This window comes from Streptomyces sp. NPDC045026 (assembly GCF_056432625.1).
In genome coordinates this window covers 113,311-169,420 of record NZ_JBWKIS010000015.1, presented here as the reverse complement: position 1 = coordinate 169,420, position 56,110 = coordinate 113,311, and the positions used below count along the sequence as shown (strand labels likewise).

Sequence of the window (56,110 nt, the reverse complement as noted above, 5' to 3'; positions counted from 1 at the left end):
CCACGTCGCTCTTCCCGTCACGCCCTGGGAGGCGGCGCTCGGCGCGAGAGTACCGGTACCCACGCCCGGCGGCACCGCCAAAGTCACCGTTCCCAAAGGCTCGTCCAGCGGCCGTCGGCTGCGGCTGCGCGGCGAGGGCATGCCCAACCCCCGTGGCGCCAACGGAGATCTCTACGCGGAGGTCCGGATCATGGTGCCGCCCGAACTCGGCGACCGGGAGCGTGAGCTCTTCGAGGAGCTGGCTGCCGTGTCCACCTTCGACCCGAGGAAGCCAGGATGAACCATGATCCGCGGCGCGCTGCCGCCGGGCCGGAGGCCGGGCATCGCCGGTCGACGGCGCCGGACAAGCAGCGGCCGCTGAACGTCGTTGTCCGCAACTACGCCATCGTGCCCGTCGACAGACTCAGCCTGGACGTCGTGGCCCGGCGCTCCGGACTCCACCCCGACCTCGTCCGGCGGTTCGTCACCCTCGGCCTGGTCGACGCCACCCGCGACGACAGCGGCCGACTGTGGTTCGACCCGGGCGCGCCCGCAACTCTCGCCCGCATCCAACGGCTACGGGCCGGGCTCCCCCTCAACTACGCCTCCCTCGGTCTGGTGCTCGACCTGCTCGACCGGGTCAGCGAGCTGGAGGCCGCGTTGAGGCGCAGCAACGCCGGCTCGAGGAGTGATGAATCGTGGATATGAACCGGCTCACCCAGAAGTCCCAGGAAGCCCTTCAGGAAGCGCAGACGATCGCCGGCCGGATGGACCAGACCGAGGTCGACGGTGAGCATCTGCTGCTCGCTCTCCTCGACCAGCCGGACGGGCTGGTGCCGCGGCTCTTCGACCAAGCGGGGGCCGACACCGAGGCGTTGCGCGCCTCGCTCATGAGCGAGCTGTCGCGCAGACCGAAGGTGACCGGACCCGGCGCCACACCCGGCCAGGTGTATGTCACCCAGCGGCTGGCCAAGCTGCTGGACACCGCCGAGCAGGAGGCCAAGCGCCTCAAGGACGAATATGTGTCCGTGGAGCACCTCGTCCTGGCACTGGCCGACGAGGGATCCAGGACAGCGGCGGGACGCCTGCTCAAGGAACACGGCATCACCAAGGACGCCTTCCTCGCCGCGCTGACCCGCATCCGCGGAAACCAGCGTGTCACCTCGGCGACGCCCGAGGCCGCGTACGAGGCGCTGGAGAAGTACGGCCAAGACCTGGTCGCCGAGGCGCGAAGCGGCAAGAAGGACCCGGTGATCGGCCGGGACGCAGAGATCCGCAGGGTCATGCAGATCCTCAGCCGCAAGACCAAGAACAACCCCGTGTTGATCGGCGATCCGGGCGTCGGCAAGACCGCCATTGTGGAAGGCCTGGCACAGCGGATCGTCCGCGGTGACGTGCCCGAGGGGCTGCGCGAGAAGACCATCTTCTCCCTCGACATGAGCTCGCTGGTGGCGGGCGCCAAGTACCGCGGTGAGTTCGAGGAACGACTGCAGGCCGTGCTGAGCGAGGTCAAGGCCGCCGAGGGGCGCATCCTGCTCTTCGTCGACGAACTCCACACGGTCGTCGGAGCCGGTGGCGGCGCCGAGGGCGCGATGGACGCCGGGAACATGCTCAAGCCGATGCTCGCCCGCGGCGAACTGCACATGATCGGCGCCACCACGCTGGATGAGTACCGCAAGCACATCGAATCCGACGCCGCCCTCGAACGGCGCTTCCAGCAGGTCGTGGTGGACGAGCCGAGCGTGGAGGACACCGTCTCCATTCTCCGCGGTCTGCGCGAACGTCTCGAGGTCTTCCACGGCGTGAAGATCCAGGACACCGCGCTGGTCGCCGCGGCCACCCTCAGCCACCGCTATATCTCCGACCGGTTCCTGCCGGACAAGGCCATCGACCTCGTCGACGAGGCCTGCGCCCGGCTGCGCACCGAGATCGACTCCATGCCGGCCGAACTCGACGAGATCACCCGCCGGGTGACCCGCCTGGAGATCGAGGATGCGGCCCTGGAGAAGGAGACCGACCCCGCCAGCCGAAAGCGGCTGGAAGAGCTCCGGCGCGAACTGTCCGACCTGCGCGCCGAGGCCGACGCCATGAACGCCCAGTGGGAGGCCGAACGCCAGGCCATTCGGCGGGTGCAGGAGCTGCGTCAGGAACTGGAACAGGTCCGTCAGGAAGCCGAGGAGGCCGAGCGGAACTACGACCTCAGCCGCGCCGCCGAACTGCGCTACGGCAAGCTCACCGAACTGGAGCGCAGGCTGGCCGCCGAAGAGGAGGCGCTCGCCGCCAAGCAGGGGGAGACCCGGCTCCTGCGCGAGGTCGTCACGGAGGACGAGATCTCCGAGATCGTCGCCGCGTGGACCGGTATCCCGGTGACCCGGCTGCAGGAAGGCGAGCGGGAGAAGCTGCTGCGGCTCGACGAGATCCTCACCGAGCGGGTGATAGGCCAGGACGAGGCCGTCAAGCTGGTGACCGACGCCATCATCCGGGCCCGCTCCGGCATCCGCGACCCGCGCCGGCCCATCGGCTCGTTCATCTTCCTCGGCCCCACCGGCGTCGGAAAGACCGAGCTGGCCAAGGCGCTCGCCGCGGCACTGTTCGACACCGAGGAGAGCATCGTCCGTCTCGACATGAGCGAGTACCAGGAACGGCACACCGTCAGTAGGCTGGTCGGAGCGCCGCCCGGATACGTCGGCTACGAGGAGGGCGGTCAGCTCACCGAGGCGGTACGCCGCAAGCCCTACTCCGTGGTCCTGTTCGACGAGGTCGAGAAGGCACACGCCGATGTCTTCAACACCTTGCTGCAGGTACTCGACGACGGCCGAATCACCGACGCCCAGGGCCGCACCGTCGACTTCCGCAACACCGTCGTCATCATGACCTCCAACATCGGATCCGCCCATCTGCTCGACGGGGTGACCCCCGAGGGCGAGATCAAACCCGATGCGCGGGCCCTGGTCATGGGCGAACTGCAAAGCCACTTCCGCCCCGAGTTCCTCAACCGCGTCGACGACGTCGTGCTGTTCAAGCCGCTGGGCATGGACCAGATCAAGCGCATCGTCGAGCTGCAGTTCAACGACCTGCGCCGGCGCCTGGCCGAACGCCAGATCAGCGTCGAGCTCACCGATCAGGCCCGCGAGCTCATCGCCCAGCAGGGCTTCGACCCCGTCTACGGGGCACGGCCGCTGCGCCGCTTCATCTCGCACGAGGTCGAAACGCTCGTCGGGCGGGCCCTGATCCGCGGCGATGTCGACGACGGCTCGACGATCCGGGTGGACGCCCAGAACGGTGAACTGGTCGTGACGTACGACAGGCCGGCCCAGGCCGACCACGGAATGGCTGCGTGAGCACGATGGCAACGAGCCGGACCAAGACGGTCGTCTGTGAGTCGTGCGGCCGCAAGAACCGGGTGCCGGCAGTGGGGGCCGGGCGCCCCAAATGCGGAAACTGCGGTACCCCGTTGCCATGGATCGTCGATGCTGGCGATGACGACTTCGCGGAGATCGCCGAAAAGGCGGCGCCCATCGTCCTCGTCGACCTCTGGGCCACCTGGTGCGGTCCCTGCCGCATGGTCAGCCCCGCACTGGAACAGGTCGCCCGCGAGCTCGCCGGAAAGATCAAGCTCGTCAAGGTCGATGTCGACCAGGCCCCCAGGCTGTCCCAGCGATTCCAGGTGCAGGCCGTGCCGACCCTGCTCCTTCTCGACCAGGGAGAGGCGATCGCGCGACAGGCCGGCGCCGCCCCCGCCAACGTGCTGCGCCAATGGGTCGAGGAGACCATCGCGGGTCGCCGCTGAGCCCGTCCGCCAAGGAAGGACGACCATCATGACTACCGAAAGCGACTGGCACCTGTCGCTCGTGCGCCCGGTGACGCCGCGCACCCCCGAGGGCTGCGAGGAATGCCTGCGCCTCGGCTCTCCCTGGGTGCACCTCAGGCTGTGCCTGACCTGCGGACACGTCGGATGCTGTGACTCCTCGCCACTCAAGCACGCCCGTCTGCACGCCGCCAACGTCGGCCACCCCATCGTGCAGCCCCTCGAGCCGGGAGAGAACTGGCGCTGGTGTTACGTCCACGAGGCCGTGGTCTGATGACTGCCGCGGGCCCGGACGGGATACCCACCGAAACCCCTGATCTGCACGGCGCCTACCCCCGGCTGACGCTGGAACAGCTCGATGCGCTGGCCCAGTACGGCGAGTACCGCCCCACTCAGCGGGGCGAGGTGCTGTTCCGCGAGGGCGAACCGTGCGAGGAGTTCCTTGCCATCGTCAGCGGGATGGTCGAGGTCATCCACGACTACGGCGGTCCCGACCAACGTACCGTGGCGGTACACGGCCCCGGCCGCTTTCTGGGGGAACTCGGTCTGCTCGAAGGCCAGACGGCGTTCGACACCGCGGTCGTACGCGAGCCCGGCCAGGTCCTCGCGGTCCCGCTGGAGCGCCAGCGGGCCCTGGTGGCACGCGATCCGGTCCTCGGGGACCTGGTTCTGCGCGCCTACCTCGGCCGCCGGTCCCTGCTCATCGGCCTAGGCGCCGGCTTCCGGATCCTGGGCTCGTGCTACTCCCCCAACACCCTGCGGCTGCGTGAATTCGCCGCCCGCAACCGGCTACCACACCGATGGATCGACCTGGAGAAGGACAAGGAAGCCGAGGCGCTGCTGCGCCGGTTCGGCATCCGTCCGGACGAGACCCCGGTCGTCTTGTGGAAGGGAGAGCAGGTACTGCGCAATCCCAGCATCGCGGACCTCGCCCGCCTCATCGGACTCCCCACCTCTGCGCACGGCGACGGTGAATACGACCTGGTGGTGATCGGCGCGGGCCCGGCCGGGCTCGCCGCCGCCGTCTACGGCTCATCCGACGGCCTCGTCACCGTAGCCGTCGACGCCATAGCCACCGGAGGCCAGGCCGCCACCTCCTCGCGCATCGAGAACTATCTGGGCTTCCCGTCCGGGATCTCGGGTGGCGAACTCATGGAACGCTCGGTGCTCCAGGCCCGCAAATTCGGCGCACAGCTCGCCGTCCCCGCCGAGGTCACCTCGCTCGAACCGCGCGACGGCCGGTACGCCCTCACCTTCGCGGACGGCTCCCAAATCCAGGCCGCCACCATCGTCCTGGCCTCGGGAGTGCGCTACCGCAGGCTCGACGTCCCCGGCATCGACCGGCTGGGAGGCTCCAGCGTCTACTACGCCGCCACACTCCACGAAGCCAACCTGTGCCGGACGGACCCCGTGGCGGTGGTCGGCGGGGGCAACTCCGCAGGCCAGGCGGTGCTCTTCCTCGCCGAATACGCGCCCAAGGTGTATCTGATCGTCCGCAGCGGCGACCTCGGCAAGGACATGTCACGCTATCTGGTGGACCAGGTGACACGCCATCCGAAGGTCGAGGTGCTGACCCACACCGAAGTGCGCCAGGTCAGCGGAGAGGGCACCCTGCAGTCGTTGACCGTGGAGGACAACGCCTCCGGCGACCGTCGCGAACTGCAGGCCCGCGCCCTGTTCGTGTTCATCGGCGCCCGGCCGCACACCGAGTGGCTGAAGAACGTGATCGCGCTGGACCGACGGGGGTTCGTGCTCACCGGCGCCGACGCCCGGGCAGCGGCCGACGAGAACATCTGGGAATCGCTCGGGCGCGGGCCACTGATGCTGGAGACCACGATGCCGGGTGTCTTCGCTGCGGGTGACGTCAGGAGCGGGTCCGTCAAGCGGGTCGCCTCCGCCGCTGGGGAGGGCGCCATAGCCGTTCGGCTCGTCCATGAACACCGGGCTCAGGAAGGAAATCTCGTCCGCGGGTCCGGCGTGAGCGAGCCTCGGTCCGTGCCGGGCCAGTCGGTGTCCTGACGCTCGCCGGAGGCGGCCTGGCGGACCGCCCGGTCAGTCCTCCAGACCGACGCCGAGGGCGCCACCCAGCGTTCCCACGGACGTGATGAAGCAAGCGAGGGAGAGGTAGCTGCCCGCGTTCGGCTCGTGCCCGGCAGCGGAAGGGGGATGCGGCATGCCCGAGTTGGCTCTCGCGATACTCGTTCCGGTCGGTCTGCTGGCTGGAGGCCTGGGGACGTTCTTGGTCTGAGTCCGCCTGGGAACGAAGGAACCGTTGAATCACGACCACCGGATGCCGGAGACCCATTTTCGACAGGGTGACGGTCCCGGCGGCTGACCGGCGGCGGCCACCGCACAGGTCTATGACGAGCCGATCGGCGCCGAGCCGCCCCTCGTCGACGAACACCGGGTCAGCGCCGAGTGGCACCGCGAGTACATCGCCAGCAATCGCGAACACGCCGAACTCGCCCTGACGCAGGCCGGGGAGCTGCAGACTTGCTCGCCGCGGCGAGACGCACCGAAGGGGCCGGACAAACCGTCCGGCCCCTTCGCCGTGCATGGGAAGAAACGGCGGACACGCTGGTCGTCGCCGGATTGCGGCTTACCCCCGGGTCCTGTAGGGCGTGCGAGCAGGGACTTGCGCGGCTCACCCCCGCGCGGGTGTCGGCGGCGAGCGACGCGACTTCCCCTTGCCCCCCTCAGGCGAGCTTTCGAAACATTCGGCGCTGCCCCCATAGCCGCAGCTCCGAGCACCGGAGCCCTCGTCCCTCCCCCACCCGACTACCACCAGCAGCCAGCCGCATCGACAACGACGCGATCAAACTGATGAGCCATCAGGAAGTCGGCATCAGGTCAGCAAGAACCCTGCCGGAGCAGCTTGCACTCGACCACACCTGCACACGACAGGAGGCCACGCAAAAGCTCCCCTGACCCACATGTTGCGCTTCAGCTCGGGAACCTGGTGGAAGGTCAGCCGCGGGGTGGGCCCCATCCGGGTCGAGTGTGACGCATTCATTCTTGGGGAAGCGGCCCAGGATGTGTACCTCGTAGCGGGCGAGTTGCTCTTCGACGGCCAGGGCGAACTCGTCGGGCGTCGGGTCCTGCGTGTAGTCGGGGTCGAGGAGGAGCATCCCGGCAATGGGGGGCGTCGGGAGCCATCGGCCCAGTTCCTGCCGGTGCCATGCCGCGGCCGACTCGGCTGGGGGCAGCATGAGGGTCTCGGCACGAGGTGGCCCGTTCTGGGGTGCTCTCAGCATGCGACGGTCGACTGACGTTGAGGCGCTCACCGATTGCCGTCAGGGGGCGGGGGGCGGGGGGCGGGCAAGCCATCCGCGAACGGCAAGGACTCCCCGCACGGGAAAGGCTCCGGGAACGGCAAGAACTCCGGGCAAGGCAGGGGCTCAGGGCGCGGCACGGTGCCCGGCCCGCGCGACGGGGCGGCGGACTCCGCGCCGTCCGTCGGGCTGCCACCGCATCTGGCCGGGGCGGACGAACTGGGCGACGACGCTGACGTGCCCGACTGGTGGCGGGTGGAGCCGGCACCGTTCGGGCCGGGGGAGACCGTTCCGGGGATCGTCGTCGGTGGGCTGGTGGTGTGGCTGTGGGGCTGGCTCGACGGGCGGTGGGGTGAGCCCAGCGCCCAGGAACGGCTGGGGCAGGAGATGGCCGACGGGCTGCCTGGAATCGTGCGGGTCGCGGCGGTCGCCTCGGCGTTGTTCCTGGTGTGGCGGATGCGGCGGGTGCCCCGCTGAGGGGGCCGGGGTCGTGCCTCCCTGACCGGGGATGCCGCCGCAGGCACAATGGCAGGCATGGCTGCACACTCTCTGACGGTTGGCTTCGACCTCGACATGACGCTGATCGACTCGCGCCCGGGCATCAAGGCCCTCTATCAGGAGCTGTCGGCCAGGACCGGCACCTTCATCGACGCCGACCTCGCGGCGAGCCGGCTGGGGCCCCCGCTGGAGCAGGAGATCCGCCACTGGTTCCCCGAGGAGCGGGTGGCAGAAACCGCCGCTCTCTTCCGCGAGCTGTATCCGCAATACGCAGTCGCGGCGACGCCCGCCCTGCCCGGCGCCCGGGAGGCCATCGACGCGATCCACGCAGCGGGAGGCCGGGCGATCGTGGTGACGGCAAAGTACGAGCCCAACGCCAAGCTGCACCTGGAACACCTCGGCCTCGACGTGGACGCCCTCTTCGGTTCCCTGTGGGCAGAGGGCAAGGCCGAGGCGCTGCGCAAGCACCATGCGCAGGTCTACGTCGGCGACCACATCGGTGACGTCGTCGGAGCGCACACCGCGGGCGCGCTGTCCGTCGCGGTCGCCACCGGCCCGTGCGATGCCACGGAGCTGCGCAACGCCGGTGCCGAGGTGGTGCTCGCGGACCTGACGGAGTTTCCGTCCTGGCTGGAGCGCTATGTGGCGGAAGTGGTGGACGGGGGCGACGGCGCCGCCACCTGACGGCGCTGAGCCGTGGCGGAACGGATCACTCCAGCCGCGGCGATCAGAAAACCGAGGCCCATCAGCATGCACACCCAGTAGAAGACGGACCGCAGCGGTTCGGGTCCCGAGGAACAGCGGCGCCACCGTGGCGAGAGTGGCCACTGCGTCAGCTAGGAACATGATCGCGCCGATTCGGACCAGCAGATCCCCGGTCCTGCGCTTGCCGAATATCTCATCCGGCCCTGGTGAGAGCGGGTGTGCCCGGTTTCGCCGATGTCGACCTCGGTTGCTCGAGTCTGCGCTCTCGCGCAGTTGGAGGTCGCCGCGGCATGATGATCAACCGTGCTGCTTCGACTGGCTTACCTGGGTGTGACGAACGCGTTCGCGGCATTTCGCCGTGCAGACCGCGATGATCGGCTTCGCGGCGGTCCTCTCCTGCGGCGCCGTTGTGTCGGTCGCCGTCGCGTTGCGCGACCGCGCACCCGGTCCCGGCGCGCTCTCGGCGCAGTCCGCTCGCCCCTCCTGACCTCCCTGCGGCGCATGCGCCACCGGTTGCCTGAGAGGCGCGGACCCGGGCACTCGGTGCGGGCGCGCGTGACACGGATCCACGGCAGACGGGAGGCCCGAGATGTCTGCGGAATCGGCCAGAACGATCGCGCTCCCCTCCGGTGAGCAGATCGCGGCGCTCGGGCAGGGCACCCGGTAAACCGCCTGCAATGGGTGATGGAGACATCCATGCTCAAGACACTGGCGTCGAAGCACAGATCGACCGTCACGAAGATGGCCCGAAAGCACAAGCGACCACCGACACCCCGGACGGCCCTCGAAAATGCTTTGAAGTCATCGTCGAGCGCGGAGGTGTGAAGAAGGCGCTGGTTGCCCGCTTCGGCGGCATCCCGCTCAAACGGCAGCGCACAGCGGTAATGACCGACCGAGAGCCGTTGAAACCCAACCACATCAGCACCACCGAGTTGGTGAAGCGGCTCCTCGCGGACTGCTGCGAGATATGCGGATCGACGAGCCGGATTGAGGTCCATCACATCCGGAAACTCGCCGAACTCAAGCAACAGGGCCGAGCCGAGCGCCCCGTGTGGGTGAAGTTGATGGCAATGAGACGACGTAAGACCCTGGTCGTCTGCCGGCCTTGCCACGAGGACATCCACGCGGGACGAGCGACCTCATCCACCCGGAAAAGATCACTGGAGAGCGGTGTGCTGGGAAACTAGCCCGCACCGTTCGGGAAGGGGCCGTCGGAAAAGGACCCGGGCCACGGGCACCTCGTCGGCGGCCTACTTCACTCCGCCGATGGCAGCGGAACGGCACCTGACACCAGATCCACCCGGCTCCAGTCCCTGGCCGACGCGAAGGGTGCGATCACGTGGGACCTGAGCGTCGACTCCACGGTCTGCCGCGCACACCAGCATGCGGCCGGGGCCCGCAATCAAGGCGCTCTGCAGGGCGATCGGCATCGTCGTCACGCTGGCCCGCCTGCGCGCAGAGGACAGCCGGGACGTCCTACGGGAGATCTCCCAGCACACCGACATCAAGATGCGCCACGTCGCCGAACTCATCGTGCAGTGGGCCCAGGCGGGACACCTCGCGAGCGATATCCGCCACAAGCTGGAACGCAGCATGGCGACGCGCGCGACCCTGCGCCCCGAACCCGGCTGACCGGTCCTCAGCCCCTCGCTCCGTCGTCAGGAGCGCGCCAGCCGGGCCGCGAGATAGGGCGCGGTGGCGCTGCGGCGGGCCCTCGCCACCTTGGCCGGCGGGCCCGCCGCGACCACCCGCCCGCCCGCGTCGCCGCCGCCCGGCCCGAGGTCGATGACCCAGTCGGCGGTGGCGATCGTGTCCAGGTCGTGCTCGACGAGGACGACCGTGTTGCCGGCGTCGACGAGCCGGTGCAGCTGTCGCAGCAGCAGCGCGATGTCCGAGGGGTGCAGCCCCGCCGTCGGCTCGTCGAGCAGGTAGAGCGCGTGCCCACGGCGGGCTCGCTGCAGTTCGGTGGCCAGTTTGATGCGTTGCGCCTCACCACCGCTGAGTTCCGTCGCAGGCTGGCCCAGCCGCAGGTACCCCAGTCCCACCTCGCGCAACGTCTCCAGACTGCGGGAGGCGGCCGGGACGGCGGACAGGAACTTGGCGGCGGCGTCGACGGACAGCGCCAGTACTTCCGCGATGTTCTTGCCGCGGTAGGTGACTTCCAGCGTTTCGGCGTTGTACCGGGCGCCCTGGCAGGTCGGGCACGGCGCGTAGGTGCCGGGCAGGAACAGCAGTTCCACCGCGACGAATCCTTCGCCCTGGCAGGTCTCGCACCGCCCTTCGGGCACGTTGAAGGAGAACCGCCCGGCCGAGTAGCCGCGCGCCCTGGCCTCGCGCGTCGCCGCGTACAGCTTGCGCACCGCGTCGAACATCCCCGTGTACGTGGCCAGGTTGGACCGGGGAGTCCGGCCGATGGGCCGTTGGTCGACCCGCACCAGCCGGTCGAACGACTCGACCCCCGACGCGTCCTGGAGGTCGACCTCCAGCTGCGCCTCGTCGGGCTCCTCGGGTACGAGTCCGAGGTGGCCGCGGACGACCTCGGCGAGGACCTGCGTCACCAGCGTCGACTTTCCGGAACCGGACACGCCCGTCACCGCCGTCAGTACGCAGAGCGGTACGTCGACGGACACGTCGTGCAGATTGTGGCGGGAGACGCCGCTCAGGTGCAGCCAGCCGTGCGGTGTGCGCGGGCGGTGATCGAGCGGCTGGGCGCGCCCGAACAGGTACTGGCTCGTGGCCGACTCCCCGACCCGCTCAAGACCGGCGACCGGGCCGCTGTAGAGCACGCGTCCGCCGCCCTCACCCGCGCCGGGACCGATGTCGACCACCCAGTCTGCCCGCCGTACGACGTCCATGTCGTGCTCCACGACGAACAGCGAGTTGCCCGCCGCCTTGAGGCGGTCCAGCACGTCCAGTAGCGGTTCCGCGTCAGCCGGGTGCAGGCCCGCGGAGGGTTCGTCGAGAACGTAGACGACGCCGAACAGCCCCGAGCGCAGCTGGGTGGCGATCCGCAGGCGCTGCGCCTCCCCGGGCGACAGGGTCGTCGAGCGGCGCCCGAGGCTGAGATATCCGAGGCCCAGGTCGAGCAGTACGTCGACCCGCGCGACCAGATCGCCGCAGATCCGGACCGCGACCTCGGTCGTCTCCCCGGATCGGGCCGTCGACGTGGTGGCGTCGGCCTCGGACCGCCCCGCGACGGGCCGCAGCAGCGCCACGACCTCGGTGAGCGGCATCGCGTTGATCTCGGCGATGGAACGTCCGGCGAAGGTCACGGCGAGCGCCTCGGGCCGCAGTCCGCTGCCGTGACACTCGGGGCAGGGCACACTCCTGACGAACCGGAGCGCCCGTTCGCGCATCTTCTCGCTCTTGGAGTCGGCGAGGACGTGCATGACGTGCTTGCGGGCGCTCCAGAACTTGCCCTGGTAGCCGTAGTCGACGCGATCCTCCTCCGGCTCGATGTACACGGAGGGCTGCTCGTCCGTGTACAGCAGCCAGTCCCGGTCCTTCTTCCTGAGCCTGCGCCACGGTCGGTCGATGTCGATCCCCAGGCCGCTCACGACACTGCGCAGGTTGGCGCCCTGCCAGGCGCCCGGCCAGGCGGCGATCGCCCCCTCGCGGATGCTCAGCGAGGGGTCCGGGACGAGCAGGTCCTCGGCGACGTCGTGCACGACGCCCAGTCCGTGGCACTCCGGGCAGGCGCCGGCCGCGGTGTTGGGTGAGAACGACTCGGCCTCCAGCCGCGCTGCCCGGGGCGGATAGGTACCGGCGCGGGAGTACAGCATGCGCAGCAAATTGGACAGCGTGGTGATGGTGCCGACGGTCGATCGCGAGCTGGGCGACCCGCGTCGCTGCTGCAGGGCCACGGCGGGTGGCAGTCCGGTGATTTCCTGCACGTGCGGTGCGCCGACCTGTTGCAACAGCCTTCGGGCGTACGGTGCTACGGACTCGAAGTAGCGCCGCTGGGCCTCCGCGTAGAGCGTGCCGAACGCGAGCGAGGACTTGCCCGAACCGGAGACGCCGGTGAAGGCGACCATCGCGTCCCGCGGAACGTCGACATCGATGTTCCGCAGATTGTTCTCACTGGCGCCCCGGACATGCACGAAGGGGTCGGTCGCGTCCGTGTTCACCGTTCCTGATTACCTGATCGCACCGGGAACCGCGCGACAGGCGCCGTCACCGGGCCCCGCTCACACGAGCGTCCGGAGTATCCCGGATCCATTTTCGATACACGGCCTGAAAGCGTGTTGCATAAGGGTGTGGGTAGGCAGGTTGAGCTGCGGTTCGGGGCCTTGCTGGTCATGCCGTGAGGGCGAGGTTGTGCATGCGGGCGATGGCCTGGACAGTGGTGGAGACTGTCGCCGCGCTGCCGGCAGTCGCGGAGGATCTTGTAGTTCTTCATGCGGGCGAAGGCGTGCTCGACGCGGGCGCGGACCTTGCGGTGCTCGGCGTTGTCCGCTTCCTCGCCCGCGAGGAGGGGACGTCCTGGGCGTTTGCGGTGCGGGACGACGAGCCCGGTGTTGATGTAGGCGCCGTCAGTGTTCGGCCAGGCCGGATTCTCTCCACACGCGGGCGTCTGCCCGGTCGCCGGGCGCGGGACGAGCTGTGGCGATGACCAGTTTCGTGGCGGCGTCGATAATGTCCTGCACATTCGCCGAGAACCGTCGGTTGCGGCTGGAGGCGCCGACCTGCCGGTCACGGACCAGGATCAGCGTGCCGTCCACGATCCGCAACCGGTCCGTGGCATCGGCCGGGCGTCGGACCGGCTCGATGGCCAGCACAGGACCGAGTCGCTGAATCACCCGGCACCGGTCGCCGGCGAGACGCCGAACAGCGGCGCGAGCTGCCGCATGGTGAGGTTCGTGCGGTAATAGACAGCCACCACCAGCACCCGGTCCGCCAAAGGCAGGCACCACGGACGACCAGTCCGCGGACCATCACCACCTCGTTCCCGGACAGCTCTCAGCAGCCCTGCGAACTGCCGCATCCGCAACCCGGTGAACGTCTCCACCCACAACGGATCAGCCCTCAACACAGCACCCATGCAAGGGAAATGCCCGGCCCAAAGCCTTCTGCAACACGCTTTCAAACGGGTGGCGTCGGCGGCCGGTGAGGGTGCCATGGCTATCCGCCTCGTGCACGAGCACCGGGAAAAGACGGGCAACCTGGTCCGCACCGCGGGCCTCGAGGGCCCCGGCCGGTGGCGGGCCATAGAGAGGCACTCGGCATCGTGCTGGTGTCGGACGAGGGGACGCAACGACTGCGGTGTGAGCAGGAACGCCGCAGTGACATGGACGAGCAGGAACAGCGCGGCGTAGAGGCAGTGATGCCCATGAACAAGGTGATCACGGTGACGAGGTTGAACAGGAGGCGGGCCTGCTGCCGATCGATCTCGTCGCGGTGCCCGGTGTGGCGCGGAGCGGGTGTTCGCGGTAGCGCACGCAACCGTGGCCCGGTGGTGGGGCGGGCCCTGCACGGGGAGGACGAGGAGATCTGACCGTACCGCCTGCACCTGCTGGCAGGGGCCAGCGTGTCACGCGGCGTCGGCGATACCTCGGGGGCATCCTGTGGGCACGGGCGGTCGGGGGGCAGCCGACGAGGGTCCAGTCATGCGGGTGTCGTCTCGGGGCGTTACGGTCGTGGCTCTCCTGGCGGATCCGGATGCGCCGACGGAGATCGCGCAGCGCATGGCCCAGACACTTACTGCTCGGCTCGCCGACAAGTCGGGCCAGGGACGACGGTTCGACGTCGAGGTCGTCAGTGAGCCCTTCACCGCAGGGACCGAGGACTTGCCCACCTTGATGCGCCGGATCATGGATCGCGGAAGTTCGGAGGATTGGGACATCGTCGTGGCCCTCACCGACCTTCCGCTGCACACGCACGGGCGCAAGCTCGTTGTGAATCTGAGTCACGAACACGGCTTGGCGTTGTTGTCTCTTCCCTCTTTGGGGGGCTTTCGGCTGTATACGAGGGCTCAGCGGGCCGTGGAAGAAGCCGTGCTGGGCTTGGCAGGTGGGGCTGAAGGACCTTCGCAGAGTCAGCCGCTGCTGGGGCCCTTTGCCGGTCGACTCGCGCCCATCCACCCGGTCCCGGTCGGTGGGGAGGAGACCGCCGATCTTCGGTACGTCGTCAGCGGGCCGCGCGGTTACCTGCGGGTGCTCGTCGGTATGGTCCGCGCCAACCGACCGTGGCGGTTGGTGCCGGGGCTGTCGAAAGCCCTGGCAGCCGCACTTGCCACGGGAGCAGTCGCCACCGTGAACTCCACCGTCTGGAGCCTGGCCGAGGCCCTGAGCGCGCCGCGCCTCGTGATCGCCATGGTCGGGTCCGTCGGGGTCATGATCGGCTGGCTGATCGTAGACGCGCAGCTATGGCATCGCTCCGCAGAGGGCTCGCTGGAGGCGAGGCAGAGAGCGAGACTCTACAACGCCTCGACGGTCGTGACCGTGGGTATCGGGGTGCTCGTCTGCTACGTGGGCTTGATGGTCATCAACTTGGTGTGGGCGCTGTTTATCCTCAACGACCAAGTGTTCGCTTCCATGACACGAACCCCGCTGCACGCAACGGGCTACTGGACGTTGTCATGGTTCGTCGCTTCGGTCGCCACGGTGGGCGGCGCACTGGGATCGGGCTTGGAGAGCGACGAGGCGATCAGGGCAGCCGCCTACGCCAAGCGCGAACAGGAACGTCGCCTCATGCTCCAGGACGACCACGGTGACTATTTAGCCTAGCCTCGCGCTTTCACGAGGTGGGCTGTCCGATGGCAGATCAAATAAGCGAGGAGTGCCTCTGACCTGGGACGATGGGACTTTTCTAGGGTCCTGTTCGTCATCAGGAAAGCTGCGCTCCTCAGGTGACGAAGAGTATCGGGTCTTACCCGCGTGTACGTGTCCGGGCGACGGTCGCCACGTCGTCTCGCAGGCCGGTTCGGTCCTGCTCGTCGAAACAGTCCGCAAGAGTGGGCTTGACCAGGCGATATCCGCCGCGCTCGCGCCCTGGCGGAAACCGCGGGCCGTCCACGATCCCGGCAAGATCCTCCTGGACCTCGCGCTGGCGGTAGCCCTCGGTGGGGACTGCCTCGCCGACATCGCCACGCTGCGGTCCGAGCCGGACGTCTTCGGCCCGGTCGCCTCCGACTCGACCGTCTCGCGCCTGATCGACACCCTCGCCGCCTCCGGCGAGAAGGCACTGCAGGTCATCCACCGGGCCCGGGCCGAAGTCCGCTCCCGCATCTGGCCGTTGGCCGGCAACAACGCCCCCGACCAGGGCGGTGGGGTGACGGTCGATCTGGACGGCGTCCTGGTCCTCGCCCACTCCGACAAACAGGACGCGACGGCGACCTGGAAAACGACCTACGGCCACCATCCGCTGATGGGCTTCGTGGACCATGGCCCGGGCGGCACGGGCGAACCGGTGGCAGTCCTGCTGCGGCCCGGAAACGCGGGATCCAACACGGCCGCCGACCACAGCACCGCCACCCGCCTCGCCCTGGCCCAACTGCCCCGAAAATACCGGCGCGGACGGCAAACCCTGATCCGCACGGACTCAGCCGGGGCACCCAAGCGTTCGTATCATGGCTCACCCGGCGGGGCCGGTGGCTGTCCTATTCCGTCGGAATGACGATCACCGAGACCATCCACCAACACGTTCTGAAGATCCCCGAACCGGCCTGGACACCGGCCATCGAGACCAGTGGCGAGGTGAGGGACGGGGCCTGGGTCGCCGAACTGGCCGCCGGCGTCCTGGACGGCTGGCCGCTGGCCATGCGGCTGATCGTCCGCAGGGAACGGCCGCATCCCGGGGCCCAGTTGAGGTTCACGGATGCCGACGGCATGCGGCTCAACTGCTTCGCGACCAACACCGCCAGCCGGCCGATCGCCGAACTCGAGCTTCGTCACCAGCTGCGGGCCCGCGCGGAAAACCGCATCCGGGCCGCCCGGGCCACCGGCCTGCGCAACCTTCCCCTCCACGACACGGCCCAGAACAAGGTCTGGCTGGAGATCGTCCAGATCGCTCTCGACCTGCTGGCCTGGATGCCCATGCTCGCCCTGACCGGCAAGGCCCGGCTCTGGGAGCCCCGCCGCCTGCGGTTCCGCCTGTCCACCGCGGCCGCCCAACTCCTCGCCACGGGCCGTCGGCGGATCCTCCGCCTGGCCCGCCGCTGGCCCTGGACCGACGAGATCACCGCAGCGCTGGCCCGGCTCGCCCTCCTCCCCAACCCAGGCTGACCAGGACCTTCCCCGTTCCTGCGAGCATCAGCATCACAGCCCGGGCAGTGGAACCCGGCGCCCACCCGACGCGACGCTCGGGCCCTTGGCCTGCCTGCGACCCCGCCCAGAAGGCAAAACGGTCCACCGACTCCGTCGGCGGACCGTCGAGAAAGATCGAGGCTAACCATCTGCTGTCCACGATCACGGGGGAACTTCACCGCACAGTTCTCCCCTTTCCGCACGCTCCACGCCGCGCAGCCTCCTGGCCGCCATCGTGTACGACGACTGCCCGGAGCATCTGCGCAACGGGTACGGGGTCCCGGACATCGACCGGCTGGTCCCCGAGGACGCGGACGCCTGTCCTGATGACGGCCGAGGGGCAGCGCAGCCTGTTCGGAGGCCGGCTCGATGAGGAACTGCGCAACGTCGAGGACCAGGCGGCCGCCACCGGCCGCGCCCGGGCCACCATCCAGCTGGTGCTGGGGCAGGTGCCACACGGTCGCGAGGGCCGGGCGCGGATGCTCGACATCGTCTACGAGCTCCGTGACGACCCGCGTGCGATCGCCGGCGTTCTCGCCTCACCGCTGCGGCGCTGCGCGAGGTGGCCCTGCAGCGGCCGGCGGACGCGTGGGTCGGGCAGTGACAGTGGGCATAGGGTCCGGACGCCACGCCGCGGGAGGTCATGCCCGACGAGGAGCGACCGACCGCGTCACACTGACAGCAGGTATGCCGACGAGGCGAGGTGGTCGCGGATGAAGTTCGGAGTATCGACATTTGTCACCGATGAGGGCATTGTCCCCAAGGCGTTGGGACCCGCCCTGGAGGAGCGTGGGTTCGACTCCCTGCTGCTGGCCGAGCACTCGCATATTCCGGTCAAGCGGGAGTCCCCGTACCCGGGGGGCGGTGAGCTGCCGCGGATCTACTACCGGACGCTCGACCCGTTCGTGGCGCTCGCCGCGGCCGCCTCGGTGACCCGTGACCTGCTCCTGGGCACCGGCATCGCTCTGGTGATCCAGCGCGATCCGATCCACACCGCGAAGGAGGTCGCCTCCCTCGATCTGATCTCCGGCGGCCGGGCCGTGTTCGGTGTCGGCGCGGGCTGGAACCGCGAGGAGATGCGCAACCACGGGACGGATCCAGCCGTCCGTGGGCGGCTCATGGACGAACGCATCCGCGCGATGATCGAGTTGTGGACCAAGGAGGAGGCCGAGTTCCATGGCAACTTCGTCGACTTCGATCCCGTCTACGCCTGGCCCAAGCCGGTCCAGAAGCCCCATCCGCCCATCTGGGTCGGGGGCGACAGCGAGCGCGCTTTCGAACGCGTCGCCGCGTACGGTGCGGCGTGGATGCCGAGCGATCTGCCGCTCGAGAAGCTGGGTGAACGCATCGCGCGTATGCGGCGGACGGCCGGTGACCGCCCGTCCGTCGTGGTGTACGCGGGCCGGCACGACCGCAAGGCGCTCGACACCTACGCCGAACTCGGCGTCGAACGCGTCCTGCTGTATCTGCCGACCCTGCCGGAGAACGAGACGCTGCGCACCCTGGACGAACTGGCCGAGGCCACGTCCGGCCACCGGTGACAGCTCGCGGCTGCCGCTGAATAGGAGCTGACCGTGCCGGATATGGCCGGGGACGAGGCGCGCCGCCGCTTCATGACCGCTCGGGTGGCGCGCCTGGCCACGGTGGACGCGGACCTGCGCCCGCATCTGGTGCCGGTCGTCTTCGCGGCCCACGGCGAGGAGATCGTCACCGCCGTCGACTGGAAGCCGAAGAGGTCACAGCAGCTGAAACGCTTGGACAACATCGCGGCCCACCCGGCTGTCTGCCTGCTCGTCGACGCGTACGACGAGGACTGGGAGCGGCTGTGGTGGGTCCGCGCGGACGGTGACGCCCGCGTGCTGCCGCCCGGCACCCAGGGCGAGTACCCGGCGGCCGTCGCCCTGTTGCGGGAGAAGTACGCGCCGTACCGGCAGCGACCGCCGACCGGTCCGGCGCTCGTGATCGCCGTCCGCCGGTGGCACGGCTGGCGTGCCGCGTCGGAGGGGTGACCGTAGGGCAGGCGACACGCCGCCCCCGGCATCACCAGTACCGGCACCATCACGGCTCGTCGTCGCCGTTATTCGGCTACCCGACACCGCCGTTGCCCCGGAGGAGCTGGGTGTCCATCCGCCCGCCGTCCCGACACGCTCCGTGGCATCGCACGGGCCGGTGGCGACCGCGACGGACAGCGCGCCCGCGGTGTGCGCCCCGACGACGTCACCGATGTGGTCGCCGACGTAGACCTGCGCATGGTGCTTGCGCAGCGCCTCGGCCTTGCCCTCTGCCCACAGGGAGCCGAAGAGGGCGTCCGCGTCGAGGCCGAGGTGTTCCAGGTGCAGCTTGGCGTCCGACTTCGCCGACGACGACTGGCGCAAGACCAACCCGCGCTTCACCGGGGAGAACTTCCAGCGCAACCTGCGCATCGTCGACGAAGTCCAGGCCATCGGTGCCGAGATCGACGCGACCCCGGCCCAGACCGCACTGGCCTGGCTACTGACCCGCGCCGACGACATCGCCCCGATCCCGGGAACCCGGCGCGTCGAACGCGTCGAGGAGAACACCGCCGCCGACGCCGTCGAACTCAGCGCCGCCCAGCTCGAGCGCCTCAACAACCTCACCCCCGCCTCGGGAGAACGCCACGACGAGGCGAACATGGCCAGCATCGACCGCTGATCACGGGGTGGGCGGGATCGGATCAGGCTGGCTGTATCGATGTGTGGCGACCAGGTGCAACAGCACTGGGCCGATGAGGACGCGGCCGGCGTCGGAGTCGACGAGGCCCCACAGGCCGCCGAACCTGTCGGGCCAGTCGCCGTTGTCCATCGGGAGGCCACGGACCGGTCCGGACTGGTACCGATCGGTGGGGCGGAGCGTGCGGAGCAGCCGCTCAGTTGAGTCGGTCGATGAGCTCTGCCGCCCGGGTGCGGGTCGCCGCCAGGCTGGCGAGGAGCTTGAGGCGGTCTTCGGAAGTGCTGCCCGGCTCGGCGGTGTAGAGCGTCAGGTCGTGGACTGCGCGCTGGGACACGGGCAGGTCCAGAGACTGATAGGTCAGCTCCAGGTCGCCGACCTCGGGGTGCCGCAGCCGTTTGATGCCGTCGTGGCGGATACGGACGTCGTGGGCGGCCCACAAGGTGCGGAAGTCGGGGCTGAGGGTGGACAGCTCGCCGATGAGGTCGCGCAGGGCCCGATCATGCGGCTCCCGCCCGGCTTCCGCGCGCAACAAGGCGGCAGTGGCGGTGGCGGCGCCGTCGAAGTCGACGAAGAAGTCCTGCGCGCCGGGGTCGAGGAAGATGTAGTGGGCGATGTTGGGGTAGCGGTGCTTATCGGTGGTGGGGCTGTCGAACACCGGGGAGTGCAGGGGCTGGCCGAGCGGGTTGCTGGCGACGATGTCCTGTCGGCCGTTGCGCACGAAGGCCGAGGACAGCGTCACGGGGTCGAGCAGCCACTGGACCGGGGGCGGGACCGGGATGTCCTTGCGTCGTGACGGCGTGCGGCGGGCGGGACGGGCGGCGCGGGCCAGGTCGTACGGGTAGGTGCGCTCGTCGTCGTCCAGTTGCAGGGCGCGGGCGACCGCGTCGACGACGTCGTCGGACACCCCGGCGATGTGGCCCTTCCCCAGCCGGGGCCCTGGCCGATCAGATGGACCTCATGAACCAGGACCTGCCCCAACTCGAATGGGTGCCACTGGAGTTCCGCTACCGATTCAGCTGCGACGAATCCCGCTGCACCAAGCGCGACCTGGCGCTCAGGGACTGGGAAGCCGGCGAGTCGTACCGCAAGTTCCTGCGCCAGTACGGCCAGCAGGGCGTGGAGCAGAAGCCGCGGGAGCACTGGTTCACCCGAATGTTCACTTCGGGCCGTGCCGTCCACCACTTCGTCGGGAACTTCGCCAACCGGCCTGTCCTTTGACAGTGAACCCAGTCGCTCCGTCATCCAACCCATCCACGCCGCTGGCGTCGTCCCGGCACACCGGCTTCAGCGGGGTTGCCGATGCTACTTCTCGGCATTTGATGGGCCGATGCGGACTTCCACGGAGGCAAGCAGCGCCACCGCCCCGGTTCCCGCAAGGACCTGTGCAAGAGGCCACTTGGACAGGGAAATTGCAACTCAATGCGCTCCTGAACGGCCGCTTCCCCAGCGATGGCGTGCGGCGGGACATGTACTCGGCGGTCGCCGAGCTGACGTACGTGTCGGGGTGGATGGCGTTCGACAACAGCGAGCATGACGTCGCTGAGGAACAATTCGTGACCGCCGTGAAACTTGTGGCCCGCGCTGCCAATGCTCCCCTCTCCGGGCACATCCTGCGAGCAATGGCTCACCAGGCGATCGATCTCGGCTTCACCCATGAAGCCTTGACCCTCGCGCAGCGGTCCGTGGAAGGCGAACGGTATGCGGCCGCGACGCCACGAGAACGTGCGCTGCTGCGCGTCGTCCACGCCCGGTCGCTCGCAGCGAACGGCATGAACAAGGCAGGCACAAAAGCTCTACTGCGTGCCGAGGACGACCCTGGCGAAGGCCCACGAGGGGATCGAAGAACCCAACCGCACCTTCTCCTTCGGCGAGGCATCCCTCGCCCACGAGACCGCATGCACACTGCGGGACCTGGGCGACCGGCAAGGCGCTCTGCGGCAGTTCCGGCGCTCTGTACGCACACGTGGTGAAGCATTCCGGCGCACGCACGCAGTCACACTCGGGTACATGGGAGCAACACAGATCGCCGACGGCAGCGTAGAGGAGGCCTGCTCAACATGGTCCGGCGTCCTCGACGCCATGGAGGAGGGCATGTACTCCGGCCGCGCGCAACAGACAGTCGCCGATATGCGGCGGCTCCTGTCTCCCTACCGACGCCGCGGGATTCCCGTGGTGGGTGTGCTGGACGCGCGGGCGACCGCATATTTGGCCCAAGTAGATTGATCGGCAACGCCAATCGATGTTTCACGCGCTCGTTGACGGTCTGCGGGCGAAGATAACCACCGCGGTTGCTCGCCTTCTTCGCTCGGGTCTCTGTCGAGGCGACCTTGCAGCTACGCAGGACCTCACGGAATGCGGGCCCGGTCGTGATGCCCTGCGCAGCAAGGAAGTTGCCCCAGCGGCGCGGCCGGAAGACGAGGTTGAGGTCCGGCCGGTCCTGAAGGACGATCGTCTGCTTCAGGGCCCGCCCCCGTCCGGTCGTGGACGGGGGCGGGCCCTTCGCACACAGAGCCGCGAGGCCGGGGGCTACACGGACTCGGGCACCCTCTCCTCCGACTCCGCCGAGGTGGCCTGCTTCCGGTCCCCCGCCCGGTCGCGGACCGGCAGCATGAACAGGATGGCCAGGGCCGGACCGGCGGCGAGGGTGAGGAAGGCGGCGTTGAAGGACGACGTCGCGGAGAACACCGCGCCCACTGCCAGCGGCACGAGCACGCTGCCGAGCTGCCAGATCGCGTTGGAGATACCCGCCACGCTGCCCGTCACCGAACTGGGCACGAGACGCGGGATGAGGGCGACGAGGAGCGCGGTCCAGCCGTAGGCGGCGGCGCCGAGCAGGGGTGCGAGCCAGATGAAGGCCGTCGCCGAGGACACGTTGCCGAACCACACCAGGGTGGTCGCGAACACCGCGAAGAGCACCAGGCTCGGTGTCTTGCGGGCGCCGCCGAAGAAGCGGTCGGTGATCAGGCCCACCAGCGGTTTCACCGCGACGGCGGTGATGGCGAAGATCGCCACGACCAGTCCCGCGGTGCCGGCGTCGATGTCATGGCCCCTAATCATGAGCGCGTTGGCCCAGGTCACGAAGCCGTACAGGCCCCAGAAGCCGCAGAACCCGGTCAGGCAGGTGAGGACCACGTCACGGTTGCGGAGGAAGGCGCGCAGATCGGGGCCGAGTATCCCGCCGGGTTTCCGCTCGACGACGGGGGCTCGCTTCTGGCCCTTCGCCTCCTGCGGACCGTTCCGGAGCACGAACAGCAGCAGCCCCGCCACGACGACGGAGATGATGCCGAAGAGGTGGTAGGAGGTCCCCCAGCCGTGCCAGGCGATCAGGGCCGGCACGACGGCGTTGGCTATGGCGGTGCCGAGCGAGGTCGCCGTGGTGAAGACGCCCATCGGCATGCCTAGTTTGTTGTTCGGGAACCAGGTGGAGATCAGGCGGATACCGGCCGCGTAGTCGGCCCCGGCGAAGAGACCGACCACCGCCTGCACCGCGATGCCGACGGTCGCCGACTTCGTGGATCCGAAGGCGGTCATGAACACACCGGCACCGGCCAGTGACACGGTGAGCACGATACGGGCGCCGAAGCGGTCCACACCTATGCCGCCGATGGCGTTCGAGATGACGTAACCCACGTAATACGCGGTGGCGAAGACACCGAGGCTCGCCACGGGCACGGCCAGCCCCTCGCCGACGAAGACCGAGGCCGGTCCCCAGGTCGAGCGGTCGATCGACGTCAGGGTGAAGGACAGCCAACACGTGACGAGCACGACCCAGCGGTATGGGGAGGGTGCGACTGCCCGGCTGGGGGTGAGGTGAAGCGGGTTCACTGTTGAACCTCCGCTGCGGAAGAGGGAGCAGAAGGGGGAGGAAAGGGGGACGGGTCATGGACGTGGAACCGGGCAGGCTCACAGATCCAGGATCAGTCGCTGGGAGGCGCAGCCGCCGACGCAGATCATCATCGACGCGTTCTGGGCACGTTCCTGCTCCGAGAGGATGGTATCGGCGTGGACCGGGGTCCCACCGAGCACCTTGGTCTCGCAGGTGCCGCAGAAGCCCTCCTCGCAGGAGGAGAGGACGTCCGGCCGCAGGGTGCGGACAGCCTCGAGGATCGAGGTGCCGGGGGTGACGACCACGGTCGCTCCCGTGCCGGCCAGTTCGACCTCGAAGGCCTCGAAGGGCTCGCCGTCGGCGCCCTCGGGCTCGGACGCGGCGGCGCCGGTGCCCGCCGAGGTGAACTGCTCGGTGTACAGCGGCAGCCCCCTCCGGGCGCCGTCGATCTCCTGACGCAGGGCGGCGAGCAGACCCGGCGGTCCGCAGGCGTGGATCGCGCCGCCTTCGGGCACGTCCCGCACCAGGGCGGGGAGGTCCAGCGGCTGCCCCGCACTGAGGCGGAACGGCGCACCCACTGACTCGGCCAGCGCACGGGCCTGATCGACGAAGGCCATGGTGGTGACGGCGCGCCCGCCGTAGTGGAGCTCCCAGGAGTCGCCGCGCGCCGTGGCCTCGCGTGCCATGGCGAGCACTGGGGTGATCCCGATGCCACCCGCGACGAGGACCTGGTGGACGGCGGACTCCAGCGGGAAGTGGTTGCGCGGGCCGCGGATGGAAAGGGTGCGGCCGATGAGCGCGGTGTCGTGGATCTCGGCGGATCCTCCACGCCCGTCGGCCTCCCGCAGTACGGCGATGGTGTACGCGGGGTCGCCCGGCTCGCCGCACAGCGAGTACTGCCGCACGGTGCCGGACGGCAGCCGCACGTCGATGTGGGCTCCGGCCTCCCACTCCGGCAGGGGGGCGCCGTCGGTCGGAGCGAGGACGAGCGAGACCACGCCGTCGGCCTCCAAGCCGAGCAGGGTGACGGTCACCTCCCGCCAGTCGGGCATGGTCATGACTCCTCCTCCGAGTCGCGGGTACCGCCCCGCAGCACCTGCAGGAAGTGCAGGACGGGCGGCAGGTCGCGCAGCACGGCGACGGTGTCGACGTACTCGCGCAGCACCGCGGCGGACGCGTACTCGTCGTCACTGCTCCAGGACAGGCCGGGGGCGACGACGACGGCGCCGAGCAGAATGCCGGCGGCGCGGGCGGCCTCTCCCAGGGCGGCAACCGCGGCGTGGTCGATGAGAGAGAGGTCGCAGGTGACCAGAGTGATGGCGTCGGCCTGCTCGACGGCCTTGCGGAGGCCGTCGTCGAGCTGGTCGCCGTCGGCGACGGTGACGCCGCCGAGGGCGTCCCGCCGCTCGGCGAGGTTCTCGCGGGCGGTCGGGTCCAGCGGCACGACGAGTACGTCGGCCACGTACGACCGCCTGGTCCACGAATGGCTGGGCATGATGTCTTCTTCCGGTGGGTGCCTACTTCCGGGCGGGAGCGGTCAGATGGAGTAGAAGTCCTCGCCTTCCTTCACCTTGAGGACCTCGGCGGCGCCGTCCTGGAACGGGACGGACTTCGGAAGCAGCACGGAGGTCGAGCGCACGGCGTGGTGCTTGCTGTTGACGCCGGGGACGTCCTCGCCCCTGGCGGCGGGCTCGGTGGCGGCCAGCAGCCTGCGGCGGGCGAGGATGATGGCCGCGTCGGAGGTGCCGAGCCGCTCCTTGGTGCGGTCGACGATGGCGCCCATGCTCTCCTGCAGGGAGAAGTCCTGGGCAGCGATGCCCTCGACGCCGGAGAAGGACTTCTTGTCCTTCTGGGCCTGGCGGTCGATGAGGTAGTCGTTGGAGGCGTTGGCCAGGGTGTCGTAGGTGCCCGGGATGTACTTGGCGTGGATGCCGTCGCCGTTGCGCAGGGAGGCGAGCTCGTCCTCGGTGAGTGGGCGGGTCGGGTGGTAGTTGACCGACCAGGCCCAGCAGGTCTCGTCGTCGATCGGGACCCAGGCGTGGCCGCCCATCGGGTTGTGGGTGCCGAACGGCGGGATGATCGTGTACCAGGGCATGATCCACTGGGTGATGCGCCAGTAGTAATTCTCTTCGTCGGCGTTACGGCGCGCGCCGATGAGCAGGCCGCCGTCGGACTCCACGACCTCGAACTTGGGCCGGGTGTCCTGCTTCAGGTACTCGTTGCCCGCGGTGCCCGAGTGCATCGGGTCGTCGTCCAGGTTGAAGCGGTGGGCGAAGGAGACGTGGCTGGAGTCGATGCCGCCCTCCATCGCCTGCATGAAGTTGGTCATCTGCCGGCGCTTGGAGAGGAAGACGTGGCTCTCCGGCAGGCCGGCCCACTCAAGGTCGGGCAGCTCGGGCTTGAGCTCCGGCGGGCCCATGTACGTCCAGATGACGCCGCCGCGCTCCACGCAGGGGTAGGCGGGCTGCTTGATCTTCTGGCACATGCGCGTCTCCGGCGGCTCGGAGGGCATGTCCACGCAGTTCCCGTCCACGTCGTACTTCCAGCCGTGGTAGGCGCAGCGCAGCCCGGACTCCTCGTTGCGTCCGAAGAACAGCGAGGCGGTGCGGTGGCTGCACATCTCGTCGAGCAGGCCGATCCGGCCCTGGGTGTCGCGGAAGGCGATCAGCTTCTCGCCCAGCAGCTGGACGCGCACCGGCGCGCAGTCGGGCTCCGGCAGCTCCTCGGCGAGCAGGGCGGGAATCCAGTAGCGGCGCAGCAGGGTGCCCATCTCGGTTCCCTGGCCGGTGCGGACGAGGCGCTCGTTCTGTTCACGGGTCAGCATCAAAACTCCTTGGTTGTGCAAGGTTGTGCGGTGTGCCGGCCGGAACCGGCGGGGCGGACCGGCCCGGAGTCGTCCGGCCGGTCGGTGGATTCAGGGGCGGACCACGACGTGCGGGGACTCGGGTCCGGTGCCGGCGGCGAGCCGGGCGAGCATGTCGCCGGTCTCTTCGAGGGAGACCGCGACGGAGGGCAGTTCCTGCAGGCCCGAGGTGCCGCCGGCGAGCGAGTCGATCGCCTGGGAGACGTACTCGGGGCGGCGGCCGCGCACGGCGGAGATCCGGAGGTTGCCGCGGGTCATGGCCCGGGTGTCGATCGGTACCGCGGCGGGCTGCTTGGGCGTGGTGAGCACCAGGCGCCCGCCCTGGCCGAGCAGGCCGACGGCGACGCCGATGACGTGCGGGGCGTACCCGACGGAGTCGACGACACAGTCCGCGGCCCGCGAACCGAGCACGCGGCGCACGCCCTCGGCGAGTTCGGCGCCGGTGTCGGCCGCGACGGTCACGGCACCGAGGCGCTCGGCGATCTCGAGGCGGGTGCGATCGCGGCGCAGCCCGGCCACCACCGTCTCGGCTCCGGCGTAGCGCGCCGCGGCCGCCACGGCGAGCCCGTGGTAGCCGGGGCCGAGGATGACGACGGTCTCGCCCTTGCGAACGGCGCCCGCGCGCAGGGTCCAGTCAAGGGCGTTGGCGTAGGGCAGCACCCAGGCGGCCAGTTCCTCGGACAGCTCGGGCGGCAGCGGGTGTACCACGGTGTTGGGCTGCAGGAGCAGGTATTCGGCGTTCCCGCCGTGCAGGCCCGGCGCTTCGGAGGCCGGCAGGGTGCCGACGCGGCGGCCGCCGCCCCACAGGTCGGTCTGCGGGCACAGGCGGTAGGCACCCGACGTGCAGGACGGGCAGGTCCCGCACGGCAGGTACTCCTCGATGACGACCCGGTCGCCGACCCGGCCCTGCCAGGTCCGCTTCCCCTGGTCGGGGGCCGCGGCGGCGATGCGGCCAACGACGTGGTGGCCCAGCACGGTCGGCTCCGGGACGCCCTTCGCGAAAAGGGAGACGTCCGTGCCGCAGATGCCGGAGGCGGTGACCCGCAGCCACCCCTCCCCCGGGCCCGCCTCGCGCAGGGGGAGGGTCCTCAGCTCGCTCCGTGCGCCTGGCAGGGCCACGCTCGCGCGGGCCTCGGCAGGTGTCCCTGTCATCTCGGTGTCGCTCACTCTGAACTCGCTTTCTATCGCTCTGCGATAATGCGTTATCGCCCTGCGGTTCGGCTACAGTAGGTGGCGACTTAGCGCACGTCAATGGGCGAGGAGCGACAAAATGGCCGGTGGTCGGGCGGGGGCGGACAGTGGACGCAGGGCCCTGGAAGTGCTGTTCGCGTTTACCGAACAGCGACCGATGGCGTCGGTGCGCGAACTGGCCGATACGGTCGGCATCCCGGTTCCCACCGCCCACCGCTATGTGGCGCTGCTGCGCGACATGGCCCTGGTGGAGGAGGACACCCGGGGGCGCTACCGGCTGACGATGCGGGTGGCGGCGCTGGGCCGCGCGGCCCGGCAGGGCACCTCACTGGCCGAGGTCGCGGACCCCTTCCTGCGCGCCCTGGCCGACGAGGTCTCCGAGACGGTGCTGCTCATCCGTCTGATACAGGGGCTTCCCGTGTGCGTGCACGGCGCCGAGAGCAGCCGTCCGTACCGGCTGTCGTTCGAGGTGGGACAGAACCTGCCGCCGCTGCGCGGTGCCAGTGCGCGCGTGCTGCTCGGCGGCCTGTCGCCCGCCGAGCGGGAGCGCTACGTCGACCGGGCGCTCGCCTCCGGCGCCGTGCCGCCGCTGCACGGGCATGAGGAGTTCCTGCAGGGCGTCGACATCGCCGACGAGCGCGGCTGGGACATCAGCCACGAGGAGATCGACGAAGGCATATGGGCCGTCTCGGCCGCCATCCGGGACGACGACCGCACGGTCGCCACCCTCTCCCTGTCCTGCCCGGAGTTCCGCCTCGACGACGCCCGCCGCAAGGCCTACACCGACCGGGCGGTGGCGACCGCACAGCAAATCTCCGAGGCACTGCGCGGGGGCGCGGCCACGGGCTCCGCGCCGGGCAACGACGCCTGACCACCCGCGTTCCCGGCCCCCGAAGATCGCGGGGCCGGGCGCGGATGATCCCGGCGTCGCCGACGCCGAGCCGTTCCTCGTGCAGTCGCCAGACCGGGCCCACGCTCTCCTGGCTTGACGCGAATGCCCTCGCGGGCGCGCATCGCCGCCCGCACTTCTCGTTGCGGTGGCTGCAGAACTCTGTGCCTGCCGAAAACTCCATCCGCGCAGTTCAGGCGGCATGTTGGTATTCGTGGACGGCTCCGCCGAGGCGGTCTTTCCGGCGTACCTTCAGCGGGGTGAGATGTGCGGGAGTGCGCGGTTCCGGGACGGCGCGCAAGGGTGCTGCCTGATCATTCGCTTGGTGGGGCCGGTGGGTGTTGTAGTGCAGCTCGAACTGGCGGAGGGCATGGCGCAGGTGGCGCTCGTTCCAGATGAGGGTGTGGTCCAGGAGGTGTCCCGCTCGGAAATACGATTCCGGCTCTGGCCTGCAGCTTCTCCACGCGGGGCAACAGCCTCAATGGCGCCTGGGATGATCCTTCGATGTCGCTGTCGATCGTCACCACGCTGGTCCGGAATCTGATCAAGGTGCCCTCTGCCGTACTCCGCACCCACGTGGCCAAGGACGCAGAGGTCCTCGCGTTACGGCATGAGAACGCGGTGCTGCGTGTGGGTGCCGAATATTACGTCGGTGCAGTTCAGCCCCGCTACCGCGCCGACGACAACGGTCGGCAATGATCACCGCTCATGCTCGTACGCCTGGCCTGCACTGCCGTCACTCACGCCTTCACCGCCCTGCGACTGATCCCTATGAGCGACCACGACAAGGACATCGAAATCCTCGCGTTGCATCACCAGCTCGCCGTCCTGCAACGTCGGCCCGGCAACCAGCACCCCGGCTTTCAGGCGGCCGACCGCACCTTCCTAGCCGCCCTCCTCGCCCCGCTGCCACAAGCCGCCCTGCGCCGGCTGCGGCTCATCGTCTCCCCGGACACTGTCCTGCGCTGGCACCGCGACTTCATGAATAACCGTCACGTCCGTCTCAGCCGCAACCGGCGTCCCGGCACCAACGACCAGCTCTTCCCAACGGAACTGCCTAGCCTCGCCCGCCTTCTCGCGACGGCGGTCGTCCCGTGCTCTCCCGCACGACCAGCCGTGTCGGCACCAGCGTGGTACCGGGTTCCGCCTCGCCCTGCCGGACCTGACGCAGCGCGCTCTCCACGCAGCGGCGGCCGACCTCCGCGAAATCCTGGTGGACCGTGGTGAGCGGCGGCTGGAACGAGCCAGAGTCAGGAATGTCGTCGAAGCCGATGACCGAAACGTCCTCGGGGACCCTGCGGCCCCGCTCCTCCAGGGCCCGCAGTAGGCCGAGCGCCATCTGGTCGTTCGCCGCGAACACCGCGGTGCAGTCGCCCTGTTCGGCCAGGCGCAGGCCCGCGCGGTAGCCCGAATCGGCCGACCAGTCGCCGCGCACCAGCGGTGGGACCGCGCGGCCCGCGGCCTCAAGTGCCCTGCGCCACGCATCCGTTCGGCGCTGCGCGGCGAACGACTCGGAGGGGCCCGCCAGATGCCAGACCGTGCGGTGGCCGAGGTCGAGGAGGTGGCGTACCGCGTCGCGGGTGCCGCCCGCCTGGTCCGTGTCCACCACCGCGTAACGGTCATCGGCGTCCGAGTCCGCGACCACGACCTTCACGTGGGGCGGCAGCGTGAGGCTCGCCGAGTCGAGCAGATGGACCTCCATGATGACGATGACCGCGTCCACCGCCAGTTCGCCGAGGCGCGAGAACGCGCCGCGCACCTCGTCCTGGGTGGGCACCGCGACGGGGAGGAGCGTGACCGCGTAGCCCTCCTGCGCGGCCGAGGTCGCGATGGCCTCCAGCGTGCGCATGTTGCCTGTCGTGGAGAGCGTGAACGTGATCACGCCGATGGTGCGGAAGTCGCCCCGTTTCAGCGCCCGCGCCGCACTGTTGGGGCGGTAGCCGAGGTCCTTCATGGCGGCGAGGACCCGCTCGCGTGTCTCCTCGTTGACGCCGGGAAAGCCGTTCGAGACGCGGGAGACCGTCTGGGACGAGACACCGGCGACCCGGGCGACGTCGGCCATGGACGCGTTGTGTGTGCGGCGCCGGGCGTGGGTCCTGCCGCGCTCCGGGGCTCTGTCCGTTGCTCCCACCGTTGGCCTCACCAGTCGAGTTGATCGTTCACGGGCGACTCTTGACCGTCCTCTGCGAGGCAGTGTAGACATGCCGCCACCGAATGTTTACGCAAACATAATACCTGTCGGTCGCTTGCGCGCCGGAATGTTTACGCAAACATCCGAGCACCATCCGCGAGACACGTACGAGCGAGGGACGCGAGATGACGACGCTTCAGCCGCCGGCCGCCGCAAGGCCGCGACCGGCCGGGCCACCGGTACGCAGGGCGCGCCGCTCGTGGACGGGGTGGGGGTTCATCGGCCCCTTCGTGCTCGTCTTCGCCCTGGTCTTCCTGGCGCCGCTCGCGTACTCGGTCTATCTGAGCCTGTTTCGCACACAACTCATCGGCGGCACCACCTTCGTGGGTCTGGACAACTACCAACAGGCCTTGCAAGACGGCCAGTTCTGGGACGGAGTCGTCCGCGTCGGACTGTTTCTGCTGATCCAGGTGCCGATCATGCTCGGCATCGCCTTGCTCGTCGCCCTCGCGATCGACAGCGGCCGCCTCTACGGCAAGGACTTCTTCCGGATCACCGTCTTCCTGCCCTACGCGGTACCCGCCGTCGTCGCGACCCTCATGTGGGGCTTCATGTACGGCACCCGCTACGGCTTGGTCGGCGACGTCAACGACGCGTTCGGCGTGAAGCTGCCCGACCCACTGTCCGCCGACCTGGTCCTCGCGTCCATCGGCAACATCGTGACCTGGGAGTTCGTCGGCTACAACATGCTGATCTTCTTCGCCGCGCTGCGCGTCGTACCGCACTCGCTGTACGAGGCGGCCGAGATCGACGGCGCCGGACAGTGGCGCATCATCACGGCCATCAAGCTTCCCGCGATCCGCGGCGCCCTCGTCATCGCCACGATCTTCTCGATCATCGGCAGCTTCCAGCTCTTCAACGAGCCCGCCATCCTCCAGAAGCTAGCGCCGAACGCGATCACCACCGACTACACCCCGAACTTCTACACGTACTCGCTGTCCTTCTCGGGTCAGCAGCAGAACTACTCCGCGACGGTCGCCATCGTCATGGGCGTGATCACGATGATCGTCGCCTACGTGGTCCAGCTGCGCGGCATGCGCAAGGGAGCGTGAGCGCGATGACCACCACCACCGGCTCCGTGCGGCCGACGGCACCGCTCAAGTCCGACGCCCCGCGGCTGCGTTCACCGCGCCGCCGGATACCCGGCCCTCCCCGGCGCAGCGTCCTGCTGACCGTGCTCACCGGTGTCGTCCTCGTCTACAGTCTGCTGCCGCTCGTGTGGCTCCTGATCAGTGCCACCAAGTCCCAGCAGGGACTGGCCCGTTCGTTCGGCCTGTGGTTCGACGGGAACTTCGACCTCTGGCACAACATCGGCGAGACCTTCACGTACCAGGACGGCGTCTTCGGCCGCTGGCTCCTCAACACGCTCCTGTACGTGGTGGTGGGCGCGGGCGGCGCCACCTTCCTCGCGGTCCTCGGCGGATACGCGCTCGCCAAGTTCGCCTTCCCCGGCAAGCGCGCCGTGTTCGCCGTCGTCATCGGGGCGGTCGCGGTGCCGGGCACGGCCCTTGCCGTCCCCACGTTCCTGATGTTCAGCAAGATGGGGCTCACCGACACCCCGTGGGCCGTCATCATCCCGTCGCTGATCTCGCCGTTCGGCCTGTATCTGATGTGGGTGTTCGCCGCCGAGGCGATCCCCACCGAGCTGATGGAGGCCGCCCGCATCGACGGCGCGAGCGAGCTGCGCACCTTCTTCCAGGTCGCCCTGCCGCTGCTCGCGCCCGGCACGGTCACCGTCCTGCTCTTCACCACGGTCGCGACCTGGAACAACTACTTCCTGCCGTTGATCATGCTGAAGGACCCCGACTGGTATCCGCTCACGCTCGGTCTGGACTCCTGGAACAAGCAGGCGCAGACGGCCGGCGGCGAGGCCATACCCCACCTGGTGCTCACCGGCTCACTGCTCACCATCGTGCCGCTGATCGCCGCCTTTCTGCTGCTCCAGAAGTACTGGCAGTCCGGGCTCTCCGCCGGAAGCGTCAAGGAGTAGGCGCAGCACCGCAGTTCACGCCCCGTACACCCTCTGTAGGACCACGAAGAAGTGGAAGCCATGCCCATGCCCAAGAACTCCCGCCGCCTGCTGCGCGGCATAGGTCTCCTCTGCGCCGTCGCCCTCGGGGCCACCGCCTGCGGCGGCTCCGACAACGACGCCTCGAGTGACAAGCAGGTCAGTTCGGCCGACATCCAGTCGGCGCTGAAGAAGGGCGGCACCGTCACGGTGTGGGCGTGGGAGCCCACGCTGAAGCAGGTCGCCGCCGACTTCGAGAAGAAGTACCCGAAGGTCGACATCAAGCTGGTCAACGCGGGCACCAACAACGACCAGTACAAGGCTCTGTCGAACGCGATCTCGGCGAAGAAGGGCGTCCCGGACGTCGCGCAGATCGAGTACTACGCGCTCGGCCAGTACGCCCTGACGAAGCAGATCACCGACCTCAAGGCGTACGGTGCCGAGAAGCTGGCGGAATCGTACTCGCCCGGGCCGTGGAACTCGGTGAAGTCCGGCGCCGGCGTCTACGGCCTGCCCATGGACTCCGGCCCGATGGCGCTCTTCTACAACAAGAAGGTCTTCGACAAGTACAAGATCGCCGTCCCGACGACCTGGGACGAGTACGTCGAGGCCGCCCGCAAGCTGCACAAGGCCGACCCGAAGGCGTACATCACCAGCGACGCCGGCGACGCGGGCCTGACCACCAGCCTGCTGTGGCAGGCCGGTTCGCACCCGTACAAGGTCGACGGCACCAAGGTCGGCATCGACTTCACCGACGCGGGTGCGAAGAAGTACACCGACACCTGGCAGAAACTGATCGACGAGAAGCTCGTCGCGCCCGTCACCGGCTGGACCGATGACTGGTACAAGGGCCTCGGCGACGGAACCATCGCCACGCTGCCCACCGGCGCCTGGATGCCCGCCAACTTCGCCTCCGGCGTGAAGAGCGCCTCCGGCGACTGGCGCGTCGCCCCCATGCCGCAGTGGGAGAAGGGCGCGCACACCAGCTCCGAGAACGGCGGCAGCTCGCTCGCGCTGCCCGAGCTCGGCAAGAACAAGGAACTCGCCTACGCGTTCGTCGAGTACGCCAACTCCGGTGCGGGCGTGCAGACCCGCATCAAGAACGGCGCGTTCCCCGCGACGACGAAGGACCTGAACTCCTCGTCGTTCCAGAACACCGAGTTCCCGTACTTCGGGGGCCAGAAGGCCAACAAGGTCTTCGCCGAGTCCGCGAAGAGTGTGCCCACCGACTGGAAGTACCTGCCGTACCAGGTGTACTCCAACTCGATCTTCAACGACACCGTCGGCAAGGCGTACGTCTCCTCGACCAAGCTCACCGCCGGGCTGAAGTCCTGGCAGGACGCGTCCGTCAAGTACGGCACCGAGCAGGGCTTCACCGTCGAGAAGTAGCCCGCCGCCTCCCGCGACCGCACCTGTGGAAGACCGCTCCCCGAAAGGACGCGCATGACCGCCCCCCTCACCTCTCGTTTCCCGTACGCGAAGGGCTCGGACGGCACCCGGCGCCTCGGCTACGGAGCCGACTACAACCCCGAGCAGTGGTCACGGGAGGTGTGGGCGGACGACATCCGGCTGATGCGTGAGGCCGGGGTGAACGTCGTCTCCCTCGCCATCTTCTCCTGGGCACGGCTCCAACCCACCGCCGACACCTGGGACTTCGGCTGGCTCGACGAGATCATGGACCTGCTGCACGCGGGCGGCATCGGCGTCGACCTGGCCACCGCCACCGCGTCGCCGCCGCCGTGGCTCACCACCGCGCACCCGGAGATCCTGCCGGTGACCGCGAGGGGCGAGACACTGTGGCCGGGCGCCCGGCAGCACTGGCGGCCCACCTCGCCCGCCTTCCGCGAGCACGCCCTGAACCTCGTCCGCCGCCTCGCGTCCCGCTACGCCGATCACCCCGCCCTGGTCGCCTGGCACGTCAACAACGAGCTGGGCTGCCACAACGTCTACGACTACTCCGACGACGCCGCCCGCACCTTCCGGTCCTGGCTGCGCCGCCGCTACACCACGCTCGACGCCCTCAACAACGCCTGGGGGACGGCCTTCTGGTCCCAGCGCTACAGCGACTGGGAGCAGATACTGCCGCCGCGGCTCGCCGCCTCGCACCCGAACCCGACCCAGCAGCTCGACTTCAAGCGCTTCTCGTCGGATGCGCTCAAGGACCACCTGCTCGCCGAGCGAGAGATCCTGCGCGAGCTCACCCCGGACACGCCGGTCACCACCAACTTCATGGTGATGCCGGGCACCAAGGGCATGGACTACGCGGACTGGGCGGACGAGGTCGACTTCGTAGCCAACGACCACTACGTCACCCCCGGACCGCAGGACCGCGACGAACTCTCCTTCTCCGCCAACCTCAGCAGCGGCATCGCGGGACACCGCCCCTGGTTCCTGATGGAGCACTCCACCAGCGCCGTGAACTGGCAGCCCGTCAACCCACCCAAAACGCCCGGAGAGTTGGCCTGCGACTCGCTGCTGCACGTCGCGCACGGCGCCGACGCCGTCTGCTTCTTCCAGTGGCGCCAGTCGGCGGCCGGAGCCGAGAAATACCACTCGGCGATGGTCCCGCACGCCGGAGCCGACAGTGAACTCTTCCGCTCCGTCGTCGAGCTGGGCCGCACCCTCGACGCGCTCGCCCCCATCGCCGGCAGCGAGCGCGAACCTGCCCGTGTGGCGATCCTCTTCGACTGGGACTCCTGGTGGGCCGGCGAGCAGGACTCCCACCCGACCTCCCGCCTCGACTACCACCGCGAGGCCCTCGACTGGTACTCGGCGCTGCTTCGTCTCGGCCACCGCGCCGACGTGGTGCCCGCCCACCGCACCGACCTGTCCGCGTACGACGTCGTCATCGCGCCCGTCCTGCACGTGGTGCCACAGCCGCTCGCCAAGGAACTCACCCGGTACGTCGAGGGCGGCGGCCACCTCGTCACCACATACTTCTCCGCGATCGTCGACGAGAACGACCACGTCTGGCTCGGCGGCTACCCGGGCGCACTGCGCGACGTCCTCGGCATCCGCATCGAGGAGTTCGGGCCACTGCTCGACGGCGACACCGTCGACCTGGACAACGGCACCACCGGCAGCCTGTGGACCGACCGGATCTCCGTCACCGGCACGGACGTCGAGGTCCTGGCAGGCTACCGCACCGGCACGTACGCGTCGCGCCCTGCCGTCACCCGGCGCGGCACGGGCCGTGGCTCGGCCACATACGTGTCCACCCGGCTCGGCGCCGACGGGCTGACCGTGCTGCTGCCCGAGCTGCTCGCGCCCGCCGGGGTGACCAGCGAACTCCCACAACACGCACGGGGGTTGGTGGAACACGCCGTTCGGCGCGACACCGAGTACCGCTATCTGTTCCTGGTCAACCGGAGCGACGAGCAGGTGGCGCTGCCGGGCCTGACCGGTGACGTGCTCGTCGCGCCGCGGTCCGAGGGCGACGGCCTCGTCCTGGCGCCCCGCCAGGTCGCCGTCCTGCGGCAGTCCGCCTCCTGAATCCACCCGCTCTCGCACCACCGACACTCCACCCACACCACGACATTAGGAGCACACGTTGGCGCGCTTGACCCGCAGACGGTTCATCGGCATCGCCGCGGCCACGGCCGCAGCCGCAGGAACCCAGCTCTCAGCCGCACCGCTCGCCGCCGCGGCGGCCGCCGCGACGGTCACGGTCACCCCCGACCCCTCGTACCGGCAGGAGCGGTTCGAGGGGTGGGGCACCAGCCTGGTCTGGTTCGCGAACGCGACCGGACACTACCCGGACGAGATCCGCGAGCGGATAGCCGACCTCGTCTTCGGCCGTGACGGCCTCGCCCTCAACATCGCCCGCTACAACATAGGCGGCGGCAACGCACCCGACGTACCGGCCTACTTGAGGCCGGGCGGCGCCGTCGAGGGCTGGTGGAAGGCGCCCGAGGGCACCACCCGCACCGACACCGACTGGTGGGACCCCGACAACGGGGACCACTGGAACGGGGACGCCGACGCGACCCAGCGCTGGTGGGTGGACCGGATCAAGAAGGACATCACCCACTGGGAGACGTTCTCCAACTCGCCGCCGTACTTCATGACGGTCAGCGGCTACGTCTCCGGCGGCTTCGACGCGTCGAAAGACCAGTTGAAGGAGGCGTCCGTCGACGACTTCGCCACCTATCTGGCCGGGGCGACGCGGCGCCTGGAGAAGGCGCACGGCATCAAGGTGAAGACCGTCGACCCGTGCAACGAGCCCAACACCAGCTACTGGGGTACGAAGTTGGGTGCCGACGGGAATCCGACCGGTGGCCGTCAGGAGGGCTGTCACATCGGCCCCGCCCTCCAGCAGAAGATCGTGCCCGCGCTGCACACCGCGCTCAAGAAGGCGCGGACGACGGCAGTCGTCTCAGCAATGGACGAGACCAACCCGACAACCTTCGCCACGAACTGGACCAGCTACCCGGCCGACGTGAAGAGCCACGTCGCCCAGATGAACGTCCACACGTACGGCACCGGCGGCCGGACCTCCGTCCGCGACCTCGCCAAGGCCGACGGCAAGCCGCTGTGGATGAGCGAGGTCGAGGGCGACTGGGGCGACGGCCAATCCTTCACCGACATGCGCCCCGGACTCGGGCTCGCCCAGCACATCGTCGACGACCTGCGCGAACTGGAGCCCACCGCCTGGGTGTTCTGGCAGCCCGTCGAGGACTGGGACAACATGAAGCCCGGCGGGGAATCCGCCGAGGGAGGCAACTGGGGCGAGATCCAAGTCTCCTTCAGCGCCGGCCCCGACGACACCCTGGAGACCTGCCCGGTCCACACGAACACGAAGTTCGACACCGCCCGGAACTTCACCCACTACATCCGTCCCGGCGACCATCTCATCAAGACCGACGACACGAGCAGCACCGCGGCCGTCACCCGTGGCGGCAACGGCGCCACCGTCGTCCACGTCAACAGCACCACGTCCTCCCGCACGGTGACGCTCGACCTGTCGAAGTTCGCGACCGTACGCCAGGGCGCGACCGTCACCCCGGTCGTGACCAGCACGGACGGCAAGCTGGCCGAGCAGACGCCGGTCGCGGTGACGGGCCGTACGGCCACCTTCACGGTGCCCGCGCAGTCGGTGACCACGTTCGTGATCAAGGGCGTGTCCGGGGTCACGAAGGACGCCGCGACGCTGCGCAAGGGACGAACGTACGAGCTGACCGGCGTACAGAGCGGCAAGGACCTCACCGTCGCCGACGACGGCAGCACACTCGTCATCGAGTCGGGGACGGGCGCGGCCGGTCAGCGGTGGCGGCTCGCGCAGATCAGCGGTGAAGGACCGGCGAACCGCAGGCGGCACGTCTTCACCAGCGCCGCCGACGGCAGGCGGCTGGCCGTCCGCGACGGTGCACCGGTCGTCGAACCCGACACCGACGAGCGGGACGCGGCCACGCAGTGGATCCTGTCGACGACGGGTGACGGCACGTACACGCTCGTCAACGCCGGTACGGGCCGACTCCTCGAGGTCGGCGGACAGGCCACGCACGAGGGCGCGCCCGTCGGGACCTGGCAGCCCAACTCCGGTTCCAATCAACGGTGGAAGGTCACCGACGTGACGTCCTGAGGACCGCGTCGGCGCGCTCCACGGCCTCGTACCGTGGAGCGCGTCCCTCGCGGGGTCCGCTGTTGCCGCCTGCTCCCGAGCGGCGCCGACGCCATCCGGGACGGTTACGCGTTCCCGACCGGGCAGCGCCGGCCGACGTGATGTAAGTGCTGCGAACCGGTTGTCCTGGCGGGACGTTCCCGCGGAGAGAGTGGGCTGCTCCGGAGTGACGGCCTGGCGCCGGCTGCGGGGCTTGACCGACGCAGGCGTCCGGCTCCACCTCCGACGGTATCCACCTGCGGATCCGTCTCGAAGAGGCGAAGGCCGCGGTCCTGGTCGTCATGGGCGTGCGCGCGGACGGCACCGAGGAGCCGATCGCGATGACGGACGGCAACCGCGAGTCCGCGGAGTCCTGGGCGAGCCTTTTGCGGGACTGCCAGCGCCGCGGCATGTGTGCTCCCGTCCTCGCCGTGGCTGCCGGCGCCCTCGGCTTCTGGAACGCGCTCAATGAGGTCTCCCCTGAAACCCGCCACCAAAGATGCTGGGTTCACAAAACAGTCAAGTGCCTAGACACCCTGCCGAAGTCGGCCCAGCCCGCGGCGAAGAGGGCCATCCAGGACATCTGCAACGCCGAGGACAAGGAGCAACGCCGCTCAGGCGGTCGCCGCGTTCGCCAATCAGTGCGGCGCGAAGTTCCCCAAGGCCGTCAAGAAGATCGCCGATGACGAGGACGAGCTCCTGGCGTTCTACGACTTCCCCGCCGAACACTGGATCCACCTGCGCACCACGAACCCGATCGAGTCAACCTTCGCGACCGTCCGCCTACGGACCAAGGTCACCAAAGGCGCTGGCTCCCGAGCCGCCGCCTTGGCGATGGTCTTCAAGCTCGTCGAGTCCGCGCAGGCCCGCTGGCGAGCCGTGAACGCACCCCACCTCGTCGCCCTCGTCCGAGCAGGCGCCCGCTTCGAACTCGGCCACCTCGTCGAGCGGCCACCGACGATCGCAGCTTCGAGTTCTCCACCCTCGGCGGCTGGCTGGCCACCCGTGCCGACGGCCACTACGCCACCATCCACACCCACATCGACGACTTCGTGCAGTCCCTGCGCGTGATCACGCCCGCCGGAGCCGGCACGTTCTGGCGCCTGCCCGCATCCGGCGCCGGACCGTCGCCCGACATGGTTCACGGTGACGAGTTGAGTTTCGGACGAGGGTCGGTTCATGAGTCAGTCGAAGTGACCGACACCGTGGTCCGGGTCGGGGCTCGGACCACCGCAGTGCGGGCCGCCTGCCCGGGGTGCGGATGTTGGTCAGGGCGAATACATGGCTCCTACGTGCGGTTTCCTCGTGATTTGCCAGCGGTGGGCAAGGTCGTCGTGGTGTCGCTACGGGTGCGGCGATTCGTCTGCGCGGATGACTGCTGCCACCGCAAGACGTTCGCCGAGCAAGTGCCTGGGCTCACCCGCCGGTTCGGGCGACGCACTGAGCGGCTGCGATCGACGCTAGTGTCGGTTGGCCTCGCGCTCGCAGGCCGGGCCGGCGCCCGCATGACGGATGCTTTCAAGGCCACAGTCAGCAGGAACACCCTGCTGAGGCTGATCGGCTCACTTCCGGACCCTGCAACCGTCGCCCAACGTGTGGTAGGCGTGGACGAATACGCCCAGCGCAAGGGGCGGATCTACGGAACTGTCCTTGTCGACGTCGCAACACGTCGTCCGATCGACCTCCTCCCCGACCGCAAGGCGGACACGCTCGCCGCCTGGCTCGCCGAGCGGCCCGACATCGAGGTGGTCTGCCGCGACCGCGCCCCCCTTCTTCACCGAAGGCGCCACCCGAGACGCCCTCCAGGCACTCCAGGTCGCCGACCGATGGCATCTTTGGCACAACCTCGGCGAAGCCGCGGAGAAGCACGAACAAGGACACGCCCTCGCGGCGTAAGTATCGAGTGTCCGACATCACGGGGGAACTTCAGGCTGGCATTGTCCACGAGACGGGGTTCTGGCTCGGAAAAGTGAGCTAGAACCGAAACTCGTGGAGAGCCAGATGGCGGTGGCGCGTGACGCGCGGCCGCCTGTAGTGGAGTCTGGGAGAGCGAGGGTCAACTACACCTCGCCCGTGGCGAACAGCTCAAGGTGCCCGCACTTGGGGCAGCGGAACGCCTCTATCTGCCGCCGGAGTCGGCCCATCCGCTTGGCACCCCCGAGAATTCCCCGCTCCAACGCGCCCTCGATCCAGCGTGCGTACCCGCGTGAGTGCTCGCCGGCATCCTCGACGAAACCCTCCACCAGACCGACGGTGCTGCACTGGGTGCATGTGTAACTGTTCATCCCGTGAGTGTAGAGAGCGCGACCAGGCCAGGCCCGTAGCCATCGGCTCCTGCCGGGCTGGAGCGGCGGAAGTCGAAGCCCACGGCTGGCATGCCTGCGCAGCCCTCAAGCAACAACTCGCTGCAGACAAGTCAACGAACCCTATCCAACGAAACCACAAGCGAACCGGAGGAGATCGGGCGGCCGCTCGGTACGCGCTCTGGGGGCGCCGCAAAGGACGTTCGGGCCTCTGGCAGCGGGCGAAGGGTGGGACGGGCGGTGGACTGCAACGCGGAGACAGCAGGAAGGGCTTCGCGTCGCGGGCACGGATGCCGGGGCCAAGGCCAAGCGGGCAGGCGGGCAGGCCCTGCCCGCGGAAGGCCGGGTCGATGCAGATTACCGACTGCGGCGAGGGAAGTGAGCCGTCCTCCTTCCCTCGCCTTGCTCTGGAGCACGGCGACCCACCGGAACCAGAGGGTCAGACTGTGCTGTGAGCTGGCGGACGGTGGCTCACCAATCGTGGATGGTTCCGTCCTGCAGGCGGTTGACGGGCAGATAGGCCGCCTCGTAGGGGTGAGCTGCGGCCATGTCCTCGTCCAGTTCCACGCCGATGCCGGGAGTCTCGCCCGGGTGCAGGTGTCCGTCGGTGAAGGTGTAGGCGTGGCGGAACACCTCCTCGGTGAGTGCGGTGTGGCCCGAGTACTCCTGGATACCGAAGTTGTGGACTGCCAGGTCGAGGTGGACGGCCGCCGCCATGCCGACGGGTGAGATGTCCTCCGGCCCGTGGATGGCGCTCTTGATCTGGTACTGGGCCGCGAAGTCGAACAGCTTGCGCAGCGGCGTGACGCCTCCGAAGTGGGTGACCGCGGACCGTACGTAGTCGATGAGCTGCTCGGTGATCAAGGTCTGGTAGTCGTACACGGTGTTGAACACCTCGCCGATCGCCAGCGGCGTGGTGGTGTTGGCCCGTACCAGGCGCAGTGCCTCCTGGTTCTCGGCGGGGGTGCAGTCCTCCAGCCAGAAGGGCCGGTAGGGCTCCAGGTCCTTGCCGAGGCGGCCCGCCTGGACGGGGGTGAGCCGGTGGTGCGCGTCGTGCAGCAGGGGCAGTTCGGCGCCGAACTCACTGCGTACCGCGTCGAACACGGCCGGGATGTGGCGCAGGTAGGCGTCGGTGTCCCAGTCCTCGACCAGGGGACGGGCCTGCTGATGCAGGACGGCCGAGCCGTCGTCGTCGGTGCTGTGCACGCCGTACACGGCTTTGAGGCCGGGGATGCCCGACTGGATACGGACGGCCTGATAGCCCTCGGCGAGCCGGGCCCGCACCGAGTCGATGAGTTCGGGGATGTCGCGTCCGTTCGCGTGCCCGTAGGTGCGTACGCGGTCCCGGCCGGCACCGCCCAGGAGTTGGTAGAGCGGGAGGCCGGCGGCCTTGGCCTTGATGTCCCACAGGGCGACGTCGACCGCGGCGATCGCGGCCATAGTGACGGGACCCCGGCGCCAGTACGCCCCGCGGTACAGGTACTGCCAGGTGTCCTCGATCCGGTGTGGATCGAGGCCGAGGAGGAGGGGCGCGACGTGGTCGGTGAGGTAGCTGACGACGGCGAGTTCGCGGCCGTTGAGGGTGGCGTCGCCGAGGCCGGTGAGGCCGTCGTCGGTCGTCAGCTTCAGGGTGACAAAGTTGCGTCCGGGGTTCGTGACGACGACCTTCGCGTCGACGATCTTCATACGTGTGCTCTTTCCGGTGTCGTGGGAGGTAGGGCCTAGCCCTTGGTGGCGCCCGAGGTCAGGCCGGCCACCAGATACTTCTGGCCGAGGACGGCGGCGATGACCACGGGGACGGTGATCAGGGTGGAGGCGGCCATGAGGCCGCCCCAGTCGGTGCTCGCGTACGAGATGAAGTTGAAGAGGGTCACCGGCACGGTCTGTGTGCGGTCGTCGGCGAAGACCAGCGCGAACATGAAGTTGTTCCAGCTGAAGACGAAGGCCAGGAGTGAGGCGGTCGCCGTGCCAGGTGCGGCGAGCGGGAGGGAGATCCGCCAGAAGGCGCCGAAGGCGCTCAACCCGTCGGTGCGGGCGGCTTCTTCGAGTTCGACCGGGAGTCCTGCGAAGAAGCTGATCATGATCCACATGATGAGCGGGACGGATACGAACATGTGGCTGAGGATCAGCACGGTGTAGGAGCCGACCAGCCCCATCTGCGCGAACAGGTAGTACCACGGCACCAGCAGGGAGATCGCCGGGACGATGCGCGCGATGAGGATGACAGACCCGGTGCGACGCATGCCGAATCGGCCCACGGCCCAGGCGGCGGGCACCGCGATGACGGCGGACAGGGCAGTGGAGACCGCGCCCACCAGAAGGGAGTTGCCCATGGAGCGGACGATCTGCCCGGCCTCGACGACGTTGCGGAAGTTGTCGAAGGTGGGCGTGAACCACAGGCCCACGGAGGGGTCGGTCACCTGGAGGTTGGTTTTGAACGCGGCGGCGAACATCCACGCGAGCGGCAGCGCGAAGACCAGGGTGACGAGCCCGATCGCGGTACCGCGCAGCCAGGCCAGCCGGCGGCGTCGGCGGAACGGCGGGGCGACCGAGGGCCGGGCGGCGTGGGTGAGGGTGGCACTCATGCGTTCTTCCTTCCGCCGCGGCGGCGCAGCAGGACCACGACACCGATGATGAACAGCGTGAACAGCACCAGGACGGCGGCGGCCAGGCCGTATTCCTGGTAGTCGAAGGTCAGCCCGTAGGCGTAGACGTTGAGCGTCTCCACCTCGAAGTCCGAGCCGCCGCCTGCGCCCTTGGTGGCGTAGAGGATGTCGAAGGTCTTGAGGGCGTCGACGGCACGGAGTACGAGTGCGGTCGCGAGGGTGGGGCCGAGCATGGGCAGTACGACGTGGCGGAAGCGCTGCCAGGCGTTGGCTCCGTCGACGAGGGCGGCCTCCTCGGGCTCCTCGGGCAGTGTGGTCAGTCCGGCCAGGAGGAGCAGGGTCATCATCGGTGTCCACTGCCACACGTCGATGAGCATCAGCGTCGGCAGGGACTGGCTCACTGAGCCGAGGAACTCCTGGCGAGGCAGTCCGAGACCGGCGAGGATGTGGTTGGCGATGCCGTTGGTGGGGTCGAGGATCAGCAGCCAGAGGATGCCGATCGCGACCGGTGTAGCCAGCAGAGGGATGATCAGTACGGTGCGCACCCAGCGCATGCCGCGGAACGGCTTGCGCATGAGCATCGCGAGGGCGAGGCCGAACACCGTCTCCAGGACCACGGCGCCGAGGGTGAAGACGATCGTGCGGCGGACCGCGGGCCAGAACCTGCGGGCGTCGCCCAGCGCGTCGGCGAAGTTCCGCAGACCGATGTGGCTCTTGTCGGCGTTCACCGCTCCGAACGCGTCGGTGAGACTGAGGTCGAGCGTGAAGGCCAGCGGGAAGACGATCATCAGGCCGACGAAGAGCAGGGCCGGGGCCAGCATCGCCCACTTCAGGCGACGGTTGGCCTGTTCGAAGGTGCGCGGCGGGCGGGTGCGTCGCGTTCGGCTATGGGTCGGTCGGGCGTCGGCCCGGGATGCGGAGACCTCGGTGGCGGTCATCAGGACTCCTTGTGTCGGTTGTCGCGGACGAGGAAATCGGCGAACTCCGCGTCCGCGTCCCGTACGACGGGCCGAACGGACTCGCCGAGAATCCCCGCGACCAGCGGGCGGCCGACGATGTCCCGGGCGCGGCCGACCTGGAGAACACGGGGGCGGTCGTAGCCCAGGCCTCGCTTTGCGTTGAGGCTCATGGCCTCGGCGAGGTCGGGCGGGAAGGACCTGAGGGTCTTGGAGTCGGCCCACACGGAGGTGCGAGCGCCAGGGATGCCGTCTGCCTGGAGAGCCGCCGACATATCGGGTCCCGCGGCCCACTTGATGAACTGCCAGGCGTCGTCACGCAGCAGGGAGAACTTGTTGATGCCGAGGCTCCAGGACGCGATGTTGTGCGGCCTGGCACCGGCCGGTCCCGCGGGGAAGGGGGCGAATCCGACGGTGTCCCGTACCGTCCGGCTCGCGATCTTCGGGTCGAGGAAGTTGCTGTAGATCGCGTCGGCGTCGATGTAGAACGCCGCCTTGCCCTGCGCGAAGATTGGCATGGCCTGTTCGAGGCTCATGTTGGTGGCTCCCGGCGGCCCCGCCTTCCCCAGAAGGCGTCCGTAGTACTCGTAAGCGGCCAGTGCCTGCGGGCTCCCGATGCCGGACCGGCCGTCGATGACGAAGTCGCCGCCGTGTGAGTAGAGGAAGCTGGACCACTGGGACACAGCGCCATTGCGCTGTCCGCGGCCCACGTATCCGTAGAACCCCCGCTTGCGTCGGCTGAGTTCCAGGGCGGAGGACATCAGCGCGTCGAGGGTGCGCGGGGGTCCGCCGGCGTCCTGGACCAGGTCTTTGCGGTAGTACAGCGTGGGTCGCTCGGTCACCACGGGAACGCTCAGTACTTTGCCTGCCGTCACGGAAACCTCGCGCGGCGCCTTCTGGAAGTCCGTCCAGGCGAACTCGTTGTCGCCCTCCACCCGGTCGGTGAGATCGGCGAGCCAGTCGTTGTGTGCGAAGAGGAGTTGGTCCTGGAGCGCGCGCACCATCATGACGTCGACGTCGGTGCCCGACGCGTTGAGTTTGACGTTGTAACTGCTGGTCAGCTGGTCGGCGGTGAGCAGGGTCAGGGAGACCCGGCGCCCGATGCGTTCCTCGAACTCCTTCGTCCGACGCTTGATCGCCTGCGACCACACGTGGTTGATCGCCATGATCCGCAACGGAGCACTGGCCGACGGCTTTCCGGTCCTTGGCGAACAGGCGCCGAGCGCCGCTGTCCCCGCAGCACCAGCGATCCCTGCGGCCAGCCTGCCGAAGGAGCGGCGGCTCAGGAGCCGACTGCTCGTGGACATCGTTGTCCTCGTCTTTCTGCTGTGGAACGCTCTCAAAGTCCTACGGTCCTGTCCGGTCCAACTGGTAGTACCAGTTGGACCGGACAGGACCGTAGCAGGCTCCGCAGATCCGGAACACCCCCGAGAGGAAAGATCGACAAATCTCAACTGCGTGCGCGCCGACCGCCTTTGTCAGGTCGGATCCGCCAGGGCCCGGCCGGACCGGGTGCCGGCGGCACCCCATCCCCGCCGACGGCTCAGCGTCCCCGCGCCGCCCGTTCCAGCAGAGTCTCGATGTGGTTACGCGCCATGGTGTCCACCTGCACGTCGAGATCCGGCCCGTAGGTACGCAGCCCGAGCATCAGATGCTCCCTCATGCGTGCGCCGGCGAGTTCCACGTCGCGTGCCTCGATCGCCTCGAAGATCTCCGGATGGTGCGGCACTCCTTCCTCGCCGATCGACGGGTCCGAGTTCGAACGCAGCATCATTTCGAACATCATTCCGCTGATCGACGACAGCATGATCCGCAGCACGGGGTTCTTGCTCGCCACCGCGACGGCGTCGTGGAAGTCCATGTCGGCCTGCGCCTTGACCACGACATCGGTCGCCGACTCCAGGGCGTCGCACGCGTGACGCATCGTCGCCAGGTCTTCGTCAGTGGCGTGCCGGGTCGCGAGTCGCACCATCTCGACCTCCAACGGGAGGCGGGCCTCGATGAGCTGACGGACCGTGGGCCGACCCGCTCTGTACAGCGCGTCGTACCCCCTCGCCTGCCCGGAGGTCTGCTCACGCACGAAGGAACCCCGTCCGGGCGCAACCTCGATCAGATGTTGAGCCTCGAGCCGCCGCAGCACCTCCCGTACGACGTTCCTGCTGGAGCCGAACTGGGCGGCCAGCTCACGCTCCGAAGGCAGCTTCGCTCCCACCGCGATCTCACCGGACCGGATGTCGTGCTCCAACTGGCGAGCGATGCGCTCAGTCAAAAGCCCGCGCTGCGCGGGGTCGGCGGCAGGACCCGTGGGCGCGGATCGGTGAGGCGAGGAAGGGGCGGACGACTGCATGGACGCAGCGTACAGCGACGTCCGGGCCTCGGGCGGGGTAGCGATCTTGCTCGTCTCCTCTGCGGCATGGTCGGCTACGGCCGAGGTCCTCGGCTGCTGCGGCGGAACTCGCCGGCAGTACTCGTCACCCCAGCGGCGGCCCGAACAAGTGGCGCAGCTCCTCGCGGAAGGCGGGGAACGTCTTCGTAACGCAGGTCGGGTCGTCGAGGGCGATGCCGCCGGACTGCAGTGCCAGGACGCTGAAAGCCATCGCGATGCGGTGGTCGCGGTGGCAAGCGATGCAGGTCCGGCCGGGTGGACCGTGATGCGGTCGGGGCCTTCGTCCGCCCGGACCCCCAGCGCCCGCAGGTTCTGGGCGACCGCGGCGATACGGTGAGGCGTTCGACGGTGCAGCAGGCCACCGCGACATCCTGGCGGTTCAGGTGCCGCCAGATCTTCCGGGCACCGTAGACACGGTAGTTGGCCTCGTACACCTGGGTGATCAGGTCCTTCAGCTCGGCGTCGCGGAGGGTGCGGGCCGCAGGCTTAGCCTGGCGTTTGTGGTGGGCGCAGTAGGTGGACGGGGCGATCTTGCAGTCGTGATCGGTGAGGACCCGGCAGATCGGCTCGACGCCGAAGCGGCCCTTGTACTCGTCCATGAACGCTACGAGCGTGTGTGTGGCCGGCCGAGCTCGGCCGCGAAGAAAGACGCCGCAGTCTTCAAGATCTCGTTCGCCCGCTTGAGTTCGGCGATCTCCTTCTTCATCGCTTTGGCCTGCGCGGACTCCTCCGTCGTAGTGCCCGGACGGGCACCTGCATCGATCTGATCCTGCCGCACCCACTTGCGCAGCGTCCCGGTCGTGCCGATGCCCAGTTTCTGGGCGACCGCTTTCATCGCGGCCCACTCGGTGTCGTACTCCGGCCGCACCTCGCCGACCATCCGCACCGCACGACGGCGCAGCTCAAGCGGGTACCGGGAAGAACGTGCCATGACTCGATCCTCTCAAATGATCGAGTCCCCATCGAACCCGGAACGGTTCACCGTGCCGCATCACAGGCCGGAGGTGCTAGGCGTTTCCACGCCCGTCCTGGGACGCGTCATCCGCCCGCGGCGTCCTCGGCCTCCCAGCGCAGCAGGTCGCCCGGCTGGCACTTGAGCACCTCGCAGAGCGCGGCGAGCGTCGCGAAGCGCACCGCTTTCGCGCGGCCGTTCTTGAGTACCGCCAGATTGGCCGGAGTGATCCCCACGCGGTCCGCCAGCTCGCCCACGGACATCTTCCGCCTGGCCAGCATCACGTCGATATCGACGGCGATCGCCATCAGATCACCTCATCCAACTCAGCCTGCATCTGCGACGCTTCGACATCGCGCGCAACAGCCTGGGCGAGCAACATCCGCAGCACGAGGACGAAAAGCGCAACCCCCAGAATGGCCACACCAACCCCGCCCATGATCACGGTCACACCCGGATCCTCCCGCTGGCCCGGCGCATTGAAGGCCGTGACCGCGAACCACACCAGGGCAGCCGCCACGATCGCGCCGATCACGACGTCCACGTACCGGAACGCGGCATAGGAGAACACGGTTCCACGACGCACCATCGCCACCAGCCGCCATACGCAGACGAGCGCCACCTGGACCGACACCATGCCCAGAATCGTGAGCACGCGCAGCGCAGTCAGCGGGAGCGACCCGTCCTCCGGGTCGTTCCCGCTGACCAACGCCCACACCATCCCCGCCTGCACGAACACGGTGCCGCCGAGCACCACCACGAGCACGGCGCGCAGCGCACCCACTGTCAGCTTTCCCATGACCCATCCTTCCATCGATTCACGATGGGAACCTATCGAATTTCGATAGATGAAGCAAGCGCCGGGACGGAAGACGGGGAGCGGCTTCACGCCATGGCGGGACGTCGCCACCCCTCCCACCGCATGGCGTTCGCGCGAACCGTCTTGATCCTCTCGAAGCCGGCCTCACTTGAGCGCAAATCGGACGCCACCCCACTACGCCGACACCCAGACCGGTGCTCGCGTGCAGCGATCCCCGGCCCAGTGCCTTCGAGCCGGACTTTGACGCTCCGCCACACAAGACAGAATTCAGGAGTTGGCGATAGCACTGAACAGCGCCGCGGCGCGGGCGATCACTGCGCGGTCTTCGGCGCCGAGGGCCTCGAGCTGCGCATCGAGCCAGGCGCTTCGCTGCGCCCGAGCGGCACCTCCCAGTCGGTCACCCTCCTCGGTGACACTGAAAAGCACCTTGCGACGGTCGCCCGGATCACGGGAGCGCACGGCATATCCGGCCGAGGTCAGGCGGTTCACCGTCTGGCTCATCGAAGCGGGAGAGACCCTGCCGCGCTCACTGAGGCCGGTGAGTGTCTGCGGTCCGTGTTTGTGCAGGTGGACGAGTACATCCAGCGCCACATCTCCGAGTCCCCCTTCGGGGCGCTCGCTACGGAAGCGGCGATAGAGGCTCCCGACGGCGGAGCGCACCTGCCCCCCGAGGTCAGCCTCCCCAGCCTCGGCGGCCGGCTGCTCGGCTGCGGGTTCATCGCCAGTTGCGGGCATCTCCATAGCTGCTTAGTATACCTAAACATATCTTTCGTATACCTAAGCAGTGACCGTCGGAAAGAGCCGAAGCCATGCCCGCAAACCTCCTCGGCGTCGCCTTGCGCAACCGGCGCGCCGGCCGGCACACCCTCGCCTGGGCCCAACCAGCCCTCCAGGCCCCGGAGAGCTTCACCCTCACAAGCCCCGCCTTCGACCACGACACACCCATACCGGCCAGGCACCGCGGCCACATGTTCGGCGCGAACATCTCTCCCGCCCTCACCTGGACACAGCCCCCGCAGGACACCGTCGAACTCGCGCTCGTCGTGCAGGACCCCGACGTCCCCTTCGGCAAATCAGCCACGCACGCGCTCGCACTCAACATCGACCCCGCACTGGGCGGCATCCCGGAGAACGCCCTGGCCAACCCCAGCCCCATTCCCGGACTCCGGCTCGGCAAGGGCCCACTGGGGCGCCGCGGCTACTGCGGACCCATGCCGATCCGATCGCACGGACCCCACGCCTACGTCTTTCAGCTCTTCGCCCTGTCCCGGGCCCCCGAACTGCCAGACGGCTTCACCCTCGACCAGATGATCACCGCCATCACCGGCCGCATCATCGGGCGAGCCTGCCTCGACGGAACCTACGAGATCTCCTGACTCCCCGCGACTGCCGCCTCAAGGGCGACGGCGCCCACCACGCCAAGCTCGGTATCGCCCGCCTGCACAACCTCACCCCACACCGGCAACCGATAGCCGGCAACCGGCTCGTCCAGATTCCCCACGGTGCGTCGGCTGAGCGGACAGAGCCGCGGCGGCAGTAGACCGGGCCGTCGGAGGCCCGCCGTGCGGAGCGGCTCACGCCGCTGAGCGGTTCGTCGAGGCGGGGCCGTGCTCGAAGGTCATCAACAGGACGGACCCTCAGGCTTTACGGGCGAGCAGTTGAATCTCCCGGAACTGCCGTCGGTCGGTGGGCTGAGGCTCGCGAACCGTCCGGGCCACCTCGGCCAACCCTGACGTACGCAGCATCGCGGCGAGGTGATCAGGGGACCACCGATAGGCCGGGGCGACTGCGTGATCGAAGACCTGCGTCAGGTGGGACGGATCATCAGTTGCCGAAAAGCCGATCAGAAGGTGGCCGCCAGGAACCAGCACACGGTGGAACTCCGCCAGGATGACGGGGAGTTCTTGCGGCGGAGTGTGGATGATGGACCACCGCGAAAGGACGCCGCCCAGCACGCCGTCAGCAATGTCCAGCGCCGCCATCGAACCCACCTCGAACTGCAGCCCCGGACAGGCCTGTCGAGCCAACTTGATCATCACAGGAGAGGTGTCAACACCAAACGCCGCCAGCCCCAACTCGCCCAGATAAGCGGTGATATGGCCAGGCCCACATCCCAGGTCCGCGACCTGACCGTCCCCACTCGCCCTGACGACCTCGGCGAAGACACCCAAGATCGCACGATCCAGGGGACTGTCACGCAGCGTGTCGCGGAAGAGTTGCGCATACGTGGTGGCAGCAGCGTCGTACGCCTCGCGGGTGGCACTGAGGGCATCGTGTTCAACCATGCTCACGACACTAGTTCCTCGCGCTGAGGCGAGCCGAGAGAAGCACGATCCTCCCGCCCGCGCGGGCTATCGAAAGTTCAGAGAAACCTGCGTCCGCCGCTCCACCTGCGACCCGGTCCGGCACAGCGCGGCGCGGAGGTCACTCAAAGAGCCTTGAAGTAACGGGCCACAGGCATGAGCGTGTAGTCGGCGTTCTCGTAGACGTGGCGAGCCCGGGCATGGCCTGCGTCGCCCCCCGTGTCAATCATCGCGACCCGCATCCCAGCGCCACGCAGCCAGGCCGTGGCGTGTTCGGTGAGTCGGGCCCCGATGCCACCGCCTTGAGCGTCTGGATCCACGGCCAGCATCGAGACTTCTCCGAGGAGACGGGCGGGCTCGGACACCGTCGCTGCAACGAAACCGACCACCCGGCCCTCCGTCTCGGCCACCCAGACCTCCATCGCGCTTTCAGAGAGCACCTGCCGCACTGCTCTCTCCTGGTACTCGCGCCAGTCACCGTGCAGACGGAGGAATAGCTCCTCCCCTAGAACACGCTGCATCGAGGCGAAAACCGGTGCCCATGCGCGAAGTGACAACTCGACGACATACTCCTCGTCGAGGCGGCTGTACTCACGAATGTGAACATCCATGCGCCCCACACTGACACGGCACCGGAACCCAACTATGAGTCTCTGCAAAGGATCTCAAACACTCACTGATCGACGTGCACGCATCGAACTGCACGGCACAACACTGGGCGCGGACGGTGAGGCGATCGAGGCGGCTTGCCTGGACATGTCGTCCATGGCCTCCACACGGCCCCATCGCATGTTTCATCCCGGCCGAGCGGTGAAGCGGTCACGAGGCGACGGGTCACTCCTCCCCCATCGGCTCGGGCGCCCGGGCAGCAGCTCCTCGGCGAGGAGGACAGCCGGGTACGAGGTCGTCACTCAAAGGGCCGGCCTCCAGGAACCTTCGAACCCGCACCCAGACAGGGACGCCCCCTCACGCGCCGGCATGAAGCATGAAGCATGAAGTGGAGACAACTCATCGCTTACCGGTGATGCTTCAGGACGCCGAGCGCACACACGGCCTTCGCCTGATCCCGTGCTCCGACCAAGGAGTACACGTGACCGGGACGAAGGCCGCGACGGCGAGGGTGGTCCAACAAGAGGCCCGTCAGGAGGCGTTGGCCGCATCCGGAGCAGCGGTGTGTGGGTTCGCCGCGCCGACATCGATGTTCGGCCGTCATGGGGCTGACCGTTGGTGTCGTCGGGTTGAGGGCGGGCCCACGGAGACCGGAGAGCCGGCTCGGTGTCAGTCGTCGATTGCCTGATAGAGCGTGGTCCAGAAGTCGTGCATGAGCCGCACCGGATCCGGGACGGACGCCCCTACCTGAGTGAGCAGGATGCCGGTGAGCTGGTTGTCCGGGTCGGCGTACGTCGAGGCGCCGCTTCCGCCGTCCCAGCCGAACTGGCCGATCGGCGCGTAGTCACCGCGGTAGGTGCGCACCGCCATGCCGAAGCCCCAGCCGCCGTGCTGGCCCTGGCCGAAGGAGATATGGACGTTGTTGGTGGCCAACTCGTGCCGGGCGGCCTGCTGTTCGGGAGTGAGCCGGTTGGTGGTCATCAGCTCGACGGCGGCCCGGGAGAGGATCCGTTCGCTCCCGTGCATCCCGCCATTGAGCAGCATCCGGAAGTAGGCGTGGTAGTCGTCGGCGGTGGAGTTCAGTCCACCGCCGCCACCCTGGAACGCGGGAGGCGTGCTGTGACGTCCCCCTTCGGCCTCGTCCCACACCTGGAACTCTCCGGTCTGCGGGTCGGGAGCATACAGCGGCGGCAGCCGGTCCATCTGGTCGGCCGGCACGTGGAATCCGGTGTCCTTCATCCCCAGCGGGTCGAAGATGCGCTCGCGCAGGAACGACTCGTACGACTGGCCCGTGACCCTGGCGACGAGTACGCCGAGCAGGTCGCTGGCGATGTGGTACTGCCAGCGCTCTCCGGGCTGGTGCATCAGCGGAAGCTCACCCAGGCGGCGCAGCCACTCATCCGGCCCCGGCATCGGCTCCGGCAGGTTGGGCGTGAGCCCTTGCTCGAAGATCACGCCCATGATCGGAGTGCCGAGCGACGTCATATCCATGCCGATCCCGAAGGTGGAGGTCAGCACGTCCCGCACGGTGATCGGCCGCCGCGCCGGCACGGTGTCGTCCAGCGGGCCGTCGATGCGCTTCAGCACCTGCCGGTCGGCGAGTTCGGGCAACCACTCCTGCACCGGGTCGTCCAGCCGCAGTCTGCACTCGTCGAGCAGGACCATCGCCGCCGCGACCGCGACCGGCTTGGACGTCGAGGCCATCCGGAAGATCGTGTCCCGGCGCATCGGCGCGCCACCCTCATGGCGCATCGTCCCGAGCGCCTCGACATGCGTCTCACCACCATGGCTGAACAGCGCCACGAGTCCAGGAATCTTCCCGGACTCGACATGCCGCGCCAGGACGTCCCGCACTCGTTGCACGCCTGTTTTGGAGAAGCCGTCGTGCTGGTCGGCAAGGGCGATGGGCATGTGTGCTCCTTCGATTGAACGCACGGATGATGGAATGCGGTCCTGTTCACGCCCGTGGTGTCTGGACTGCCTGGGTCGGCGCCCGAGGGGATCTCCCGCGCAGGCGACCGACCTTGAGGGCACGGCGGAGGGACTTGTACGCCGCACGGGGTCAGCAGCCGAGCCGGTCGGCGATCACACCCAACACCTGCCCCAGATCGCGTGACATTCGGGCGCGTAGGCCGATCTCAGCGATCCCGGCCGCGAACCCGGGATGGCCGGGGAGAACCCTGTGGACGCGATGCGTCACCCGAGTGCCGTCTGGGCAGGCGGCGACGGCGTGCACCCCGGCGTACCAGCTCTGCACCGCCACCCTGGACCGCGCCCGGTCCAGCTGGATCTCCACCGGCTCGACCGGCCCGGCCAGCTCGGCTCGGTAGGTGTCGGCGCCGGACGCGGCCACGACGGTCATCGCCCCCTGCCGAGCAGCCGAAGCTCTGGCCAGCACCAGCAGGTTGTCGTCGCCGACCCGCCCCTCGGCAACGGTGAGGAGGAGCGCGGCGACCGCTGCGACGGGCGCGTCGAGCGTGCCTTGCACTTCCCACCGGGCGGGCAGCGCGTCCAGTTCGGCGAGCAGGGAAGGCGGTGTGTGCATGGCGAAGAGCCTCGGCGCGGCAGCCCGTACGCGACAACCCGTGTCGCGCCTTCCGGGACGGGCGGCATCTCAGCGGGGCCCGGCCGACCTGCGCACTCACACCGGGCGGAGGCTGCTTGTCGGGTGTTCCGGGACGGGACGGGACACCTGCGCCACTCCTGGGACAGGCTCAGGACACCCGGGCCACCCCTGGGACAGGATCAAGACACCTGCGCCACCCCTCGGACAGGATCAGGACACCCGGGTCAGGCCCGAACACGCCGCCGGCACCAGGTAGTTGATGCCGTGCGCGCCGGCGGTCTCCAGCGCCGCCCTGAAGTGCCGCGCCGCGGCTTCCCGATCGCCTGTGGCCAGGCATGCCTCCGCGTACGGGAGGAGGCTGCGCACCATCCGATGCGGCTCACCGGCCACTTCGAGCATCAGCATGGCCTCGGCATGCATGGCCGCCGCCTCCTCGGTGGCACCGAGGTGGCGCAGGGCCACGGCGGCGTCCGTGCGGCTTATGGCCTCGAAGACCGGATGGCGAGTCTCCCGGCTGATCGCGACGGCCTGCTCCGCCAGGTCGAGGGCGGTACGGGCTTCTCCCAGGCCGAGGGCCGCCCGGCCGAGCACGTCCAGACACATGCGCTCCTTCTGCCGGTCCAGCTCGCGCGCGGTCTTCAGCAGGTCCGAGACGACCTCGCGGGCCTCGCCGTGCTCTCCCAGCAGCACGAGAGCCCGCCCCAGGCGTACGCCTATGTACACGCGGACGGCGGCCTCGCCGGACGGCACGAGTCCGGTCGCCCGGCGTACGAGTTCGATGGCGCCTTTGGCGTCGGCCGCGTACAGCCGGACCTCCGCCAGCTGTTCGACGGCCAGGGCCTCACCGACGACGTCGCCCTCCTCGGCCATCAGCACGCGGGCCGCCTCGAGCTCCGGCACCGCCTCCTCCAGCCGGCCCACCCGCATCAGCGCGGCGCCGAGCAAGTACCGGTGAGAGGCGAGCACCCGGCGCTCGCCGAGCGCCTTGGCGGCGGGCATGGCGGCCTCGATGCCGCGGCACACCTGCGCCATGCCACCGCGCCGCCCGAGGGCGATCACAAAGGCGAACTGGCCGAGCCCGACCGCCGACGCGTCGATGCGCAGCTCCACGCAGAGCAGGAACGTCGCGGTGATGTTGCCCCACTCGGTGTCCAGCCAGTCGAGGGCTCCGTCATGGGAGAGGTCGGGGAGCGCGGGAGGTCTCTGCGACACGACGACCGGCACGGGGACGACGACCAGCTCGATCACCTCTGTCGTGGCCAGCATGCCGCTCAGGTAGTAGTCGGCAAGGCGGGCGATCGCCGGTCCCGGGTCCGCCGCGGCATCCTCGGCACGGGCGGACTGCCGCAACAGGTCGTGCATCCGGTAGCGGCCTGCCGACGGCTCCTGCAACAGATGGACATCGACCAGGTCCTCCAGCAGGGAACGGGCGTTGGCCAAAGGGATCCCGGCCAGCGCTGCCGCTCCGTACGCGTCGATGTCCTCGCCCGGTACCAGCCCCAGCAGCCCGAACATTCGTCGCTGGGCGGAGTCGAGCTGCCGCAGCGACATCTCGAACACGTCCGACACCGCCAACTCGCCCTCGCGCAGCCGTTGCACCAAGGTGTCGAGCGTCCACGCGGGCCGGTGCCGCAGGCGCGCGGCGGCCACCCGGATGGCCAGCGGCAGGTTCCCGCACCGGCGCAGCACCTCGCCGACATCACCGGGACGGGACCCGCCCGCCGATTCGACGAACAGCTCCGCCGCCTCCTGGGTCAGCAGGACGTCCAGCGAGATCGGCTGGACTCCGTCCAGTTCCACCATCCGCCGGCGGCTCGTGATCACGACGAGGCTCTGTCCGGCACCGGGGAGCAGATCGCGTACGTGATCGGCGTCGGCGGCGTTGTCCAGGAGCACGATCGCTCGCCGGGCCGCCAACTCCGACCGCCACAGCGCGGCCCGCTCGGCGACCCCGTCGGGAATCCTGCCGGGCGGCACGCCGAGCGCGGCCAGCAGCACACGCAGCGCCTCCGCGGACTCGACCGGCTCCCGGCCCGGAGTGAACCCGCGCAGGTCCAGGTAGAGCTGGGCACCGGGAAAGTCTGCGGTCAGCAGGTGCGCGCCGTGTACGGCAAGCGCCGTCTTACCCACCCCGCCCATGCCGTCGATCGCCACTATCGTCGTGTTCCGCGCGGCGCTGAGGAGAGCGGCCAGCTCCGCCCGGCGCCCGGTGAAGGCGGTGATGTCGTGCGGCAGGTCGTTACGCACCGGCACGGTGGCGGCGGTGCTCGTCTGGGGCTCGTCCTTGGCCCGCTCCCACACCTCACGCATCGCCCGGGGGTCGCGACCGGCTGCCTTGCACAGCGCAACCACCGTCGGCCAGGGTGGAACGGACTGGCCGGAGAAGTAGCGCGACAGCGAGGAACTACTGCCGTGGACGTCGCGGGCCAGCTCCCGCAGGCTTCGTCCGGTCAGATCGCGCAACTGCCGCAGCTGCCCTGCCAACTCCTCATGCACGCTTGCCAGCCCCTCCCCCAGTTTCACGCGCTGATCCTAGATGAACCGAAGTGGGCCGGGCAGTTTCGTTCGGATAGTCGGCCGTTTGACCTGGGGTGCCGCCAACTGATGTGCAGTGGAGGCGAATTGGACCGCTACTCCTTCACCGGCGCCTCAGAGGGCGAGCATCCGACGGGACACGTCCCACAGGCGCGTCGCGGACTCGTCGTCCAAGGCGTGGGGAGCGACACCGGACGGCTCCGGGCTGTCGGCGGCCGTTGCAGGGTCGTGCGGGAGGGCTTCGTTGCTGTTCTCGAAGTAGCGTCCGCCGACCCCGTCCACCAGCGGTGACCCGGCCAGGAGCACGGAGG

The 56,110-nt window shown here is 69.0% G+C and carries 51 protein-coding genes and 8 pseudogenes (2 of these 59 running past the window's edge); 29 read left to right on the top strand and 30 right to left on the bottom strand.

Annotated elements, in window-relative coordinates:
• The 6 genes in view from AC07EJ_RS28685 to AC07EJ_RS28660 are tightly spaced (at most 28 nt apart) and all read left to right on the top strand, a layout consistent with a single transcriptional unit that may run on beyond the window.
• Positions 1–280 carry the 3' portion of a DnaJ C-terminal domain-containing protein gene (locus tag AC07EJ_RS28685; RefSeq protein WP_478885336.1) on the top strand. Its footprint begins 695 nt before the window's first position, so only the last 280 of its 975 coding nucleotides appear in the window; its start codon lies beyond the left edge, outside the window; its stop codon occupies positions 278–280.
• Complete coding sequence (locus AC07EJ_RS28680; RefSeq protein WP_470703432.1) at positions 277–687, top strand: chaperone modulator CbpM; 411 nt, start codon at positions 277–279, stop codon at positions 685–687. The genes AC07EJ_RS28685 and AC07EJ_RS28680 overlap by 4 nt, the downstream gene beginning before the upstream one ends.
• The gene (clpB, locus tag AC07EJ_RS28675) at positions 678–3,320 is read left to right on the top strand and encodes an ATP-dependent chaperone ClpB (protein WP_393588560.1); all 2,643 of its coding nucleotides are present in this window, start codon (positions 678–680) and stop codon (positions 3,318–3,320) included. The genes AC07EJ_RS28680 and clpB overlap by 10 nt, the downstream gene beginning before the upstream one ends.
• Positions 3,321–3,325: 5 nt before the next feature.
• Entirely contained in the window at positions 3,326–3,769 is a 444-nt protein-coding gene (gene trxA / locus AC07EJ_RS28670; protein ID WP_393588578.1) for a thioredoxin, read from the top strand.
• Between the two features lie 28 nt (positions 3,770–3,797).
• Complete coding sequence (locus tag AC07EJ_RS28665) at positions 3,798–4,061, top strand: UBP-type zinc finger domain-containing protein (RefSeq protein WP_030082447.1); 264 nt, start codon at positions 3,798–3,800, stop codon at positions 4,059–4,061.
• The gene (locus AC07EJ_RS28660; RefSeq protein ID WP_393588561.1) at positions 4,061–5,806 is read left to right on the top strand and encodes an FAD-dependent oxidoreductase; all 1,746 of its coding nucleotides are present in this window, start codon (positions 4,061–4,063) and stop codon (positions 5,804–5,806) included. Before AC07EJ_RS28665 ends, AC07EJ_RS28660 begins: the two co-directional genes overlap by 1 nt.
• A gap of 33 nt (positions 5,807–5,839) precedes the next feature.
• Here the strand turns inward: AC07EJ_RS28660 and AC07EJ_RS28655 are convergent, their stop codons facing one another.
• On the bottom strand, positions 5,840–5,962 hold the full coding sequence (locus tag AC07EJ_RS28655) for a hypothetical protein (RefSeq protein WP_478885335.1): 123 nt from the start codon (positions 5,960–5,962) through the stop codon (positions 5,840–5,842).
• A gap of 1,238 nt (positions 5,963–7,200) precedes the next feature.
• Between AC07EJ_RS28655 and AC07EJ_RS28650 the strand changes: the two genes are divergently transcribed.
• Complete coding sequence (locus tag AC07EJ_RS28650; protein ID WP_478885334.1) at positions 7,201–7,536, top strand: hypothetical protein; 336 nt, start codon at positions 7,201–7,203, stop codon at positions 7,534–7,536.
• 57 nt (positions 7,537–7,593) lie between these two features.
• Positions 7,594–8,241 carry an HAD family hydrolase gene (locus tag AC07EJ_RS28645; RefSeq protein WP_393588566.1) on the top strand — a complete coding sequence of 216 codons (648 nt, stop codon included), beginning with the start codon at positions 7,594–7,596 and terminating at the stop codon, positions 8,239–8,241.
• Here the strand turns inward: AC07EJ_RS28645 and AC07EJ_RS28640 are convergent.
• Positions 8,196–8,403, bottom strand: a pseudogene (locus AC07EJ_RS28640) (hypothetical protein). The gene AC07EJ_RS28645 and the pseudogene AC07EJ_RS28640 sit on opposite strands and share 46 nt — an antisense overlap.
• 217 nt (positions 8,404–8,620) lie before the next feature.
• Here AC07EJ_RS28640 and AC07EJ_RS28635 point away from each other — a divergent pair.
• The 4 genes from AC07EJ_RS28635 (at position 8,621) to AC07EJ_RS28620 (ending at position 9,894) form a co-directional block, all read left to right on the top strand.
• On the top strand, positions 8,621–8,749 hold the full coding sequence (locus AC07EJ_RS28635; protein WP_393588567.1) for a hypothetical protein: 129 nt from the start codon (positions 8,621–8,623) through the stop codon (positions 8,747–8,749).
• Positions 8,750–8,946: 197 nt separating this feature from the next.
• Positions 8,947–9,087 (top strand): hypothetical protein, encoded by a 141-nt coding sequence (locus AC07EJ_RS28630; RefSeq protein WP_478885333.1) that lies wholly within the window; start codon positions 8,947–8,949, stop codon positions 9,085–9,087.
• Between the two features lie 59 nt (positions 9,088–9,146).
• On the top strand, positions 9,147–9,449 hold the full coding sequence (locus tag AC07EJ_RS28625) for an HNH endonuclease (RefSeq protein WP_393588580.1): 303 nt from the start codon (positions 9,147–9,149) through the stop codon (positions 9,447–9,449).
• Between the two features lie 196 nt (positions 9,450–9,645).
• The gene (locus tag AC07EJ_RS28620) at positions 9,646–9,894 is read left to right on the top strand and encodes an ANTAR domain-containing protein (RefSeq protein WP_478885332.1); all 249 of its coding nucleotides are present in this window, start codon (positions 9,646–9,648) and stop codon (positions 9,892–9,894) included.
• 26 nt (positions 9,895–9,920) lie between these two features.
• Here the strand turns inward: AC07EJ_RS28620 and uvrA are convergent, their stop codons facing one another.
• Both uvrA and AC07EJ_RS28610 read right to left on the bottom strand, forming a co-directional pair.
• A complete protein-coding gene (gene uvrA / locus AC07EJ_RS28615; protein ID WP_478885331.1) occupies positions 9,921–12,389 on the bottom strand; it encodes an excinuclease ABC subunit UvrA in 2,469 nt (822 codons plus the stop codon).
• Positions 12,390–12,558: 169 nt separating this feature from the next.
• A pseudogene (locus AC07EJ_RS28610) lies at positions 12,559–13,303 on the bottom strand (transposase family protein).
• A 565-nt stretch (positions 13,304–13,868) separates the two neighbouring features.
• Here AC07EJ_RS28610 and AC07EJ_RS28605 point away from each other — a divergent pair.
• The 4 genes and pseudogenes from AC07EJ_RS28605 (at position 13,869) to AC07EJ_RS28590 (ending at position 18,514) form a co-directional block, all read left to right on the top strand.
• A complete protein-coding gene (locus AC07EJ_RS28605; protein WP_393588574.1) occupies positions 13,869–14,987 on the top strand; it encodes a hypothetical protein in 1,119 nt (372 codons plus the stop codon).
• 122 nt (positions 14,988–15,109) lie between these two features.
• Positions 15,110–16,484 (top strand): annotated as a pseudogene (locus AC07EJ_RS28600) (IS1380 family transposase).
• A gap of 734 nt (positions 16,485–17,218) precedes the next feature.
• Complete coding sequence (locus AC07EJ_RS28595; protein ID WP_478885330.1) at positions 17,219–18,046, top strand: LLM class F420-dependent oxidoreductase; 828 nt, start codon at positions 17,219–17,221, stop codon at positions 18,044–18,046.
• Positions 18,047–18,079: 33 nt separating this feature from the next.
• Positions 18,080–18,514, top strand: coding sequence for a TIGR03668 family PPOX class F420-dependent oxidoreductase (locus AC07EJ_RS28590; protein ID WP_478885329.1), 435 nt, complete (start codon positions 18,080–18,082; stop codon positions 18,512–18,514).
• A 138-nt stretch (positions 18,515–18,652) separates the two neighbouring features.
• Here the strand turns inward: AC07EJ_RS28590 and AC07EJ_RS28585 are convergent.
• Positions 18,653–18,853: pseudogene (locus AC07EJ_RS28585) on the bottom strand (HAD hydrolase-like protein); the annotation flags it as partial.
• Between the two features lies 1 nt (position 18,854).
• Between AC07EJ_RS28585 and AC07EJ_RS28580 the strand changes: the two are divergent.
• Positions 18,855–19,178, top strand: a pseudogene (locus AC07EJ_RS28580) (aldo/keto reductase); the annotation flags it as partial.
• 214 nt (positions 19,179–19,392) lie between these two features.
• On the opposite strand, the gene AC07EJ_RS28575 reads toward AC07EJ_RS28580, so the two are convergent.
• The gene (locus AC07EJ_RS28575) at positions 19,393–20,100 is read right to left on the bottom strand and encodes an MmyB family transcriptional regulator (RefSeq protein ID WP_478885328.1); all 708 of its coding nucleotides are present in this window, start codon (positions 20,098–20,100) and stop codon (positions 19,393–19,395) included.
• A 53-nt stretch (positions 20,101–20,153) separates the two neighbouring features.
• On the opposite strand from AC07EJ_RS28575, the gene AC07EJ_RS28570 reads away from it, so the two are divergent.
• Both AC07EJ_RS28570 and AC07EJ_RS28565 read left to right on the top strand, forming a co-directional pair.
• Complete coding sequence (locus tag AC07EJ_RS28570; RefSeq protein WP_478885327.1) at positions 20,154–20,414, top strand: hypothetical protein; 261 nt, start codon at positions 20,154–20,156, stop codon at positions 20,412–20,414.
• 582 nt (positions 20,415–20,996) lie between these two features.
• Positions 20,997–21,419, top strand: a complete 423-nt coding sequence (locus AC07EJ_RS28565) for a hypothetical protein (RefSeq protein ID WP_478885326.1) — start codon at positions 20,997–20,999, stop codon at positions 21,417–21,419.
• Between the two features lie 303 nt (positions 21,420–21,722).
• Here the strand turns inward: AC07EJ_RS28565 and AC07EJ_RS28560 are convergent, their stop codons facing one another.
• The 5 genes from AC07EJ_RS28560 to AC07EJ_RS28540 form a co-directional block, all read right to left on the bottom strand.
• Complete coding sequence (locus tag AC07EJ_RS28560) at positions 21,723–22,961, bottom strand: MFS transporter (RefSeq protein WP_478885325.1); 1,239 nt, start codon at positions 22,959–22,961, stop codon at positions 21,723–21,725.
• A 138-nt stretch (positions 22,962–23,099) separates the two neighbouring features.
• Positions 23,100–24,080: a PDR/VanB family oxidoreductase gene (locus AC07EJ_RS28555; RefSeq protein ID WP_478885324.1), complete on the bottom strand. Its 981-nt coding sequence runs from the start codon at positions 24,078–24,080 to the stop codon at positions 23,100–23,102.
• A complete protein-coding gene (locus AC07EJ_RS28550) occupies positions 24,077–24,517 on the bottom strand; it encodes a hypothetical protein (protein ID WP_393583771.1) in 441 nt (146 codons plus the stop codon). Before AC07EJ_RS28550 ends, AC07EJ_RS28555 begins: the two co-directional genes overlap by 4 nt.
• A 42-nt stretch (positions 24,518–24,559) precedes the next feature.
• Positions 24,560–25,846, bottom strand: coding sequence for a Rieske 2Fe-2S domain-containing protein (locus AC07EJ_RS28545; protein WP_478885323.1), 1,287 nt, complete (start codon positions 25,844–25,846; stop codon positions 24,560–24,562).
• 90 nt (positions 25,847–25,936) lie between these two features.
• Positions 25,937–27,052, bottom strand: coding sequence for a zinc-dependent alcohol dehydrogenase (locus AC07EJ_RS28540; protein ID WP_478885322.1), 1,116 nt, complete (start codon positions 27,050–27,052; stop codon positions 25,937–25,939).
• Positions 27,053–27,155: 103 nt separating this feature from the next.
• On the opposite strand from AC07EJ_RS28540, the gene AC07EJ_RS28535 reads away from it, so the two are divergent.
• Both AC07EJ_RS28535 and AC07EJ_RS28530 read left to right on the top strand, forming a co-directional pair.
• On the top strand, positions 27,156–27,947 hold the full coding sequence (locus AC07EJ_RS28535; RefSeq protein WP_393583774.1) for an IclR family transcriptional regulator: 792 nt from the start codon (positions 27,156–27,158) through the stop codon (positions 27,945–27,947).
• Positions 27,948–28,469: 522 nt separating this feature from the next.
• Complete coding sequence (locus AC07EJ_RS28530) at positions 28,470–28,664, top strand: hypothetical protein (RefSeq protein WP_393583775.1); 195 nt, start codon at positions 28,470–28,472, stop codon at positions 28,662–28,664.
• 358 nt (positions 28,665–29,022) lie between these two features.
• Here the strand turns inward: AC07EJ_RS28530 and AC07EJ_RS28525 are convergent, their stop codons facing one another.
• Positions 29,023–30,027 carry a LacI family DNA-binding transcriptional regulator gene (locus AC07EJ_RS28525; RefSeq protein WP_389479621.1) on the bottom strand — a complete coding sequence of 335 codons (1,005 nt, stop codon included), beginning with the start codon at positions 30,025–30,027 and terminating at the stop codon, positions 29,023–29,025.
• 254 nt (positions 30,028–30,281) lie between these two features.
• On the opposite strand from AC07EJ_RS28525, the gene AC07EJ_RS28520 reads away from it, so the two are divergent.
• From AC07EJ_RS28520 to AC07EJ_RS28490, 7 genes and pseudogenes are all read left to right on the top strand, one after another.
• Positions 30,282–31,208: a carbohydrate ABC transporter permease gene (locus tag AC07EJ_RS28520; protein WP_389479619.1), complete on the top strand. Its 927-nt coding sequence runs from the start codon at positions 30,282–30,284 to the stop codon at positions 31,206–31,208.
• A gap of 5 nt (positions 31,209–31,213) precedes the next feature.
• Positions 31,214–32,146, top strand: coding sequence for a carbohydrate ABC transporter permease (locus AC07EJ_RS28515; RefSeq protein ID WP_478885321.1), 933 nt, complete (start codon positions 31,214–31,216; stop codon positions 32,144–32,146).
• 66 nt (positions 32,147–32,212) lie between these two features.
• Positions 32,213–33,553, top strand: a complete 1,341-nt coding sequence (locus tag AC07EJ_RS28510) for an ABC transporter substrate-binding protein (protein WP_389479685.1) — start codon at positions 32,213–32,215, stop codon at positions 33,551–33,553.
• Positions 33,554–33,607: 54 nt separating this feature from the next.
• The gene (locus tag AC07EJ_RS28505; protein WP_389479616.1) at positions 33,608–35,656 is read left to right on the top strand and encodes a beta-galactosidase; all 2,049 of its coding nucleotides are present in this window, start codon (positions 33,608–33,610) and stop codon (positions 35,654–35,656) included.
• 58 nt (positions 35,657–35,714) lie between these two features.
• The gene (locus AC07EJ_RS28500) at positions 35,715–37,745 is read left to right on the top strand and encodes an RICIN domain-containing protein (RefSeq protein WP_389479614.1); all 2,031 of its coding nucleotides are present in this window, start codon (positions 35,715–35,717) and stop codon (positions 37,743–37,745) included.
• Positions 37,746–38,008: 263 nt separating this feature from the next.
• Positions 38,009–38,834, top strand: a pseudogene (locus AC07EJ_RS28495) (IS256 family transposase); the annotation flags it as partial.
• Positions 38,726–39,629: pseudogene (locus AC07EJ_RS28490) on the top strand (ISL3 family transposase); the annotation flags it as partial. The pseudogenes AC07EJ_RS28495 and AC07EJ_RS28490, both read left to right, overlap by 109 nt.
• A gap of 194 nt (positions 39,630–39,823) precedes the next feature.
• On the opposite strand, the gene AC07EJ_RS28485 reads toward AC07EJ_RS28490, so the two are convergent.
• The 12 genes and pseudogenes from AC07EJ_RS28485 to AC07EJ_RS28430 all read right to left on the bottom strand — a co-directional run bounded on the left by AC07EJ_RS28485 (position 39,824) and on the right by AC07EJ_RS28430 (position 48,527).
• Positions 39,824–40,048 (bottom strand): hypothetical protein, encoded by a 225-nt coding sequence (locus tag AC07EJ_RS28485; RefSeq protein WP_329580114.1) that lies wholly within the window; start codon positions 40,046–40,048, stop codon positions 39,824–39,826.
• A 489-nt stretch (positions 40,049–40,537) separates the two neighbouring features.
• Entirely contained in the window at positions 40,538–41,752 is a 1,215-nt protein-coding gene (gene manD / locus AC07EJ_RS28480) for a D-mannonate dehydratase ManD (RefSeq protein WP_478885320.1), read from the bottom strand.
• 35 nt (positions 41,753–41,787) lie between these two features.
• Positions 41,788–42,651, bottom strand: coding sequence for a carbohydrate ABC transporter permease (locus AC07EJ_RS28475; RefSeq protein ID WP_478885319.1), 864 nt, complete (start codon positions 42,649–42,651; stop codon positions 41,788–41,790).
• Positions 42,648–43,610 carry a carbohydrate ABC transporter permease gene (locus AC07EJ_RS28470; protein ID WP_389479607.1) on the bottom strand — a complete coding sequence of 321 codons (963 nt, stop codon included), beginning with the start codon at positions 43,608–43,610 and terminating at the stop codon, positions 42,648–42,650. The genes AC07EJ_RS28475 and AC07EJ_RS28470 overlap by 4 nt, the downstream gene beginning before the upstream one ends.
• Positions 43,610–44,935, bottom strand: a complete 1,326-nt coding sequence (locus tag AC07EJ_RS28465; protein WP_478885318.1) for an ABC transporter substrate-binding protein — start codon at positions 44,933–44,935, stop codon at positions 43,610–43,612. Before AC07EJ_RS28465 ends, AC07EJ_RS28470 begins: the two co-directional genes overlap by 1 nt.
• Positions 44,936–45,171: 236 nt before the next feature.
• Positions 45,172–45,975 (bottom strand): FadR/GntR family transcriptional regulator, encoded by an 804-nt coding sequence (locus tag AC07EJ_RS28460; RefSeq protein ID WP_389479601.1) that lies wholly within the window; start codon positions 45,973–45,975, stop codon positions 45,172–45,174.
• A 124-nt stretch (positions 45,976–46,099) separates the two neighbouring features.
• Complete coding sequence (locus AC07EJ_RS28455; protein WP_478885317.1) at positions 46,100–46,225, bottom strand: hypothetical protein; 126 nt, start codon at positions 46,223–46,225, stop codon at positions 46,100–46,102.
• A 184-nt stretch (positions 46,226–46,409) separates the two neighbouring features.
• Positions 46,410–46,613, bottom strand: a pseudogene (locus AC07EJ_RS28450) (IS3 family transposase); the annotation flags it as partial.
• A gap of 5 nt (positions 46,614–46,618) precedes the next feature.
• The gene (locus tag AC07EJ_RS28445) at positions 46,619–46,945 is read right to left on the bottom strand and encodes a transposase (protein ID WP_389479597.1); all 327 of its coding nucleotides are present in this window, start codon (positions 46,943–46,945) and stop codon (positions 46,619–46,621) included.
• A 107-nt stretch (positions 46,946–47,052) separates the two neighbouring features.
• Positions 47,053–47,274, bottom strand: a complete 222-nt coding sequence (locus AC07EJ_RS28440) for a helix-turn-helix domain-containing protein (protein WP_362907333.1) — start codon at positions 47,272–47,274, stop codon at positions 47,053–47,055.
• On the bottom strand, positions 47,274–47,765 hold the full coding sequence (locus AC07EJ_RS28435; protein ID WP_389479595.1) for a DUF2975 domain-containing protein: 492 nt from the start codon (positions 47,763–47,765) through the stop codon (positions 47,274–47,276). The genes AC07EJ_RS28440 and AC07EJ_RS28435 overlap by 1 nt, the downstream gene beginning before the upstream one ends.
• A gap of 288 nt (positions 47,766–48,053) precedes the next feature.
• Positions 48,054–48,527 (bottom strand): MarR family winged helix-turn-helix transcriptional regulator, encoded by a 474-nt coding sequence (locus tag AC07EJ_RS28430; protein ID WP_393583787.1) that lies wholly within the window; start codon positions 48,525–48,527, stop codon positions 48,054–48,056.
• Positions 48,528–48,595: 68 nt separating this feature from the next.
• On the opposite strand from AC07EJ_RS28430, the gene AC07EJ_RS28425 reads away from it, so the two are divergent.
• A complete protein-coding gene (locus AC07EJ_RS28425) occupies positions 48,596–49,162 on the top strand; it encodes a YbhB/YbcL family Raf kinase inhibitor-like protein (protein WP_389479592.1) in 567 nt (188 codons plus the stop codon).
• 261 nt (positions 49,163–49,423) lie between these two features.
• Here AC07EJ_RS28425 and AC07EJ_RS28420 read toward each other — a convergent pair whose 3' ends face one another.
• The 6 genes from AC07EJ_RS28420 to AC07EJ_RS28395 all read right to left on the bottom strand — a co-directional run.
• Positions 49,424–50,071 (bottom strand): class I SAM-dependent methyltransferase, encoded by a 648-nt coding sequence (locus tag AC07EJ_RS28420; protein WP_478885345.1) that lies wholly within the window; start codon positions 50,069–50,071, stop codon positions 49,424–49,426.
• Between the two features lie 143 nt (positions 50,072–50,214).
• Positions 50,215–50,700 (bottom strand): GNAT family N-acetyltransferase, encoded by a 486-nt coding sequence (locus AC07EJ_RS28415; protein WP_393583788.1) that lies wholly within the window; start codon positions 50,698–50,700, stop codon positions 50,215–50,217.
• A gap of 667 nt (positions 50,701–51,367) precedes the next feature.
• Complete coding sequence (locus AC07EJ_RS28410; protein ID WP_389479588.1) at positions 51,368–52,609, bottom strand: serine hydrolase domain-containing protein; 1,242 nt, start codon at positions 52,607–52,609, stop codon at positions 51,368–51,370.
• 151 nt (positions 52,610–52,760) lie between these two features.
• Entirely contained in the window at positions 52,761–53,243 is a 483-nt protein-coding gene (locus AC07EJ_RS28405) for a hypothetical protein (RefSeq protein WP_393583791.1), read from the bottom strand.
• Positions 53,244–53,474: 231 nt separating this feature from the next.
• On the bottom strand, positions 53,475–55,787 hold the full coding sequence (locus AC07EJ_RS28400; protein WP_478885316.1) for an ATP-binding protein: 2,313 nt from the start codon (positions 55,785–55,787) through the stop codon (positions 53,475–53,477).
• Between the two features lie 126 nt (positions 55,788–55,913).
• Positions 55,914–56,110, bottom strand: partial view of an SDR family NAD(P)-dependent oxidoreductase gene (locus AC07EJ_RS28395; RefSeq protein WP_389479582.1) — the end only. The gene runs 763 nt beyond the window's last position; only the last 197 of its 960 coding nucleotides appear in the window; the start codon falls outside the window, past its right edge — the gene reads right to left on this strand; the stop codon is at positions 55,914–55,916.

Coding starts and splice junctions, on each gene's coding strand:
- AC07EJ_RS28680 (WP_470703432.1), top strand. CDS start 277: ATGAACCATGATCCGCGGCGCGCTGCCGCCGGGCCGGAGGCCGGGCAT.
- trxA (WP_393588578.1), top strand. CDS start 3,326: ATGGCAACGAGCCGGACCAAGACGGTCGTCTGTGAGTCGTGCGGCCGC.
- AC07EJ_RS28665 (WP_030082447.1), top strand. CDS start 3,798: ATGACTACCGAAAGCGACTGGCACCTGTCGCTCGTGCGCCCGGTGACG.
- AC07EJ_RS28660 (WP_393588561.1), top strand. CDS start 4,061: ATGACTGCCGCGGGCCCGGACGGGATACCCACCGAAACCCCTGATCTG.
- AC07EJ_RS28655 (WP_478885335.1), bottom strand. CDS start 5,962: ATGCCGCATCCCCCTTCCGCTGCCGGGCACGAGCCGAACGCGGGCAGC.
- AC07EJ_RS28645 (WP_393588566.1), top strand. CDS start 7,594: ATGGCTGCACACTCTCTGACGGTTGGCTTCGACCTCGACATGACGCTG.
- AC07EJ_RS28630 (WP_478885333.1), top strand. CDS start 8,947: ATGGAGACATCCATGCTCAAGACACTGGCGTCGAAGCACAGATCGACC.
- AC07EJ_RS28625 (WP_393588580.1), top strand. CDS start 9,147: ATGACCGACCGAGAGCCGTTGAAACCCAACCACATCAGCACCACCGAG.
- AC07EJ_RS28620 (WP_478885332.1), top strand. CDS start 9,646: ATGCGGCCGGGGCCCGCAATCAAGGCGCTCTGCAGGGCGATCGGCATC.
- AC07EJ_RS28605 (WP_393588574.1), top strand. CDS start 13,869: ATGCGGGTGTCGTCTCGGGGCGTTACGGTCGTGGCTCTCCTGGCGGAT.
- AC07EJ_RS28595 (WP_478885330.1), top strand. CDS start 17,219: ATGAAGTTCGGAGTATCGACATTTGTCACCGATGAGGGCATTGTCCCC.
- AC07EJ_RS28570 (WP_478885327.1), top strand. CDS start 20,154: ATGAACCAGGACCTGCCCCAACTCGAATGGGTGCCACTGGAGTTCCGC.
- AC07EJ_RS28555 (WP_478885324.1), bottom strand. CDS start 24,080: ATGACCATGCCCGACTGGCGGGAGGTGACCGTCACCCTGCTCGGCTTG.
- AC07EJ_RS28550 (WP_393583771.1), bottom strand. CDS start 24,517: ATGCCCAGCCATTCGTGGACCAGGCGGTCGTACGTGGCCGACGTACTC.
- AC07EJ_RS28545 (WP_478885323.1), bottom strand. CDS start 25,846: ATGCTGACCCGTGAACAGAACGAGCGCCTCGTCCGCACCGGCCAGGGA.
- AC07EJ_RS28535 (WP_393583774.1), top strand. CDS start 27,156: ATGGCCGGTGGTCGGGCGGGGGCGGACAGTGGACGCAGGGCCCTGGAA.
- AC07EJ_RS28530 (WP_393583775.1), top strand. CDS start 28,470: ATGTCGCTGTCGATCGTCACCACGCTGGTCCGGAATCTGATCAAGGTG.
- AC07EJ_RS28525 (WP_389479621.1), bottom strand. CDS start 30,027: ATGGCCGACGTCGCCCGGGTCGCCGGTGTCTCGTCCCAGACGGTCTCC.
- AC07EJ_RS28520 (WP_389479619.1), top strand. CDS start 30,282: ATGACGACGCTTCAGCCGCCGGCCGCCGCAAGGCCGCGACCGGCCGGG.
- AC07EJ_RS28515 (WP_478885321.1), top strand. CDS start 31,214: ATGACCACCACCACCGGCTCCGTGCGGCCGACGGCACCGCTCAAGTCC.
- AC07EJ_RS28510 (WP_389479685.1), top strand. CDS start 32,213: ATGCCCAAGAACTCCCGCCGCCTGCTGCGCGGCATAGGTCTCCTCTGC.
- AC07EJ_RS28505 (WP_389479616.1), top strand. CDS start 33,608: ATGACCGCCCCCCTCACCTCTCGTTTCCCGTACGCGAAGGGCTCGGAC.
- AC07EJ_RS28485 (WP_329580114.1), bottom strand. CDS start 40,048: ATGAACAGTTACACATGCACCCAGTGCAGCACCGTCGGTCTGGTGGAG.
- manD (WP_478885320.1), bottom strand. CDS start 41,752: ATGAAGATCGTCGACGCGAAGGTCGTCGTCACGAACCCCGGACGCAAC.
- AC07EJ_RS28475 (WP_478885319.1), bottom strand. CDS start 42,651: ATGAGTGCCACCCTCACCCACGCCGCCCGGCCCTCGGTCGCCCCGCCG.
- AC07EJ_RS28470 (WP_389479607.1), bottom strand. CDS start 43,610: ATGACCGCCACCGAGGTCTCCGCATCCCGGGCCGACGCCCGACCGACC.
- AC07EJ_RS28465 (WP_478885318.1), bottom strand. CDS start 44,935: ATGTCCACGAGCAGTCGGCTCCTGAGCCGCCGCTCCTTCGGCAGGCTG.
- AC07EJ_RS28460 (WP_389479601.1), bottom strand. CDS start 45,975: ATGCAGTCGTCCGCCCCTTCCTCGCCTCACCGATCCGCGCCCACGGGT.
- AC07EJ_RS28455 (WP_478885317.1), bottom strand. CDS start 46,225: ATGGCTTTCAGCGTCCTGGCACTGCAGTCCGGCGGCATCGCCCTCGAC.
- AC07EJ_RS28445 (WP_389479597.1), bottom strand. CDS start 46,945: ATGGCACGTTCTTCCCGGTACCCGCTTGAGCTGCGCCGTCGTGCGGTG.
- AC07EJ_RS28440 (WP_362907333.1), bottom strand. CDS start 47,274: ATGGCGATCGCCGTCGATATCGACGTGATGCTGGCCAGGCGGAAGATG.
- AC07EJ_RS28435 (WP_389479595.1), bottom strand. CDS start 47,765: ATGGGAAAGCTGACAGTGGGTGCGCTGCGCGCCGTGCTCGTGGTGGTG.
- AC07EJ_RS28430 (WP_393583787.1), bottom strand. CDS start 48,527: ATGGAGATGCCCGCAACTGGCGATGAACCCGCAGCCGAGCAGCCGGCC.
- AC07EJ_RS28425 (WP_389479592.1), top strand. CDS start 48,596: ATGCCCGCAAACCTCCTCGGCGTCGCCTTGCGCAACCGGCGCGCCGGC.
- AC07EJ_RS28420 (WP_478885345.1), bottom strand. CDS start 50,071: ATGGTTGAACACGATGCCCTCAGTGCCACCCGCGAGGCGTACGACGCT.
- AC07EJ_RS28415 (WP_393583788.1), bottom strand. CDS start 50,700: ATGGATGTTCACATTCGTGAGTACAGCCGCCTCGACGAGGAGTATGTC.
- AC07EJ_RS28410 (WP_389479588.1), bottom strand. CDS start 52,609: ATGCCCATCGCCCTTGCCGACCAGCACGACGGCTTCTCCAAAACAGGC.
- AC07EJ_RS28405 (WP_393583791.1), bottom strand. CDS start 53,243: ATGCACACACCGCCTTCCCTGCTCGCCGAACTGGACGCGCTGCCCGCC.